General features: G+C 57.8%; 50 protein-coding genes, 2 tRNA genes and 1 pseudogene (2 of these 53 only partly in view). 27 read left to right on the top strand and 26 right to left on the bottom strand.

From position 1 onward, the window contains the following. The 9 genes from fapF to AC3WMT_RS01005 all read right to left on the bottom strand — a co-directional run. Positions 1–897 carry the 5' portion of a fibril amyloid transporter FapF gene (fapF, locus tag AC3WMT_RS01045; RefSeq protein WP_103302091.1) on the bottom strand. It extends 411 nt beyond the left edge of the window, so 897 of the gene's 1,308 nt are visible here — the first part of the coding sequence; it begins with the start codon at positions 895–897; the stop codon falls past the left edge of the window. A gap of 45 nt (positions 898–942) precedes the next feature. After that, positions 943–1,689 (bottom strand): fibril amyloid subunit FapE, encoded by a 747-nt coding sequence (gene fapE, locus AC3WMT_RS01040; protein ID WP_103302090.1) that lies wholly within the window; start codon positions 1,687–1,689, stop codon positions 943–945. 44 nt (positions 1,690–1,733) lie between these two features. Further along, entirely contained in the window at positions 1,734–2,414 is a 681-nt protein-coding gene (gene fapD, locus AC3WMT_RS01035; RefSeq protein ID WP_103302089.1) for a fibril amyloid maturation endopeptidase FapD, read from the bottom strand. Between the two features lie 63 nt (positions 2,415–2,477). Next, the gene (gene fapC / locus AC3WMT_RS01030; protein ID WP_103302088.1) at positions 2,478–3,500 is read right to left on the bottom strand and encodes an amyloid-like fimbrin subunit FapC; all 1,023 of its coding nucleotides are present in this window, start codon (positions 3,498–3,500) and stop codon (positions 2,478–2,480) included. Between the two features lie 73 nt (positions 3,501–3,573). Beyond that, positions 3,574–4,146, bottom strand: a complete 573-nt coding sequence (fapB, locus tag AC3WMT_RS01025; RefSeq protein ID WP_103302087.1) for a fibril amyloid subunit FapB — start codon at positions 4,144–4,146, stop codon at positions 3,574–3,576. 1 nt (position 4,147) lies between these two features. Then, a complete protein-coding gene (gene fapA / locus AC3WMT_RS01020) occupies positions 4,148–4,597 on the bottom strand; it encodes a functional amyloid chaperone FapA (protein ID WP_103302086.1) in 450 nt (149 codons plus the stop codon). Positions 4,598–4,941: 344 nt separating this feature from the next. Continuing rightward, positions 4,942–5,466: an AAA family ATPase gene (locus AC3WMT_RS01015; RefSeq protein WP_103302085.1), complete on the bottom strand. Its 525-nt coding sequence runs from the start codon at positions 5,464–5,466 to the stop codon at positions 4,942–4,944. After that, on the bottom strand, positions 5,463–6,026 hold the full coding sequence (pnuC, locus tag AC3WMT_RS01010; RefSeq protein WP_103302084.1) for a nicotinamide riboside transporter PnuC: 564 nt from the start codon (positions 6,024–6,026) through the stop codon (positions 5,463–5,465). Before pnuC ends, AC3WMT_RS01015 begins: the two co-directional genes overlap by 4 nt. Before the next feature lie 285 nt (positions 6,027–6,311). After that, complete coding sequence (locus tag AC3WMT_RS01005; protein ID WP_103302083.1) at positions 6,312–7,946, bottom strand: methyl-accepting chemotaxis protein; 1,635 nt, start codon at positions 7,944–7,946, stop codon at positions 6,312–6,314. A gap of 304 nt (positions 7,947–8,250) precedes the next feature. Here AC3WMT_RS01005 and AC3WMT_RS01000 point away from each other — a divergent pair, with 304 nt between their 5' ends. Next, positions 8,251–9,081 (top strand): undecaprenyl-diphosphate phosphatase, encoded by an 831-nt coding sequence (locus tag AC3WMT_RS01000; protein ID WP_103302082.1) that lies wholly within the window; start codon positions 8,251–8,253, stop codon positions 9,079–9,081. Beyond that, positions 9,078–9,506, top strand: coding sequence for a DUF1294 domain-containing protein (locus tag AC3WMT_RS00995; RefSeq protein WP_103302081.1), 429 nt, complete (start codon positions 9,078–9,080; stop codon positions 9,504–9,506). The genes AC3WMT_RS01000 and AC3WMT_RS00995 overlap by 4 nt, the downstream gene beginning before the upstream one ends. Before the next feature lie 119 nt (positions 9,507–9,625). Here the strand turns inward: AC3WMT_RS00995 and AC3WMT_RS00990 are convergent, their stop codons facing one another. Next, the gene (locus tag AC3WMT_RS00990; RefSeq protein WP_103302080.1) at positions 9,626–9,985 is read right to left on the bottom strand and encodes an MmcQ/YjbR family DNA-binding protein; all 360 of its coding nucleotides are present in this window, start codon (positions 9,983–9,985) and stop codon (positions 9,626–9,628) included. Next, positions 9,982–10,890, bottom strand: a complete 909-nt coding sequence (locus AC3WMT_RS00985) for a LysR substrate-binding domain-containing protein (RefSeq protein WP_103302079.1) — start codon at positions 10,888–10,890, stop codon at positions 9,982–9,984. Before AC3WMT_RS00985 ends, AC3WMT_RS00990 begins: the two co-directional genes overlap by 4 nt. 128 nt (positions 10,891–11,018) lie before the next feature. Between AC3WMT_RS00985 and AC3WMT_RS00980 the strand changes: the two genes are divergently transcribed. Both AC3WMT_RS00980 and AC3WMT_RS00975 read left to right on the top strand, forming a co-directional pair. Next, positions 11,019–11,630, top strand: coding sequence for an FMN-dependent NADH-azoreductase (locus AC3WMT_RS00980; RefSeq protein ID WP_103302078.1), 612 nt, complete (start codon positions 11,019–11,021; stop codon positions 11,628–11,630). Between the two features lie 236 nt (positions 11,631–11,866). Then, entirely contained in the window at positions 11,867–12,904 is a 1,038-nt protein-coding gene (locus AC3WMT_RS00975) for an alpha/beta hydrolase family protein (RefSeq protein WP_103302077.1), read from the top strand. A 29-nt stretch (positions 12,905–12,933) separates the two neighbouring features. On the opposite strand, the gene AC3WMT_RS00970 is transcribed toward AC3WMT_RS00975, so the two are convergent. Beyond that, positions 12,934–14,121: an MFS transporter gene (locus AC3WMT_RS00970; RefSeq protein WP_103302076.1), complete on the bottom strand. Its 1,188-nt coding sequence runs from the start codon at positions 14,119–14,121 to the stop codon at positions 12,934–12,936. A 262-nt stretch (positions 14,122–14,383) separates the two neighbouring features. Then, positions 14,384–15,970, bottom strand: a complete 1,587-nt coding sequence (locus tag AC3WMT_RS00965) for an ABC-F family ATPase (protein WP_103302075.1) — start codon at positions 15,968–15,970, stop codon at positions 14,384–14,386. 384 nt (positions 15,971–16,354) lie between these two features. Between AC3WMT_RS00965 and lpxO the strand changes: the two genes are divergently transcribed. Continuing rightward, complete coding sequence (gene lpxO, locus AC3WMT_RS00960) at positions 16,355–17,254, top strand: lipid A hydroxylase LpxO (RefSeq protein ID WP_103302454.1); 900 nt, start codon at positions 16,355–16,357, stop codon at positions 17,252–17,254. 133 nt (positions 17,255–17,387) lie between these two features. Here lpxO and ku read toward each other — a convergent pair whose 3' ends face one another. Beyond that, a complete protein-coding gene (gene ku / locus AC3WMT_RS00955) occupies positions 17,388–18,248 on the bottom strand; it encodes a non-homologous end joining protein Ku (protein WP_103302074.1) in 861 nt (286 codons plus the stop codon). Positions 18,249–18,437: 189 nt separating this feature from the next. Here ku and AC3WMT_RS00950 point away from each other — a divergent pair, with 189 nt between their 5' ends. Both AC3WMT_RS00950 and AC3WMT_RS00945 read left to right on the top strand, forming a co-directional pair. Then, complete coding sequence (locus AC3WMT_RS00950; RefSeq protein ID WP_103302073.1) at positions 18,438–18,755, top strand: hypothetical protein; 318 nt, start codon at positions 18,438–18,440, stop codon at positions 18,753–18,755. 52 nt (positions 18,756–18,807) lie between these two features. Continuing rightward, positions 18,808–19,953 (top strand): PQQ-dependent sugar dehydrogenase, encoded by a 1,146-nt coding sequence (locus AC3WMT_RS00945; protein WP_103302072.1) that lies wholly within the window; start codon positions 18,808–18,810, stop codon positions 19,951–19,953. 136 nt (positions 19,954–20,089) lie between these two features. On the opposite strand, the gene rimI is transcribed toward AC3WMT_RS00945, so the two are convergent. After that, positions 20,090–21,190 carry a ribosomal protein S18-alanine N-acetyltransferase gene (gene rimI / locus AC3WMT_RS00940; protein WP_103302071.1) on the bottom strand — a complete coding sequence of 367 codons (1,101 nt, stop codon included), beginning with the start codon at positions 21,188–21,190 and terminating at the stop codon, positions 20,090–20,092. A gap of 92 nt (positions 21,191–21,282) precedes the next feature. Here rimI and AC3WMT_RS00935 point away from each other — a divergent pair, with 92 nt between their 5' ends. From AC3WMT_RS00935 to nudC, 4 genes are all read left to right on the top strand, one after another. Next, positions 21,283–22,857 (top strand): RimK family ATP-grasp domain-containing protein, encoded by a 1,575-nt coding sequence (locus AC3WMT_RS00935; RefSeq protein ID WP_103302070.1) that lies wholly within the window; start codon positions 21,283–21,285, stop codon positions 22,855–22,857. Positions 22,858–22,864: 7 nt separating this feature from the next. After that, positions 22,865–23,788: a magnesium transporter CorA family protein gene (locus AC3WMT_RS00930; protein WP_103302069.1), complete on the top strand. Its 924-nt coding sequence runs from the start codon at positions 22,865–22,867 to the stop codon at positions 23,786–23,788. A gap of 204 nt (positions 23,789–23,992) precedes the next feature. Beyond that, complete coding sequence (locus AC3WMT_RS00925; protein ID WP_103302068.1) at positions 23,993–24,805, top strand: crotonase/enoyl-CoA hydratase family protein; 813 nt, start codon at positions 23,993–23,995, stop codon at positions 24,803–24,805. Positions 24,806–24,811: 6 nt separating this feature from the next. Further along, positions 24,812–25,642, top strand: a complete 831-nt coding sequence (nudC, locus tag AC3WMT_RS00920) for an NAD(+) diphosphatase (protein ID WP_103302067.1) — start codon at positions 24,812–24,814, stop codon at positions 25,640–25,642. On the opposite strand, the gene AC3WMT_RS00915 is transcribed toward nudC, so the two are convergent. From AC3WMT_RS00915 to AC3WMT_RS00905, 3 genes are all read right to left on the bottom strand, one after another. Beyond that, complete coding sequence (locus AC3WMT_RS00915; RefSeq protein WP_103302453.1) at positions 25,610–26,389, bottom strand: TSUP family transporter; 780 nt, start codon at positions 26,387–26,389, stop codon at positions 25,610–25,612. The genes nudC and AC3WMT_RS00915 overlap by 33 nt on opposite strands. 101 nt (positions 26,390–26,490) lie before the next feature. Next, positions 26,491–27,081, bottom strand: coding sequence for a carbohydrate binding domain-containing protein (locus AC3WMT_RS00910; RefSeq protein WP_146041207.1), 591 nt, complete (start codon positions 27,079–27,081; stop codon positions 26,491–26,493). 108 nt (positions 27,082–27,189) lie between these two features. Then, positions 27,190–28,344, bottom strand: coding sequence for a MalY/PatB family protein (locus AC3WMT_RS00905; protein WP_103302065.1), 1,155 nt, complete (start codon positions 28,342–28,344; stop codon positions 27,190–27,192). 335 nt (positions 28,345–28,679) lie between these two features. On the opposite strand from AC3WMT_RS00905, the gene fdnG reads away from it, so the two are divergent. From fdnG to AC3WMT_RS00850, 11 genes and pseudogenes are all read left to right on the top strand, one after another. After that, positions 28,680–31,745 (top strand): formate dehydrogenase-N subunit alpha, encoded by a 3,066-nt coding sequence (fdnG, locus tag AC3WMT_RS00900; RefSeq protein WP_146041206.1) that lies wholly within the window; start codon positions 28,680–28,682, stop codon positions 31,743–31,745. Further along, complete coding sequence (fdxH, locus tag AC3WMT_RS00895) at positions 31,746–32,681, top strand: formate dehydrogenase subunit beta (RefSeq protein ID WP_103302062.1); 936 nt, start codon at positions 31,746–31,748, stop codon at positions 32,679–32,681. Then, a complete protein-coding gene (locus tag AC3WMT_RS00890; RefSeq protein ID WP_103302061.1) occupies positions 32,678–33,343 on the top strand; it encodes a formate dehydrogenase subunit gamma in 666 nt (221 codons plus the stop codon). Before fdxH ends, AC3WMT_RS00890 begins: the two co-directional genes overlap by 4 nt. Positions 33,344–33,346: 3 nt before the next feature. Next, positions 33,347–34,273 carry a formate dehydrogenase accessory protein FdhE gene (gene fdhE / locus AC3WMT_RS00885; RefSeq protein ID WP_103302060.1) on the top strand — a complete coding sequence of 309 codons (927 nt, stop codon included), beginning with the start codon at positions 33,347–33,349 and terminating at the stop codon, positions 34,271–34,273. 80 nt (positions 34,274–34,353) lie between these two features. Then, positions 34,354–35,766 (top strand): L-seryl-tRNA(Sec) selenium transferase, encoded by a 1,413-nt coding sequence (gene selA, locus AC3WMT_RS00880; protein ID WP_103302059.1) that lies wholly within the window; start codon positions 34,354–34,356, stop codon positions 35,764–35,766. After that, complete coding sequence (selB, locus tag AC3WMT_RS00875; RefSeq protein ID WP_103302058.1) at positions 35,763–37,679, top strand: selenocysteine-specific translation elongation factor; 1,917 nt, start codon at positions 35,763–35,765, stop codon at positions 37,677–37,679. The genes selA and selB overlap by 4 nt, the downstream gene beginning before the upstream one ends. Before the next feature lie 6 nt (positions 37,680–37,685). Continuing rightward, positions 37,686–37,781, top strand: a tRNA-Sec gene (locus AC3WMT_RS00870). 128 nt (positions 37,782–37,909) lie between these two features. Next, a complete protein-coding gene (locus tag AC3WMT_RS00865) occupies positions 37,910–41,521 on the top strand; it encodes a DEAD/DEAH box helicase (protein WP_103302057.1) in 3,612 nt (1,203 codons plus the stop codon). Continuing rightward, entirely contained in the window at positions 41,518–43,269 is a 1,752-nt protein-coding gene (locus tag AC3WMT_RS00860; protein WP_103302056.1) for a phospholipase D-like domain-containing protein, read from the top strand. The genes AC3WMT_RS00865 and AC3WMT_RS00860 overlap by 4 nt, the downstream gene beginning before the upstream one ends. 99 nt (positions 43,270–43,368) lie before the next feature. After that, positions 43,369–43,497 (top strand): annotated as a pseudogene (locus AC3WMT_RS00855) (SelB domain-containing protein); the annotation flags it as partial. A 6-nt stretch (positions 43,498–43,503) separates the two neighbouring features. Beyond that, positions 43,504–43,599: transfer RNA gene (locus tag AC3WMT_RS00850), tRNA-Sec, on the top strand. 39 nt (positions 43,600–43,638) lie between these two features. On the opposite strand, the gene AC3WMT_RS00845 is transcribed toward AC3WMT_RS00850, so the two are convergent. Continuing rightward, the gene (locus AC3WMT_RS00845) at positions 43,639–43,863 is read right to left on the bottom strand and encodes a YgdI/YgdR family lipoprotein (protein WP_103302452.1); all 225 of its coding nucleotides are present in this window, start codon (positions 43,861–43,863) and stop codon (positions 43,639–43,641) included. Between the two features lie 194 nt (positions 43,864–44,057). Here AC3WMT_RS00845 and AC3WMT_RS00840 point away from each other — a divergent pair, with 194 nt between their 5' ends. The 4 genes from AC3WMT_RS00840 to AC3WMT_RS00825 all read left to right on the top strand — a co-directional run bounded on the left by AC3WMT_RS00840 (position 44,058) and on the right by AC3WMT_RS00825 (position 50,560). Continuing rightward, positions 44,058–45,710, top strand: a complete 1,653-nt coding sequence (locus AC3WMT_RS00840; protein ID WP_103302054.1) for a VRR-NUC domain-containing protein — start codon at positions 44,058–44,060, stop codon at positions 45,708–45,710. Then, entirely contained in the window at positions 45,707–48,022 is a 2,316-nt protein-coding gene (locus tag AC3WMT_RS00835; RefSeq protein WP_103302053.1) for an ATP-dependent DNA helicase, read from the top strand. The genes AC3WMT_RS00840 and AC3WMT_RS00835 overlap by 4 nt, the downstream gene beginning before the upstream one ends. A 5-nt stretch (positions 48,023–48,027) precedes the next feature. Next, positions 48,028–49,947 (top strand): hybrid sensor histidine kinase/response regulator, encoded by a 1,920-nt coding sequence (locus AC3WMT_RS00830; RefSeq protein ID WP_103302052.1) that lies wholly within the window; start codon positions 48,028–48,030, stop codon positions 49,945–49,947. Positions 49,948–50,023: 76 nt separating this feature from the next. After that, positions 50,024–50,560 carry a hypothetical protein gene (locus tag AC3WMT_RS00825; RefSeq protein ID WP_103302051.1) on the top strand — a complete coding sequence of 179 codons (537 nt, stop codon included), beginning with the start codon at positions 50,024–50,026 and terminating at the stop codon, positions 50,558–50,560. A gap of 78 nt (positions 50,561–50,638) precedes the next feature. Here the strand turns inward: AC3WMT_RS00825 and AC3WMT_RS00820 are convergent, their stop codons facing one another. The 6 genes from AC3WMT_RS00820 to AC3WMT_RS00795 form a co-directional block, all read right to left on the bottom strand. Next, the gene (locus tag AC3WMT_RS00820; RefSeq protein WP_103302050.1) at positions 50,639–50,935 is read right to left on the bottom strand and encodes a hypothetical protein; all 297 of its coding nucleotides are present in this window, start codon (positions 50,933–50,935) and stop codon (positions 50,639–50,641) included. 150 nt (positions 50,936–51,085) lie between these two features. Next, complete coding sequence (locus AC3WMT_RS00815; RefSeq protein ID WP_103302049.1) at positions 51,086–52,447, bottom strand: cation:proton antiporter; 1,362 nt, start codon at positions 52,445–52,447, stop codon at positions 51,086–51,088. Between the two features lie 45 nt (positions 52,448–52,492). Further along, complete coding sequence (locus tag AC3WMT_RS00810; protein WP_103302048.1) at positions 52,493–53,104, bottom strand: Yip1 family protein; 612 nt, start codon at positions 53,102–53,104, stop codon at positions 52,493–52,495. Positions 53,105–53,347: 243 nt separating this feature from the next. Then, the gene (locus AC3WMT_RS00805; protein WP_103302047.1) at positions 53,348–54,205 is read right to left on the bottom strand and encodes a glucose 1-dehydrogenase; all 858 of its coding nucleotides are present in this window, start codon (positions 54,203–54,205) and stop codon (positions 53,348–53,350) included. A gap of 267 nt (positions 54,206–54,472) precedes the next feature. Further along, positions 54,473–54,952 (bottom strand): nuclear transport factor 2 family protein, encoded by a 480-nt coding sequence (locus AC3WMT_RS00800; RefSeq protein ID WP_103302046.1) that lies wholly within the window; start codon positions 54,950–54,952, stop codon positions 54,473–54,475. Between the two features lie 55 nt (positions 54,953–55,007). Continuing rightward, the gene (locus AC3WMT_RS00795) at positions 55,008–55,571 is read right to left on the bottom strand and encodes a TetR/AcrR family transcriptional regulator (RefSeq protein ID WP_103302045.1); all 564 of its coding nucleotides are present in this window, start codon (positions 55,569–55,571) and stop codon (positions 55,008–55,010) included. Between the two features lie 206 nt (positions 55,572–55,777). Between AC3WMT_RS00795 and pssA the strand changes: the two genes are divergently transcribed. Beyond that, positions 55,778–57,121, top strand: coding sequence for a CDP-diacylglycerol--serine O-phosphatidyltransferase (gene pssA / locus AC3WMT_RS00790; protein ID WP_103302044.1), 1,344 nt, complete (start codon positions 55,778–55,780; stop codon positions 57,119–57,121). A 131-nt stretch (positions 57,122–57,252) separates the two neighbouring features. Here pssA and efeO read toward each other — a convergent pair whose 3' ends face one another. Then, positions 57,253–57,671, bottom strand: the 3' portion of a protein-coding gene (gene efeO / locus AC3WMT_RS00785; protein WP_103302043.1) for an iron uptake system protein EfeO. The gene runs 406 nt beyond the window's last position; 419 of the gene's 825 nt are visible here — the last part of the coding sequence; the start codon falls outside the window, past its right edge; the stop codon is at positions 57,253–57,255.

Here is a 57,671-nt window from a genome sequence, read left to right as displayed (position 1 = left end):
GCCGGGCGTGACCGACCAGACGCCGTTGCCGGTCGGCAGGGTGTCAGGCACGAACAGGTTGGAGTTGGCATCGGTCTGACGCAACTTGATGCCGAAGGGGTCTTTGCCGGTAGGCGCCTTGACGCGCAAGGTGACCACGGCGTCCGGGGTGTTGACCGACTCGTCGAGGAACTTGTAGGCGATGCCGAAGTTGACGTCGCCGATGGTCGGGTCGCGGTCGACATCCTGCTCGGTGGTGACGTTGGACGCACCGCCGTTGCCGCCGCCGGACTGATAGGTCGAATCGCGGTAGACCACTGGCACGTTCAGGTCGAACTGCCAACGATTGTCGAAGTTGTAGCGACCGGTGAGGTCAAGCGTCCAGGTATCCGCCTTGATCCGGTCAAGGTTGATATTGCCGAGGAAGATCGAGTCCAGCGCCAGGAAGCCGTTGAGAATCAACTGGCGAGTGTCATAACGCGAATAGGTGATGCCGGTTTCAAAGCTGAATTTGCCCCCGCCGAAGAAGCCGCTGGCCTCGTCGTACAGGTTGGACACACTCTGTGCCGGTTGCGAATCGTCGGCCAGCGATTGCCCGTAGGAAGCGCCACTGCCCCCGGCGGCGCCCCCCGACGCTGCTGCGGCCCCGGTGCCGGTGGCCACTTTCGGATTGCCTTTCATGTCGGATGGCGATTTGGCCAGGCGTTTGGGTTGTGGAGCGGCGGGTTGATCTTCGACCTGGCGGACCCGTTGTTCGAGTACCGCCAGGGCCTTTTGTTGTACTTCGTATCGTTGCTTCAGCTCCAGAAGTTCCTGTTTCAGCGTTTCCACGTCAGCGTCGGGTGCTGCTTGCAGCATCGCGGCCGGTAGAAGCGTACTCAGACATACAGCGGCACGCAGTGATACTGATCGATACATGAATAAGCCGTCCCTTTAAGCCCAATGATCGAGACTCAGCGTAGTTCAATATCCGATATTGCGTAGTGCCCTGAGTTGAGTCAGGTTGCAGTCCAGTGCGCCGGCACTCATGCCGTTATTGTTCAACACAACGTTGAGTTGGGTCATGTTATTGACCACGTTGGCACTGCCGAGCAGACGGGTGTTCTGCAGCAAACCGCCCTGGGCCACTTGTTGCAGGGCCGTGCCTTGGTTGCCTGAGGCCTGAATGGCCATTTGTACGCCACCACCGTTGGCCGAAACGGCCACGCTGCCCGCGGCATTGCTGCCGCCGATGGTTTGTCCGGCCATCAGGGCCTGTCCTTGCGCGGGCACCAGTGCCGGTGCCTGACTGGCTTCCGAAACGTTAATGGCAACGTTGTTATAGGCCGTATTGCTGTCGCCAGCGGCACGCACGCTTTGCGTCACGCCCTGGCTGCTGTCGAGGCCAGCGCCACCGGTGATTGTCCCGGTGCCCGTTGGCAGCGTGCTGCCGTTGCCGTGCTCCTTGATGGTTTGCACATAGAATTCGGGTTTGACCGTTGCTGCCTGAAGTTGCATCGAGGTCGCAGCCCCGATCAGATCACCACTGGCGTTGCGCCAGGTACTGCTCATGACAATGCCGAAGCTGATAATCCGCCCCGGCATGACATAACGACCACGTAGCTCGGACAATTCCTTGTCCTGTATTTCTATAGGTTTGAATCCTGCATTGGCATAGCCTGACGCACTCGCTGCCAGGCAGGCGGCGGCCAGCCAGTATGAGGTTTTCATCTGCTGCTCCCGGGACATCCAGCCCCATTCTTTATAATCGGCGATTAAAAGAAGTCGCTCTGTATGAACCCGAAGTCCATCAATTCAGCATCTTTGACAGGGTTGAAGTTATCCAGCTTGTTCTTGGCCGTCAGCGGTGTCGGCGGGCTGCGCAAGGCGTTGGCCTTGTCATATCCGGGGCCGACGATGGCGAAGACGATGCCGTTCCAACCTTTGACAAAGTCATCATGGGAGTAACGTTTGTGGCCCAGAACCGGGTCTCCGATGTAAACCCAATCCTTGTCCGCACGTTGCAACACCACGAAATGCTTGTAGCCGCGAATTTCCATCAGTACCACCACCGGGATTGTTACAGCGTCGAGTTTTTCCGGCGGAATCTTGTAGCCTCTGGCGCGCATGCCGATGCTTTCTATGTAGCGCTTCATGTCGAGCATGGAAAAACCCTGAGTACGAACAAGGTCCTGGTCAGCGTTGACCAGCATGCCTTTGATGATGTGCTCCTCATCGACGTCGAGCCAATAGCCTTGGCGTAACACCGTGGCCAGTGCAGCAGCGCCGCAGCTGAAATCGGTTTTCTGTTCGACAATGTCGGCAAACTTGCGCTCACGAATGCTTTGCACGTTCTTGTAGATGAGTGTGCCGCCGGGAAGGGCAGCCACGGGCATCTGCGCCGCCTGGGTCAGGCCAGACAGACAAAGCAGAGCGATGAGGGCAGTCTTACGCATGATCGATACGCCTTTGCGGACTGAGGAAAAGCCCCGTTTCCGGGGCTTTCGTTTCGATCGCGATTACATGCAGGCTTTGCAACCTGCAGCGATGGACAGCGAGTTGCTTTGTTGGTTGCCAACACCTGCGGCGTTGTTGAAGCCAGCGTTGCCGGAGAAGTTGTTGCCAACGTTGCTGACTGCAGCATTGTTGGTTACAGGGTTTTTCCAGCCGTCTGGAGTCATCACTTGTTGAGTGGTTACGCCAGCCAGACCGAAGACACCCACAGCTTCGAAGGTAGCTTTCTGATCTTTGCTACCGCCATGCCCACCGTTACCGCCACGGTCGTTGTTGCCGTAGCCGCCACCGCCGTGACCGTGATCGTCATCTTTGATGGTAGCTTCGCCAACGGCGCCGAACACGCCGACGGCGGCAACAGTGCCAGTGAGGGTATCTTTTTTGTAGGTTTGAGTACCGTAGTTGCCTACGTTCAGACCTGTGGAGCTTTGGTTCGCAGCGGCAGCAGCCTGGGCCACACGGCCACCGGATACGGCGATTGCGAGGTTGTTTTTCTGTTGGTTGAAGTTGCCGGCACTGTTGTTCACGCCAATGTTGCCGGAACCGCCGTTACCCACATTGTTCAAGCCTGCGGTGTTGGTGGTGGAGTAGTTGGCAACGGAGTTGCTGGCGTTGACCTGAGTAGCGCTGGATGCAGCGACTGCGGTGCCGAAAATGAAGCTTTCGTCAGCAGTGGCCAGTGCGGCGGCGTTGTCTTGTTGGTTGCCGTCGCCAGCGGTGTTGTTCATGCCCAGGTTGCCGTTGGAACCGTTGGCCGAGTTTTCGATACCGGCACTATTTTTTGTGCCTTGGTTGCCGACTACGTTGCCTTGGCTGTTCTGCACATCGAGCACTGCGGCACCGGCGCCAGCGCCGATTTGCAGCAGTTCTTCGAGGGTAGGGCCTTTCGGATCATGGTTGTTGCCATGACCATTGCCGTGCCCGTTACCATGACCGTGATCGTCATCACGACCGCCTGCCTGTGCTGCGATTGCCATCACTGCTGCAAGTGCGAAAACCAGTGGTTTGAGAGCCATTGTAGGTTTCATGGTGTTTCTCCATCGTGCTTATTAGTTGGTTAAGTGTTGGTACTTTCTAATTGCACTGCTTTTGTTATTTGGGTCAGTCAGCGACCCGGATGCTCAGGGTGTTAGCCATTCGGTTCCCCACCCCGGCACTCTGGTTCACCTGAATCACCCCTCGGCTGCCGGTGAAGGCCTGATCACTTGTCGTGATCTGGCGACTGCCGGATGAGGTGCCAGTTGCTCCTGAGCTCGGTAAAAGCGCCACGTTCTGTTGCGACAGGGCGCTGTCGTCAACGCTCTGCGGCGCAGCACTGATGCTGACGCGCGTCACGTTGGCCATCTGGTTGTTGGCACCGGCGCCCTGGTTCACACCGAGGATCCCGTTGCCGTTACTGAAAGAGTTGCCGCCAATGGTTGCGCTGGCATTCATCGACGGATCGGCCGGTGTATCGAGCTTCTGCCTGACGATGGTGGTGGCGCTGGCCGAGGTGCCAATGGCGAAGGCCTTGGTGTTGGTCTGTTGCATCTGGTCGCCGGCGGCCTGGTTGATGTTGTAGTTGCCGCGGTACTGGATGCCGGTGTCTTGAATGTTCGCGTCGTTCACTGAGCTGGGGTCCGCCATCGCGCTGGCGCAGCCGAAGAGGGCAAGCAGGAGCAGGGAGCGATTCATCTTATTGGCCTCCAGCCATGCGGGTCAGCGGGGCCAGGCCGGCGCCCATTGCGCGGTTGACGGTGTTGGAGATCGAGCCGCCACCGCCGCCACCATGACCGGAACTCATCCCTGGCAGGCCGTTGGGATTGCTCAGCACGTTCATGCCAGGCATGTTCGAAGTAGGGGTGGTGATGTTGCCGCGAATCGAAGAGCCGCTGGCGATACTGGCAAAGTCACCGTCATTGAGTTCGGTGCTGGTCATCGCTTGATTGATGCGCGCCGAAGGGTTGGCGTTGACGGTGGTCGGGTAGGGGTCTTTGCCCCCGCTGCGACCGATAGGGATCGGCTGGACATCGCGGTTGAGGACGATCACGCCATTGCCTTCGGCCTGAACGTTGAAACTGATGAACGCACTGGCCGCTGATCCGATCAGCAGGAGGCAGGTAAAGGTTTTATTGAAGTTCCCCACGGCTGCAATTCCTTCTTCAGTGGGCTGCCCTTGTCAGCGTTGTGAAGGAGAGAGCGAAAGCTGTGCCGCTTTTTAATTGCTCAGGATTTTCAATGAGTTACGCAGAAAGAGCGCGCACTTGATACACAAGCTGTTTCAGCGGTGAAACAGGCACTGCCGCGTTGAGCTGTCTATTGGCTGAACAATGCTCTGGGACAAGGGTTTGCGGCGCAGTGTTTCAGCAAAGTAACAACGGCAGTGTCAAACTGATCAATCCGCTGAAACGGGCCGTTTGCACGCGAGGAAGTGTTTCAGGAACGGACACTTTGCCCCCGAAACCGGGTAAACGGACCCACAAAGACGGGTTATTGCGCGAGCAGTTCCTCGACCGCTGCGAAGGCTCGAGTCTGGCGTTCAGCCCAATTGCCCTCTATGACCTTGAATGGCTGGTCATGGCGTTCCAGCCACTCGCGGGTGGCCTGGTAAAACGCCAGGCGCTGCTCCAGACCCGGCTGGCAGCGCTGACCGTCATCGGTCCAGTCGATCTGCTCGGGAGACAGGAGAAGGTGCAGGTCGTAATGCCGAGCCAGCAATTGCGGCTCAAGCCAGGCCGGACAGTCGCCGAACAGCGTCTGGCTCCAGAGCATGTTGCTCAGCAGATGAGTGTCGAGAATCAGCAGCGGCGGCCGTTGCGCCCGAGCCTGATCTTCCCATTGCAGTTGCCCGCGAGCGATCTCGGGAATGTCGGCCAGACGGGTGTCGCGAGGGTTCTGCTCGATAAACCAGCGCACGTACTCGTCTACCCGCAGCCCGCCGAAACGTTGTTGCAGGCCGGCCGCCAGCCAGCTCTTGCCGGTGGACTCGGGGCCGGTCAGCACCACGACCTTCATGTGCGCAACGCCGGATCGGCGCGCCATTCGCGCCAGCCCTGAATCGCAATCAGCGTGAACAAGGCATACAGGGCGGCGGTGAGGTACAGGCCCTTATAAAGAAACAATCCGACGAAAATCACATCCAGCACGAACCAAAGCGCCCAGCATTGCAGGCGTTTCTGCGCCATCCACAACTGCGCCACCAGGCTGAAACCGGTCAGCGCCGCGTCCAGCCAGGGTTGCGCGGCGTCAGTCCAGTGCGCCATGGCGGCGCCCAGCAACACGCTGCCGATGGCGCCGACGCTCAGCCCCAGCATTATCGAGCGAGCATCCAGGCGCGTGACCTGACGTCCGTCGTGCATCGTCCCGGCGCGAGTCCATTGCCACCAGCCATAGACTTGCAGCGCGGCATAGATCACTTGCAGCAACATGTCCGAATAGAGCTTCACTTCAAAGAAGACCCAGCTATAGAGCAGCACCATGACCAGCCCGATCGGCCAGCACCACGGATTCTGTTTAACCGTCAGCCACACGGCAATCACACCGAGAGCGGCGGCAAACAGTTCAAGCCCGGACATGTGGGTTCCTTGGAGGGAGTTGAGGAGGGGGCGGATTGTACCCAGAAAAGCTATAGGAGTGAGCCTGCTCGCGATGGCTTCGGCGGCGTCAACAATGATGTTGAATGTTCCGCCCTCATCGCTGGCAAGCCAGCTCCCACAGGGTTTTGAGTAATGCCCAAGATGGGTGGGCATGGCATAAATCCTTGTGGGAGCTGGCTTGCCAGCGAAGGCGGTATGTCAGCACGGTAGATATTGGCTGACATAAACCTGTCTCCAGCAGGCTCACTCCTATAGTGGGCGGTGCTAGACGCGGAACTGACGCAGCAGGCTGTTCAATTGTTCGCTCAACTGGCCGAGCCGCACGCTGGCGGCACTCGACTGCTCGGCTGCAATGGCCGTGCTGTGCGACAGCCCGGCAGCCTGGGTCACGTTCTGATTGATGTCCTCGACCACATGCGCCTGTTGCAACGTGGCGCTGGCAATCGATGCATTCAGGCCATTGAGATTGCGCAGCGCCTGGCCGATAGCGTTCAGGCTGGCGCCGGCCAGTCCGGCTTGTTCAATGGTCAGTTGCGAAGCTTTGCTGCTGTCACCAATCACCTTGACCGCTGCCTCGGAGTGATTTTGCAGGCGCTCGATCATCGACTGGATTTCCGCTGTCGACTTCTGTGTACGCTGCGCGAGCAAGCGCACTTCATCTGCCACCACGGCAAAACCACGCCCCTGTTCACCGGCCCGGGCCGCTTCGATGGCCGCATTCAGTGCGAGCAGATTGGTCTGCTCGGCAATCGAGCGAATCACTTCCAGGACGCTGCCGATCTGCGTGCTTTCGGCGGCAAGGGTGCGAATCACCTCTACCGCTTGATCGATAGTGCCGGACAGCTTGTCGATCTGTTGCAGGCTACCGTCAATGTTGATCTGGCCTTGCTGCGCCTGGGCCTCGGCATCACGCATTTCGGCGGCGGCATGCTCGGCGTTTTTCGCCACATCCTGCACACCGTAGGTCACCTCGTTGATCGCGGTGGCCACCAGTTCCATCTGCTGCGATTGCTGCTGGCTGCGCTGCTGGGCCTGCGACGCATCGTTGCCCAGTTCGCTGGACGACTGGCCCAGCGCGCTGGCCGAGACCTGCAAGTCGCCGATCACCCGGCGCAGTTTGGCCGTAAACGCGTTGAAATGATGAGCCAGCTCAGTCACTTCATCCTTGCCATGGGTATCGAGGCTGCGGGTCAGGTCGCTTTCACCGCTGGCGATGTTGGCCATGGCGTTCACGGTTTCCTGCAGCGGACGGACGATGCTGCGCGCAATCAGGATCACCAGCAATGCCATGATCACGGCGATGGCCAAGCCAATGACCGTGGCCTTGATCACCTGTCCCTGGAACTCGGCCTGCACATCGTCCACATACACGCCAGAACCGAGCACCCAGCCCCACGGCTCGAACAGTTTGACGTACGAAGTCTTGGCCACCGGTTCACTGGCGCCGGGCTTCGGCCACCGGTAATCGACCATGCCGGCGCCTTTGGACCTGGCAATGGCAACCATCTCGTTGAACACCGCGAAACCATCCGGATCGCGAATTGCCGAGAGATTCTGGCCCTCGAGTTTGGGGTTGGTCGGGTGCATGACCATCACGGGGGTGAGGTCGTTGATCCAGAAATAGTCGCTCTGGTCATAACGCAGACCACGGATGGCGGTGAGCGCCTGCTTTTGCGCAGTCTCTTTGCTCAGAGTGCCGGCGGTTTCCAGATCGTGGTAATAGGTCAGCAAACCGCTGGCGGTCTGCACCACATGCTGGGTTTTCTGGGCTTTGGCGCGATACAGGTCATCGTGGATCTGCTTGAGCATCAATACGCCCAAGGTCAGCAACATGACCACTGCCACCACCAAAATGAGCCACAAGCGTCGGCTGATCGACACACTGCGCAAGCTGTTCATAACGCTGTCACTCCGGATTCTTTTTCTTGTAATAAACGACCGCCAGCATCCAACCACGATTTTGTGAGCGGGCATACGCGACCCAAGTCGTATAACGCGGCAGCGCTATTAAGGCTTGTCTGTTAGGATTTCGGCCCCGCGCGTGAAAACCTGAATCCAAGTTGATATTTCACGGAATTTTGACCCTTTCGTGTGGATCCTGTGCGCGCGGAATCGGTACAGCAACAACCAGCTACGCTGATCGCAGTGAACGTAAAAAAATACTATCGGGGCATGCCTGCGTGCATCGCTCTTTGGGGGATTGATGGATCTTTGGACCGCCTTGCAGGCACTGATACTAGGAGTTGTAGAAGGGCTGACGGAGTTTTTGCCCATTTCCAGTACCGGACACCAGATCATCGTTGCCGATTTGCTCGACTTCGGCGGCGAGAGGGCCATGGCGTTCAACATCATTATTCAGCTCGGCGCGATCCTCGCGGTGGTCTGGGAGTTTCGCCGCAAGATTCTGGATGTGGTGGTCGGTTTGCCAACACAGCCAAGCGCACGGCGTTTCACCGCCAACCTGCTGATCGCGTTTTTGCCCGCCGTTGTGCTGGGCGTGATCTTTGCCGACCTGATCCACAAATACCTGTTCAACCCGATCACCGTTGCGGCGGCGTTGGTCGTCGGCGGGATCATCATGTTGTGGGCTGAACAACGTCAGCATGAAGTGCACGCAGAAGCGGTTGATGAGATTCGCTGGACCGATGCGCTGAAAATCGGTTTCGCCCAATGCCTGGCCATGATCCCCGGCACATCGCGTTCCGGCTCGACCATCATTGGCGGCTTGCTCTTCGGTCTGTCGCGCAAGACGGCCACCGAGTTCTCGTTCTTCCTTGCCATGCCAACCATGGTCGGTGCTGCGGTGTACTCGGGCTTCAAATACCGCCATCTGTTTGTCCCGGCGGATTTCCCGGTGTTCGCCATCGGTTTCGTCACCGCGTTTATCTTCGCGATGATCGCAGTGCGTGGCCTGCTCAAGTTTATCGGCAGCCACAGCTACGCGGCTTTCGCCTGGTATCGGATCGTCTTTGGCCTGTTCATTCTGGCGACGTGGCAGTTCGGCTGGGTGGACTGGGCGGCGGCCAAGCCATGAGCGATTCCCGCGCACGCCGTCCTGAAGGTCGCCCCTCTGGCGGCCATGTTCAGCATCTGAAATTGAAACTGGTGGTGCTGGTGATCGTCTGCGCGCTGCCGTTGTTCGGCTCGCTGTCGATGTGGCTGCGCGGGATTTCACTGGTGCCGTTGGCCGCGTATGGAATCGTCAGCGTGTTGGCGTTCTTCATGTACTGGGCCGACAAACGCAAGGCCCGGACGGATGCGTGGCGCACGCCGGAGAATATCCTGCACGCGGTGGAACTGGCCGGCGGCTGGCCAGGCGCGTTGATTGCTCAGCAGGTGTTTCGGCACAAGACGCGCAAGGTGTCGTTTCAGGTTCTGTTCTGGGTCATCGTCCTGTTGCACCAGGTGTTCTGGATCGACCAGTTGTTCCTCCGTTTGAACCTGCTCAATCTGTTCTAAAGACCTGCAAAAAACCAATGCAGGAGCGAGCCTGCTCGCGAAAAGGCCGTGTCAGACAACATCATTGTTGAATGAAAGTCCGCTTTCGCGAGCAGGCTCGCTCCCACAGGGGATTAGAGTTAAAGCAGTAATCCCACCTGAGTTTTCTTCGGCAACTTGCTCACCACCAACTGATGCGAACGCTGCAATAACCCCTGTAATTCCTCGGCGCCCAGCGGGTAGGGCGGGTGCATGATGATCCACTGGGCCCGGGCCAGATACGGCGCGGGGTGGATGCCCGGCCGGTCGCAATGGCCGAGAAACAGATCCTTGTCGACCTTGAAGGCCAGCGAGTCGCCGCGCAGCCCCTGCAAGGCAAACATCTTGTTGCCGGCAATCGAAAATACCCGCACGCCACCCCACTTGTAGTCTTCCCGCGCACCGGGCAACGCCAGACAGAACGCCGCAACGTCCGCTTCGCTCATTTTTCCCTTCTTCATAACAACCGCTCCCCACAGGCATTGAACGATTCGACCAGGTGATCGATCCACGCGCGCACGGCTGGCATCACGCCGCGCCGATGCGGATACACCGCTTGCAGCCAGCCGCCGGGTAGCGACCATTCGGGCAGCAACTGCACCAGCGCGCCGCTTTGCAGCTCCGCTTCGCAATACATCATCGGCAACATCGTGAAGCCCTGGCCGGCCAGCACACAGGTCTTGCGCACGATAAAGTCGTCGATGCCCAACCGTGCTTCCATGTTCAGTTCGAAGCTTTCGCCTTGTTGATCGAGCAGGCGTACGTGGACCATGCGATCGGCCTCCAATGCACCCAGCACCGGCAGATTCTTCAGGTCTTGCGGATGATTGATCGACTGACCTTGAATAAACTCCGGGCTGGCCACCACGACCATTTGCGCCTGACGCAAACGTCGCGTCACCAGCAGCGGATCTTCGTCGCCCAGTTCTCGCACGCGCAAGGCCACATCGAAACCTTCTGCAACCAGATCCACCCGACGGTTGAGCAGCACGACTTCCAGTTGCACCTGAGGGAATTTGCCGAGGAAATCACTGATCACCCACGGCAGCATTTCCCGAGCCAGCCCCGTCGGGCACGACACGCGCAGGCGCCCGCGCGGCTCGGTGGACATGCTGGCAACGGCTTCGTCGGCCATTTCCGCTTCCAGCAACATGGCCTGGCAGTGGCGCAGATAACGCTCACCCACGGCGGTGAGATTGAGTTGGCGGGTGGTGCGTTGCAACAGGCGCGCGCCGAGACGCTCTTCCAGTTCGGCGATACGTCGCGACAGCCGCGATTTGGGAATACCCAGCAATCGGCCGGCAGCTGCAAAGCCGCCAGCCTCGACGACTTTGGCGAAATAGTAGAGATCGTTGAGGTCTTGCATGGTTGAAATCCGACTGTTCTATCAGTGGGACAAACTATCGCATTGTCGCCGTCTAATCATCCATTGGTTTCTTGCGTAGGATTCTCTCCATTCCGTCGCCACCGGCGATTCATTCCAGGAGATTCCACATGAAACTGCTGCATATCGATTCGAGCATTCTGGGCGACAACTCGGCTTCCCGTCAGTTGAGCAGCCAAGTCGTCAAAGCCTGGCAAGCTGCTGAGCCAGGCGCCGTGGTGACTTACCGCGATCTGGCGGCTGACGCCATCAGTCACTTCTCTTCGACCACGCTGGTCGCCGCCGGCACCACCGCTGAGCTGCGTAACGCCGCGCAACAGCACGAAGCCGAGCTGAGCGCGTCGACCCTGGCCGAGTTCATCGCTGCTGACGCTGTGGTGATTGCTGCGCCGATGTACAACTTCACTGTACCGACCCAACTCAAGGCATGGATCGACCGTGTGGCCGTTGCCGGTCAGACCTTCCGTTACACCGAAGCCGGCCCTGAAGGCCTGTGCGGTGGCAAGAAAGTGGTGATCGTTTCCACCTCCGGCGGTATCCACGCCGGTCAGGCCAGCGGCATCGCCCACGAAGAATACTTGAAGCTGGTATTGGGCTTCCTCGGCATCACCGACATCGAAATCGTCCGTGCCGAAGGTCTGGCGTATGGTGACGAAGTGCGCAACAACTCCATGACCGCAGCTCAAGCGAAGATCAGCGAGCAATTGTTCGCCGCCGCGTAAGGCTTGCGTAAAGAACAGCTGAGGTTCAGGTAATACCCAAAAAACTCTGTATTCTGGTTCTGCAAGGGCCGAATACGGAGTTTTTTGTTTCTGACTGTTACATAATCTGGCCCGGGTTATGCAGTCAAACGATCAACGTCTGAGTGCAGTGTCGTAACGGAGCGCTGAATCCCCGGCGTTCCGGCCTGACAACGCAACGGATCTTTCGATTGAGTAACAACAGGGTGGGGCATCCCATGATGCGTCTTTGTGCAACGTTACTGATTTGCCTGCTCGGCAGCCTGAATTCAGTGCAGGCTGCGCCGGGGCGACACCCTGTCTGGAGCGTCGGTTATCACGAGATGACCTTCCTCGATCCGCTCGACCTGCAACCGATGCGCGCCATCGCGTTCTACCCCTCCAGCGACCGCGAGCACATGAGCCTGCTCGAAGGCTATTCGGTCGAAGCCGGTGAAGACACCAAAGTCGCCATGGGCCGCTTTCCAATGCTGATGCTGTCCCATGGCAACACCGGCACACCGCTGGCGCTGCACGACCTCGCCACATCGCTGGCGCGCAAAGGTTTTGTCGTGGTGGCGGTGATTCACCCCGGCGATAACTCCAAGGACCACAGCCGTCTCGGCACCTTGAGCAATCTCTACGGCCGGCCCATCCAGATTTCCGAAGCGATCACCGCGACCCTCGGCGATCGCATGCTGGCGCCGTTCGTCAATGCTGATCAGGTTGGCGTGATCGGCTATTCGGCGGGTGGCGAGACGGCGCTGATTCTGTCCGGCGCGCAACCGGATCTGGATCGCCTGCGCCGCTATTGCCAGGAACGTCCGGACGACCGCGATGCCTGCAACACCCAGGGCGAACTGATCGTTGATCGTGATGACCTGCAACCGGTGGCCGATCCGCGCGTGCACGCGTTGTTGCTGATGGCGCCGTTGAGCCTGAAATTCGGTCGTCACACCCTGGCCGATGTGCATGTGCCGGTGCTGCTCTACAGCGGCGATGGCGACAAACTCGTCGCGTTCGACAAAAATGCTGCCGCATTGGCGCGCAAACTGCCCACAGCACCAGACTTCAAGTTACTGGCCGGGGCAGGGCACTTCGTGTTCATGGCGCCGTGCACCGAAGAGCAGATTCTTGCGATGCCGGCATTGTGCACCGACGCCGATGGCGTCGATCGCGAAGACATCCATCGCAATCTGATTTCCGAAGCGGGGCGGTTCTTTGCACATGCACTGGGCAAACCGACGCGGGCGGGCATGCAGACCGCCGATCAATAACCTGATCCCACAGGTTTTAGACCGAAGATTCAAGCCATCGCGCGGCGCTTGAGCAGCAAGGTCAACCCCAGCCCGGTCACCGAAAGCAGAGCCGCGCAAAAGAAAATCCACGAATAGCCCAGGTTCAACGCCACTGCGCCCATCAACGGGCCGGCCACCGCCAGCGCAAGATCGAAGAACACGGCATAAGCGCTCAACCCCGCGCCACGGCTGGAGCTGGGCACTTGCTTGATCGCTTCGACGCCCAGCGCCGGATACACCAGCGACAGGCCAAACCCGGCCAACCCCGCACCGATCAGCGCATACGCGGTGGAAGGCGCCAGCCAAAACATTGTCAGCCCGACGGTTTCGACGGTCATGCAGGCAATTGCCGAGCTGAAACCGCCGAATCGCGCAATCGCCGAAATGAACATCAGGCGTGAAAGGATAAAGCACACGCCGAACACCGTCAGGCAGTACGCCGCGCCGGTCCAGCCGCGATTGAGGTAATACAGGGTGATGAACGTGGTCAGCGTGCCGTAACCGATCGACGCCAGGCTCAGACTGGCGCCAAACGGTGCGATCCGGCCGAACACCGCCCAAAACGGCAAGCGTTCACCGCGCACCACGGGTACTGACGGTTTATTGCGGATGAGCACCAACGCCATGGCCGCCAATGCTGTCAGCGCAATCCCCAGACTGGAAAAACCGTAGTCGGCGACCATCACCACGCCCAGTGGCGCACCAATTGCAATCGCGCCATACGAGGCGATGCCATTCCAGCCGATGGAGCGCGCCGTGTGTTCAGCGCCGACCTGACCCATGCACCAACTGATGGTGCCGACACCGATCAGGCCCTGAGCGATGCCAAGCAGCAAACGCCCGGCGATCAGTATCAACAGGCTGGTCAGCGGGAAGCTTTGCAACAGCGTGGAAATCAGCGTCAGCACACCGCTGAGCACGATCCCCAGCAAGCCATAAACAATCGCCCGTTTGGTGCCGATGGTGTCCGACATGCGCCCGGCCATCGGTCGGCTGAGCAGGGTGGCCAGATACTGCGAGCCGATGACCAGCCCGGCAATGATCGCGCTGAAACCCAACTGTTCATGCACGTAACCGGGCAACACGGCAATCGGCAGGCCGATGCAGAGGAAGGCTATAAAGGTATAAAAAACGATGGAGACGATCTGCAGGGTGATCGCCATGGAGCTTTGCGGTGGCTGTTGCTGCGCAGACATGAGAACTCGTTCGCGGGCGGCGGTAGGAGAGCTCGCATCATGGCTTGGGTCTGAATCAAAAGAAGCAGGCTAACTATTTTCCTGAAAAGTGACCGATCGTTCCCACGCTCTGCGTGGTAACGCCGCCACGGACGCTCCGCGTCCCGCTCGTGTGACGCAGAGCGTCACGGGATGCATTCCCACGCAGAGCGTGGGAACGATCAGCGCTCTAAAATGCAAAAGCCCCGTCACGTGGACAGGGCTTTCAGATTGCAGCAGCGTTTTAGAACACTACGCCTTGGCTACGCAGGTAGTCGTCGTAGGTGCCGCTGAAGTCGGTCACGCCGTTCGGGCTCAGCTCGATGATGCGCGTGGCCAGGGACGATACGAACTCACGGTCGTGGCTGACGAAGATCAGCGTGCCCGGGTAGTTTTCCAGCGCCAGGTTCAGCGCCTCGATCGATTCCATGTCCAAGTGGTTGGTCGGTTCGTCCATGATCAGGACGTTTGGCTTTTGCAGGATCAGCTTGCCGAACAGCATGCGACCTTGCTCACCACCGGAAATCACCTTGACCGACTTGAGGATCTCGTCGTTGGAGAACAGCATGCGCCCCAAAGTGCCGCGAATCATCTGCTCGCCCTGCGTCCACTGACCCATCCAGTCAAACAGGGTGACGTCGTCTTCGAAGTCGTGCGCGTGGTCCTGAGCGTAGTAGCCCAGTTCCGCGGCGTCGGTCCACTTGACGGTGCCGGCGTCCGGGGTCAGTTCGTTGACCAGAGTGCGCAGCAGGGTGGTCTTGCCGATACCGTTCGGGCCGATGATCGCTACGCGCTCGCCCGCTTCAACCTGGAAGCTGAAGTCCTTGAACAGCGGCTTGCCGTCGAAACCTTTGGCCATTTTTTCGACCATGACAGCCTGGCGGTGCAGTTTCTTGTTCTGATCGAAACGGATGAACGGGCTGACACGGCTCGAAGGCTTGACCTCGGCCAACTGGATCTTGTCGATCGCCTTGGCGCGGGAAGTGGCCTGCTTGGCTTTCGAGGCGTTGGCCGAGAAGCGGCTGACGAACGATTGCAGCTCGGAAATCTGTGCTTTCTTCTTGGCGTTGTCCGACAGCAGTTGCTCGCGGGACTGGGTCGCCACGGTCATGTACTCGTCGTAGTTGCCCGGGAACAGACGCAGCTCGCCGTAATCCAGGTCAGCCATGTGCGTGCACACGCTGTTCAGGAAGTGACGGTCGTGAGAGATGATGATCATCAGGCTGTTACGCTGGGTCAGAACGTTTTCCAGCCAGCGAATGGTGTTGATGTCCAGGTGGTTGGTCGGTTCGTCGAGCAACAGCACTTCCGGATCGGAGAACAGTGCCTGTGCCAGCAACACACGGAGCTTCCAGCCTGGCGAGACTTCGCTCATCGGGCCGAAGTGTTGCTCGATACCGATACCCAGACCCAGCAGCAACTCACCGGCACGGGATTCGGCGGTGTAGCCGTCCATTTCGGCGAATTCGGTTTCCAGCTCGGCCACGGCCATGCCGTCTTCTTCGCTCATTTCCGGCAGCGAGTAGATGCGGTCGCGTTCAGCCTTGACCTTCCACAGCTCTTCGTGACCCATGATCACGGTATCGATCACGGTGAATTCTTCGTAAGCGAACTGATCCTGGCGCAATTTACCCAGGCGCACGTTCGGCTCGAGCATGACCTGGCCAGCGGACGGGTCGAGGTCACCGCCGAGGATTTTCATGAAGGTCGACTTGCCGCAACCGTTGGCGCCGATCAGGCCATAACGGTTGCCCGCGCCGAATTTGACCGAAACGTTTTCGAAGAGCGGCTTGGCGCCGAACTGCATCGTGATGTTAGCTGTAGAAATCAAGAGTTTTTCCTGCGAAGCATTCTGAGTAGCGAGGGTGCGGCTGGAGCGCTTGGCCCGAGTCAAAGTGCGCTGAAGCGGGGAGGTTCCCGTCATCAACCAAGGGGGGGCGCGTAAAGTTTGGCGGCGATTGTACTGGTCTGGCTCTTTAAACGATAGGGCGATGACGCTGTGAGCGCCGATTGGCGCAATCGCGGGACAGATTTTCACAGATGAAGGCTCACTATCAGTTACAAACTGTGGCTAAAATGCCATCCATTCACCCAGCGCCCTACAGCGGCGCGGGCTCAAGGACGTGCCATTTTGTACTCAGACCACTGCATCAGACGCTGGGCTTCTAGCCATCAGGCGCGCAGTTTGTTCACTTTCTGACGTGTGACGATTTCCGTGAAACTCATCATTGCTGCTATTTATGTCATTTCAATTGCATACGTTCACTTGCGTGGCCGTGTGCGCCACAAACTGGGTCGTCAGTTAAGCGACCATTCGACGTTTCTGGCGCCGATCAACTGCTTTCTGTACCTGTTTTCGAAAAAGCCCAATACGCCGTATCTGAATCCCGCAGAATTTCCTGATCTCAGCCCATTGCAAGCACATTGGCAGGAGATTCGCGAAGAAGGCCAGAACTTGCTGCGTGCCGGTGAGATCAAGCGCTCGAACCAGTATGACGATGTCGGCTTTAATTCATTCTTCAAAAGCGGCTGGAAGCGTTTTTACCTCAAGTGGTACGGCGAGAGTCATCCGTCGGCAATGAAGCTGTGCCCGCGTACCACTGAACTGGTGCAGAGCATCGGTTCGATCAAGGCCGCTATGTTTGCCGAACTGCCACCCGGCTCGAAACTGGTGCGTCACCGCGATCCGTATGCCGGTTCCTATCGCTATCACCTGGGCCTGGAAACGCCGAATGATGCCGGTTGCTACATCAATGTCGACGGCGAGAACTATCACTGGCGTGATGGTGAAGCGGTGATGTTCGATGAAACTTTCATTCATTACGCAGAAAACACCACGGACAAGAACCGCATCATCCTGTTCTGTGACATTGAGCGGCCGATGAAGTACCGCTGGGCCGCCGCGTTCAATGGCTGGTTCAGCCGCACCGTGATGTCCGCCGCCGGCGCGCCGAACGATGCCGGTGACCGTACCGGTGGGATCAACCGGTTGTTTACCAAAATCTACAAGATCCGTTTGCGCGGTAAAGAGCTGAAAAAGCGCAATCGCAGGCGCTACTACATGGAAAAGTGGGCGATCTTCGGTGGCTTGCTGGCGATCTTCATTCTGATCTGAATATTCCTGTGAGCCAGCTCCCACAGGGTTCGAAGTGTGCGCATCACACCGACCACTGTGGGAGCTGGCTTACCAGCGATGACTGTCGCAAAAGCAACCTGTCAGTTGCCTGACAAACCTTCAGTTGTCATGCTCAGGACGCTTTCTTCGTCTTCTTCGCCGGCGCCGCTTTAGTCGCTGTTTTAGGCTTTGATTTGGCGGGCGCCTTGCCACCCAGGCTGCGTTTAAGCAGCTCGGTCAGATCGATAACATCGGCAGACTTGCGCTCTTCCTCGCCACCCACCGACTCGACATCCTCGATCTTGCCTTCATGGGCCTTTTTCTCCACCAGCGCCATGATCTTGTCTTCGAACTCGTCCTTGTAATCCTCAGGACTCCAGTCCCCACTCATGTCCTCAACCAGTCGTTTGGCCATGTCCAGTTCGCCCTTGGCCAACTGTGGTTTGGTCACTTCGCTGCCCAGCTCCAGTTGATCGAGGCCGCGAACCTCCTGCGGCCAGCGCAGTTTTACCAGCACCAGCGCCGACTCCAGCGGCATCAATGCCGCCAGATATTGCCGCGTATGCAACACAACACGGGCGAGGGCGACCTTATTGGTCTTGCTCAGGGTTTCGCGCAGCAACGCGTAAACCTTGCCACCGCGCTTGTCCGGGGCCAGGTAGTAAGGCGTATCGATGTTCTGCAAGGGGATTTGCTCGGCGTCGACGAATGAGAAAATGTCGATCGTCTGGGTCGATACCGGGTGCGCCGAGCGAATTTCCTCTTCGCTGAGGACCACGTAGCGGCCCTTTTCATACGCTACGCCTTTGACGATGTTTTCCTTGGTGACTTCCTTGCCGGTAACCTTGTTGACCCGTTTGTAGCCCACCGGGTCCATGCTGCGGCTGTCGAGCCAGTCGAAGTCCACGCCTTGGGACGATGTCGCCGAAACCAGTGCGACAGGGATGTGAACCAGTCCGAAACTGATCGCGCCTTTCCAGATTGCCCGAGCCATGGTGAGTTCTCCGAGTGATGTTCAGGTGACCTGTGCGCTTGCGCGAAAGTTTCCAGTGAATGCACGGGTTTCAGACGACTTGGTCAAGCCGTGTTACATGTTGTTTAAGCGGCGCGGGTTAACAAATCCGAACCCACGGCGTAGCGTGGACTCGAAGGCTCTACTCCCTGCACATCGAGAGGCAATCCCATGAACCGCTTAATGCTTGGCATCGCCGTCCTGACACTCAGTGGCGGCCTGGTTCATGCGGACGCAGTGCTGGCACAAAGTCCGACCGGCAACAGCAACAACCCATACAACAGCCCGATTCGCCGGGCCAACCCCAACAGCATGCAGGGCACCCAGCCCAGCGCTCCGCCTCTTCGCGGGCCGAACACCGTGCCGACGCCGCGTCAGCCCACCGTCGAAAATCGCGGGATTGGCAACGGCCAGCCCATTCGTTCGGTGCCGAGTACACCGCCGACCTTCATTCCCAACCCACCTTCACGAAGCACTGACACCCGTTGAACGGCGGTACTGCGGTGCTGCCAGCCTTTGAAACCAACAAAAGGAATCGTGCATGTTGCGTAAAACCCTTCTAGCCAGCCTGTGCGCCGGCGCTCTGATCAGCGCGCCGGCATTCGCTGCCGCCCCCAAAGAGCTGCAAAGCGAGCAGGGCACCCTCGAAGTCACCACGATCACCCAAGGCCTTGAACATCCATGGGCACTGGCTTTCCTGCCGGATCGCCAGGGCATGCTGGTGACCGAACGATCGGGTAATTTGCGCGTGGTCGGTACGGACGGCAAACTCTCGGCGCCGATCAGTGGGGTGCCGAAAGTCTGGGCCAAGGGGCAGGGCGGCCTACTCGATGTCGTGCTGTCGCCGGAGTTCAAACAGGACCGGCTGGTGTATCTGTCCTACGCCGAAGGTGGCGGTGCGGGCGACAAGGCCGGGACGGCGGTAGGGCGCGGGTATCTGTCGGATGACCTGAAAACACTGAAGGATTTCAAAGTGATCTTCCGTCAGGAGCCGAAACTCTCGACCGGCAACCATTTCGGATCGCGGCTGGTGTTTGATCGAGACGGCTATCTGTTCATCACCCTGGGTGAAAACAACGACCGGCCAACCGCGCAGGATCTCGACAAACTGCAAGGCAAGATCGTGCGGATCTTTGCGGACGGTAAAGTACCGGACGACAATCCGTTCGTGGGCCAATCCGGTGTGCGCCCGGAGATCTGGGCCTACGGCATTCGCAACCCGCAGGGCGCTGCGCTCAATCCGTGGAACGGCACCATTTGGGAAAACGAACACGGCCCGCGCGGCGGCGATGAGGTCAACATCATCGAACGCGGGAAGAACTATGGCTGGCCGCTGGCGACCCATGGCATCAACTACTCGCTGCAGCCAATCCCCGAAGCACAAGGCAAAGGCATTGAAGGTGGTGTAGATCCTCGCCACGTCTGGGAAAAATCGCCAGGCGTGACGGGTATGGCGTTTTACGATGCCGACCGCTTCAAGCCTTGGCAGCAAAACCTGTTTATCGGCGCGCTGGTGAGTCAGGAGTTGATTCGCTTGCAGTTCGATGGCGACAAGGTTGTGCATGAGGAGCGCTTGCTGGGCGAGCTGAAGCAGCGCATTCGCGATGTACGCCAGGGGCCGGATGGTTATCTGTATGTGTTGACGGATGAGGACAATGGCGCGCTGTACAAGATCGGTCTGAAGTAAATTTGTAATTCACACACACCCTGTGGCGAGGGAGAGCTTGCTCGCGCTTGAGCGCGCAGCGCTCACACGTTTCCTGGGGCTGCTGCGCAACCCAGCGGGAGCAAGCTCCCTCGCCACAAAAGCACTAATGCCTGACTTACTCATTGCGCGAGTACAAAACCACCGCAGCCCTCAGCTTCCCGCGCCCAAACCGGCACATCTTTTCGAACTCGCCATGACTCACCGGCACATGCTGGCAGTCCATGGGCTGACGATGCTGGCTGTGATCAACATCCGGATCATGCAGATACACAAAATCCGCATCGCAATCCGTCACCACTACCCAGTGCGGTGACTTGGATCGGGTCAGGCGATAGCTGCTGATCAACACCAGGGGCTGTCCACCCGCGTCCAGCAAACGCGGCAAATCCAGTGGCGCACCGATCACACACTCAACGTCGCTCTGGTCCAGTTGCTCAGTGAACTCCTCATGCACCAGACGCATGACGTCTTTTTTATGCTCATCGCGTACACCATCGAGAAACAACGGCCCCGCCAGACTCAGTTGCAGACGTACCCGAAAACCCCGCCGCCATGCCGCGAGTGCCAATCCCTGCGGACTGCATCCGCCATGACCTGATGTCATGAACACCGTGGTCGCTTCGCGCCAGATTTGCAGTTCTTCACGGCGCTCCAGTAAGCGCGAAGGCTGCAACGCACCCATGGCCATCAACAGACAGGCCGGGCCACACGTGAAGTCGGTGGTCTGCGCATACCACGGCACCTTGATGCTGCGAGAATCCCGGTGTTGAAGAATGCGTTTCTCCAGACGCAGTGCATCGGCGTGGTCTTCGTAGTAATCATGAATCAGCGCAAAACGCCGGTAACCGTTGCGTTCGTACAGGGCGATAGCGGCAGGGTTGTCAGTACGCACCTCCAGGCGCAGATAGGCACAATCGTGTTCGAGTGCGCAGGTTTCCATGTGTTGCAGCAATTGCTTGCCGAGCCCTGTGCCGCGCGCCTGGGCAGCAATGGCGATGGAATACAACCGCGCCAGGGACGTGCCGCGATGAAACAACACCAGCGCGTACCCCAGCAATTGACCCTCCCGTTCGGCGACCAGTAACTGCGCATGCGCCCGAGTGATCATCCACTGGAAACTGCGAGGGGTGAGTCGATCTGTGGTGAAACATTGCATTTCCAATGCCAGCAATGCCGGCAGGTCTTCAACTACCGCCAAACGAAAAACAGCACTCATATGACCACCGTAAAAGTTGCGTAACGAAACGGGACTTTCGAAAAACTTCGTGCTTAATAGAAATGGTCTTGTTCTCCAACGGATCAATCTCTATGTCAGCGGTACAGGGTCATTGGCGCGAAGTATCCGAGCAAAGTTTGCCGGCGGCAACTTATTTAAATTCAGCGGTCAGAACTTCCAGTCAAGTGCTGATCATTGTCGAACGCAAGGAAGACTGGGCGTCCTATTTTCCCAGCGAGGACATCATCACGGCGCAGGAATACCTTGAGCAAACCCGTGACAACGAGTCGGGCAAGCGCGTGCAGGTGATCAACCTGTGCCGCAGCTACAAGTACCTGGGCCACGGTTATTACTGCTCGCTGCTGGCCGAAGCCCGAGGGCACAAAGTGATTCCATCGGTGCGCACCATCAGCGAACTGACCAAGAAATCACTCTACGGACTGGCGCTGGACGATCTCGATAAAACATTGGAAAAAGCCCTCAGTCATCACCTCTACAGTGATACCGAAGGATTCACCCTGACACTTTATTTCGGCAGAACGCACATCGAGCCATTACAGGATTTGGCCCGTCAATTGTTTGAAGTGTTCCCTTGTCCGATTTTGTTAGTTGAGTTTCGTCGAACTAACGGTTGGCACATCGAAGGAATAAAATCCGGCGCATTGCACAAGTTGCGCGACGATCAGGAGGACCAGTTCGCCAATGCACTGGACGGCTTCAGCCGTAAAGTCTGGCGCATGCCACGCTCCCGGCAAGTGGCGCGCTACGACCTGGCGATTCTGCACGATCCGCAAGAGGCGCTGCCGCCGTCAAACAGCAAGGCTCTGGAGAATTTCGTCAGGGTTGGCAAGACCATGGGCATCGATGTCGAACTGATCGAGCGCAAGGATTATGCGCGACTGGCCGAGTACGACGGCCTGTTGATCCGCGAAACCACCAGCGTCGACAACCACACCTACCGCTTCGCCAAGAAGGCCGAAAGCGAAGGCTTGGTGGTGATGGACGACCCGGCCTCGATTCTGCGCTGCACCAACAAGGTCTACCTCACCGACCTGCTCAACAGCCATCAACTGGGCATGCCCGCCACCGAAATCCTCTACAAGGAGCGACCCGAAGACTTCGAGCGGGTCGGCGAACGCCTGGGGTTTCCCTTGGTGCTGAAGATTCCCGACGGCTGTTTCTCACGAGGTGTGATCAAGGTGGAAAGCCAGCAGGCGCTGCTCGAAGCCACGGCGCAGTTGTTCGAACATTCGGTGCTGTTGCTGGCCCAGGAGTTTTTCTACACCGAGTACGACTGGCGCATCGGCGTGCTCAACCGCAAACCGATCTTCGCGTGCCAATACTTCATGTCCAAGGGCCACTGGCAGATCTACAACCACAAAGCCAAAGGCCAGGACGTCAATGGCGAGTGCCGGACACTGGCGATCCACGAGGCGCCGCGCGCGGTGGTGGAACTGGCCGTGAAGACCGCCAATCTGATCGGCGACGGTCTCTATGGCGTCGATCTGAAACAGGCCGGCGATAAAGTGGTGGTGATCGAAGTCAACGACAACCCCAACCTCGACGCCGGGATCGAAGACGCTTATTTGCAGGACGATCTGTATTCACTGGTGCTGGAAGAGTTCGTGCGACGCCTTGAGCTGAAACGTCGCGGCCAGGCCTGGTGACACGCCGATGATCAGCAGTTTTGCCCTGAGCCACGGCGCCTTGCAGCGGGTCGAACGGCTGGACGCCGAGGTGATGCTGTTCAGCAACCCTGACGCCGCCGAGCGCGACTTGCTGCACAGTCATTTCAAAGTCGATGAACACGCATTGGCCTCGGCACTGGACCCGGACGAGGTGTCGCGGATCGAGTTTCACCCGGATCATTTGTTCCTGATCTGGAAACGCCCGGAAAACTATTCCGGTGGCGGCAGTCTGGCCTTCGAAGTGTCATCCTGCGGTTTGCTGTTCGCGCCGGGACAACTGCTGGTGATCGCCACCGACGATACGCCGCTGCACGGCCTTGGCACGCGGCAGCCGCTAAAAACGCCGCTGGATGTGTTGCTGGATTTGCTCTTCAACAATATCCATCACTACCTCGGGCACTTGAAGGTGATCAAACTGGTCGCCCGCGAGTTGCAGCAAAAATTCAACGCCTCGATGCAAAACCAGCATCTGGTGCAGATGTTCAACCTCAGTGAAAGCCTGATCTATTACATCAATGCCCTGCACAGCAACGGCGCCGTGTTGACGCGCTTGCGTAACCACGCCGAGAAACAGCACTTCGGCAGCGAAGCGATCGGATTGATCGACGACCTGATCATCGAAAACAACCAGTGCTACAAACAGGCGGAGATTTACTCGACGGTGTTTTCCGGGCTGATCGATGCGCGTGGCAACCTGATGAACAACAGCATGAACAACCTGCTGCGCAAGCTGACGTTGATCAACGTGGTGTTTCTGCCGTTGAACCTGATTGCAAGTATTGGCGGCATGTCGGAGTTCAGCATGATGACGGCGGGGACGCCGTGGTGGGTTTCCTATCCGCTGTTTTTGGCGGTGATGCTGTTGGGGGCAGGGGGGATGTTGTTTGGGCTTCGGCGTCTGGCTCGATGATAGGTGGTGATTGAGCCGACGCCATCGCGGGCAAGCCCGCTCCCACAAAGGGAATGCATTTCAACGTGTGGGAGCGAGCCTGCTCGCGAAGAGGCCGGCATTTGTAAAGCGAAACTCAAGACAGTCCCGCATTTGGCCGAACCGCCGCCGTGATGCCTTGTTATAGTTCGGGCCTCATTTTCAGCCCGGTAAAGGATCACTGCCATGACTCAATACACCGCCTTCAGTGTCGAACTGGCCGACAACATCGCCCATGTTCAGATCAACCGTCCGGAAAAGATCAACTCGATGAACGCCGCGTTCTGGAGCGAGATCGTCGAGATTTTCCAATGGATCGATGACACTGACGAAGTCCGTGTGGTGGTCCTGAGCGGTAACGGCAAACATTTCTCCTCGGGCATCGACCTGATGATGCTCGCCGGCGTCGCCAATGAACTGGGCAAGGACGTCGGTCGCAACGCGCGCCTGCTGCGCAAAAAGATTCTGACCCTGCAAGCCTCGTTCAATGCCGTCGATAACTGCCGCAAACCGGTGCTGGCGGCGATTCAAGGTTACTGCCTGGGCGGCGCAATCGATTTGATCGCCGCGTGCGACATGCGTTACGCCGCCGAAGACGCGCAATTCTCGATCAAGGAAATCGACATCGGCATGGCCGCAGATGTTGGCACATTGCAACGGTTGCCACGGATCATCGGTGACGGCATGCTGCGTGAACTGGCTTACACCGGTCGCACCTTTGGTGCGGAAGAGGCGCGCAGCATCGGCCTGGTCAATCGCGTGTACAGCGACAAGGACGCGCTGCTCGAAGGCGTCTTCGATATCGCTCGCGACATCGCCGGCAAGTCGCCGATTGCGGTCACCGGCACCAAGGAAATGATCAGCTACATGCGCGACCATCGCATCGACGACGGCCTCGAATACGTTGCCACCTGGAACGCCGCCATGTTGCAATCCACCGACTTGCGCGTGGCCATGGCCGCCCATATGAGCAAACAGAAACCCGAATTTCTGGATTGAGAAACCATGACATCTCGCTGGACCACTGCAGTACTGGACACCGATCAACCGGGCGGCTGGGCCGTGGCGCGCAGCCCCGAAGGTTTTCTGTTCGATGACAACGGCGCGCTGTTCCCACGGGAATGGCTCAAGCGTCAGGACTTGTCGATTCTTGCCGAACACGGCATCGGCCATCTCGATGGCGAGCCGGTGTATCTGCTGGAACTGCGCAGTACCAGCGAGGTGCCGGGCTGCAATTGGAAAGGCCTGCGAGCGTTCATGCTCGATGGCGATCACACGATTTACAAAGTGCTCGGTTACGCCGCGCAAATTGGCACCTGGGCGCGTGAGCATCGCTTCTGCGGCAACTGCGGGCAGGCCATGACCCAGGTGCCGCGCGAGCGGGCGATGTATTGCCAGCCGTGTGATTTGCGCAGTTATCCGCGTATCTCGCCAAGCATGATTGTGTTGGTGACCCGTGGTGACGAGATTCTGTTGGCGCGTTCGCCGCGCTTCGTCACTGGTGTCTACAGCACGCTGGCCGGGTTCGCCGAGCCGGGCGAATCGGCGGAAGACTGCCTGATTCGTGAAGTGCGCGAAGAAGTGCAGATCGAGGTGAAGAACATTCAATACATGGGCAGCCAGTGCTGGCCGTTCCCGCATTCGATGATGCTCGGTTTCCATGCCGAGTACGCTGGTGGCGAGATTGTCTGTCAGGAAGACGAGATCGAAGACGCCCAGTGGTTCAACGTGCACGACCTGCCGCCGTTGCCGGCGTCCAAGTCGATTGCCCGTTATCTGATCGACGTCTACGTGGCGCGGCGCTTAGGCCACGCTGAACCAGTGCTGCCAGGCTAGGCGCACGGTCAGGCCCAGCACCACGGTGATGAACACTGGACGAATGAACTTGGCGCCACCGCTGATTGCGGTGCGTGCGCCGAAGAACGCGCCGACCATCACCGACAGGCCCATGCTCAGGCCGATGATCCAGTCTACCTGCCCGGAAAACACGAACACCGACAGCGCCGCAATGTTACTGACGAAGTTCATGCTGCGCGCCACACCGCTGGCCTTGACCAGGTCGATCGGGTAGAGCAACAGGCTGCTGACCGTCCAGAACGCGCCTGTGCCGGGGCCGGCCACGCCATCATAAAAACCAAGGCTGAAGCCCTGGGTCGATTGCCATTTCTTCTTGATCGGCGCGTCGCTGTCCAGCGGCGCTTTTGGCGTGCCGCCGAACAGCAGATACAGGCCACAGGCGAAGACGATCACCGGGAGCATTTTGTTCAGCCATTCTGCTGGCAGGTAATGCGCAACGATGGCGCCGGTCAGTGCGCCAACCAGCGTGCCGACAATCGCGTGGACCCATTGCCGTGGATGGAACAGCTTGCGTCGGTAGAACGTGAAACTGGCGGTGGCCGAGCCGAAGGTCGAGCTCAGTTTGTTGGTGCCCAGTACCAGGTGCGGCGGCAGGCCGGCCGTCAGCAGCGCCGGCGTGGTCAGCAAACCACCACCGCCAGCGATGGCATCGATGAAACCGGCAATGAAAGCGACAAGGGCCAGAATGGCCAGGGTGGTCAGGTCAACGCTGAGTTCGAAAGGCATGGAATCGACTGGCATGGCAGGACGGGAAGGGGCGCCATCATAGCCCGTAACACCTGTCCTAGCGACTCGGATCATCACAACGCATGGCACCCGTGGAGAACTTACGCCGCCATCAAAAACTGCACATTATCAATGAAGTAAGGGCCTTTGTTGCCGAATGGATCATTGGGAATACCGAAGTGAACATCCACCTGAGCAAAACCCGGCGGGATAACGCCTTCAAGATTGATCCGCTGTTTTTTCGGATCGACGTAGGCCTGTTCGAACCAGACCTCAGCGGTGCCGTCATTGCCGTGAGTGGCCCAAACCGTAAAAGTCAGGAATGCATTAAGCAGGGGGTTATCGACTTTTTCGCGGCCCTCGATGTGGAACCGGCGATGCGCGCTGTTCTCCAGCGGGACGGCGTCTGGAGCCTGCACATCGAAACTGAAGATGAATCGCCCGGGCGAGACCGTAAATGTTTCGCTCGCCAGATTCTGCCCCGCGCTTCTGCCTCCGACCATCCGCGCGGCATGACTGGATTGCCATAGCTCTACCGACATACGCGTGTCGTAGGCTTTGGCTATCCAGTGTGTGAAGTCTCCGCTACTGAAATCGCCATTGCGAATGTGATTGTGCATTGCCATGTTGAAACCTCGATGCCATGGGATGGAAGCTGTTCGTCGCGCGGACGGCGCGACGTACAAGCCCATGGTTCGACAAATCCGCGTGGGTGCCAACTGTCATAAATGACAGTTTTTAATCACCATTGGCGATAGCAGTAGCGCGGACCCAAGCATTCGCGCATATAGCAACGGCCTTCAACCGATGCGGCTGGCCAACGCACGTTCCATCCGCGCAATGCCTTCCTCCAGCAGTGAACGCGGGCAACCGAAATTCAGGCGCACGAACTGCTGACTCTGATCGCCGAAATCGCTACCGGCGCTCAATCCGACTTTGGCCTGTTCAAGGAAAAACTGCTGCGGATTACCCAGGTCCAGCGCTGAACAATCGAGCCAGGCCAGGTAAGTCCCCTGTGGCACCTGGATGCTCACGCCGGGCAAGCGACTGCGCACCGCTTCAACCAGATAGTCGCGGTTGGCTTGTAGATAGGTTTTCAGTTCGGCCAGCCACGGTCCGGCTTCGCTGTAAGCCACGCGGGTGGCTTCCATGCCCAGCGGGTTGACGCTGTCGACCATGCCGCAACGAGCATGATTGACGCGCTCGCGCAGGGCGGCGTCCTGGATGATCATGAACGAAGTCTTGAGGCCCGCGATGTTGTACGCCTTGCTCGCCGACATCAGGGTGATGGTGCGCCGGGCGATTTCCGGGCTCAGGGACGCGGTCGGAATATGCACACGACCGTCGAAGCACAGCTCGGCATGGATTTCGTCGGAGATGATCCACGCGTCTTGCGCCACGCAGATATCGGCCACGGCTTTCAACTCTTCACGGCCGAACACTTTGCCGATCGGGTTGTGCGGGGTGCTCAGCAGCAGCGCGCCACCGCCGTTCAGCGAGTCGCGCAACACGTCCAGCGGCGTGGCGTAGATGCCGTCAGCCTGCGCGACGAATTCCAGTTCGACTTTGTTCAAGCCCCAGTGGCCCGGCGCGTGACGCAGCGGCGGATAGTTCGGCACCTGCACCACAACATTCTGCTGTGGCTGCACCAAGGCTTTGAGCGCCATGTTGAAGCCCGACTCGACACCCGGCAGGAAGATCAGCTCCTGCGGTTTGACCTTCCAGGCGAACTTGTTCCAGAGGTCGGCGACGATGGCCTCACGCAGATTTTCCTGAGGCACGCTGTAACCCACCAGCGGATGCAGCAGGCGCTGTTGCAAAGCCTCGATCACCACCGGTGGCGCAGCGAAATCCATATCAGCGACCCACATCGGCAACACATCGGCCGGGTAACGGCTCCACTTGGTGCTGCCGGTGTTGTGGCGGTCGAATACCTGATCAAAATCGAAAGTCATGCGCGGTCTCGTGAAGGCGGGATTGGTCCTGCCGGGCATTCTAAGCCCATGCCCGTGTGGGAGCACACAAAACCTGCGGGAGCTGGCTTGCCAGCGAAAGCTTCGGCACATCCAACAATGAAGGTGACTGGCCCACCGCTATCGCTGGCAAGCCAGCTCCCACAGGAGGGGCGCGCTTGTCAGTGAGAGTGCCGACAAACGGCCGACGGTCGGTTTTCACACGGATTGTGGGGTCTTTGTCTACAGTGAAAAAGTCGGCACTCGTCTGCCGCAACCGTGATTGTCCAGAAAAAGCCCGGCCCCAGTACCGGGTTCCACCTGATCAGGAGTGCACGATGGATCTCAGCCGTCGTCAGTTCTTCAAGGTCGCCGGTATCGGCCTTGCAGGCTCTAGCCTGGGCGCGTTGGGCATGGCCCCGACGCTGGCCTTCGCCGAGCAGGTGCGCCACTTCAAGCTTGCCCACACCCATGAAACCCGCAACACCTGCCCGTATTGCTCGGTCGGGTGCGGCTTGATCATGTACAGCCAGGGCGATACCGCGAAGAACGTAGCGCAAAGCATCATTCACATCGAGGGCGACGCCGACCACCCGGTCAACCGCGGCACCCTCTGCCCGAAAGGCGCAGGTCTGCTCGACTTCATTCACAGCCCGGGCCGCTTGCTCTACCCGCAAACGCGCAAGCCCGGCAGCAGCGAATGGACGCGGATCAGTTGGGACGAAGCGCTCGACCGCATCGTCGATCTGGTGAAAACCGACCGCGACGCCAACTTCATCGAGAAAAATGCCAACGGGCAAACGGTGAATCGCTGGGTTTCCAGTGGATTCCTCGCGGCGTCGGCAGCGTCCAACGAAGCCGGATACATCACCCAGAAGGTGATTCGCAGTCTCGGCATGCTGGGGTTCGATAACCAAGCGCGTGTCTGACACGGCCCGACGGTGGCAAGTCTTGCCCCGACGTACGGCCGTGGTGCCATGACCAATACCTGGACCGATATCGCCAACGCGAATCTGATCCTGGTGATGGGTGGCAACGCAGCAGAAGCGCATCCGTGCGGCTTCAAATGGGTGACCGAGGCCAAGGCGCACAACGCCGCGCGGCTGATCGTGGTCGACCCGCGTTTTACCCGGACCGCGTCCGTGGCCGACTATTACGCGCCGATCCGCACCGGTACCGACATCGCCTTCATGGGCGGCCTGATCAATTACCTGCTGACCGAGGACAAGATCCAGCACGAGTACGTGCGCAACTACACCGACGTGTCGTTCATCGTCAAAGAAGGCTATGGCTTCGAAGACGGCATCTTCAGCGGCTACGACGCGGCCAAGCGCAGCTACACCGACAAATCCGGCTGGGGTTACGAGTTGGGCGAGGACGGCTTCGCCACTGTCGACCCGACGCTGCAACACCCGCGCTGTGTCTATCAATTGATGAAGCAGCATTACAGCCGCTACAACATCGAACTGGCGAGCCAGATCTGCGGCATGCCGGTCGATGCCATGCAGAAAATCTGGGAAGAGATTGCCACTTGCTCGACACCGGGCAAGACCATGACGATTCTCTACGCGCTGGGCTGGACGCAGCATTCGATCGGCGCGCAGATCATCCGCAGTGCGGCGATGGTGCAACTGTTGCTGGGCAACGTCGGCATGCCGGGCGGGGGCGTGAATGCCTTGCGCGGGCACTCGAACATTCAGGGCCTGACCGACCTTGGCCTGCTGTCCAACGCACTGCCGGGCTACCTGACACTGGCCAGCGACAATGAGCAGGATTACCACGCCTTTATTACCAAACGCACGCAAGTGCCGCTGCGTCCGGGACAACTCTCTTACTGGCAGAACTACAGCAAATTCCACGTCAGCCTGATGAAGTCGTGGTACGGCGCCAACGCCACCGTCGAGAACAATTGGTGCTACGACCATTTGCCGAAACTCGACATCCCCAACTATGACGTCCTGAAGATGTTCGACCTGATGAGCCAGGGCAAGGTCAACGGCTACCTCTGCCAAGGCTTCAACCCGATTGCTGCGTTACCGGACAAGAACCGCGTGATGGGCGCTCTGTCCAAACTCAAATGGCTGGTGGTGATGGATCCGCTGGCCACCGAAACCTCGGAGTTCTGGCACAACGTCGGGCCTTACAACGACGTGAAAAGCGAGGAGATCCAGACCGAAGTCATTCGCCTGCCGACCACTTGCTTTGCCGAAGAAGACGGTTCGCTGGTCAACAGCAGCCGCTGGTTGCAATGGCACTGGAAAGGCGCCGATGGCCCGGGCGAAGCACAAACCGACATCCGCATCATGGCCGAACTGTTCCTGCGCCTGCGCAAGCGTTATCAGGCCGAGGGCGGCAAGTTCCCCGATCCGCTGTTGAAACTGTCATGGCCGTACAAAGTCCCGGACGAGCCTTCGCCCGAGGAGCTGGCCAAGGAACTCAATGGCAACGCCACCAGCGATTTCACCGACGCCAGCGGCGCGGTGATCAAGGGCGGTTCACAACTGGCCGGGTTCGCCCAGCTCAAGGACGACGGCAGTACCGCGTCCGGATGCTGGATATTTGCCGGCAGTTGGACCGAGGCCGGCAATCAGATGGCCCGACGCGATAATTCCGATCCGTACAACATGCACCAGCATCAAGGCTGGGCGTGGGCCTGGCCGGCCAACCGACGGATTCTCTACAACCGCGCTTCGGCGGACGTCGCGGGTAAACCATGGGATCCGAAAAAGCGCCTCGTATGGTGGAACGGCAAGGCCTGGGGCGGCACCGACGTGCCGGATTACAAGGCCGACGTGCCGCCGGAAGCCGGGATGAATCCGTTCATCATGAACCCCGAAGGCGTGGCACGCTTCTTCGCCGTCGACAAGATGAACGAGGGGCCATTCCCCGAGCACTACGAGCCGTTCGAAACGCCGATCGGCATCAACCCGCTGCACCCGCAAAACAAGAAAGCCACCAGCAACCCGGCGGCGCGGATTTTCGATTCGGTCTGGGAAACCCTCGGCGAGGCCAAGGACTTCCCGTATGCGGGCACCAGTTACCGGCTGACCGAGCATTTCCACTTCTGGAGCAAGCACTGCAAATTGAACGCGATTGCTCAGCCCGAGCAGTTTGTCGAGATCGGCGAAGTGCTGGCGAAAGAGAAGGGCATCGCGGCCGGTGATCGTGTGCGCGTCACTTGCAAACGCGGCTTTATCGAAGCGGTGGCGGTGGTGACCAAACGGATTCGGCCACTGCAGGTCAACGGCCAGGTCGTGCATCAGATCGGCATCCCGCTGCACTGGGGATTCACCGGCCTGACGCGTCACGGCTATCTGACCAACACCCTGGTGCCGTTCCTCGGCGATGGCAATACACAGACCCCGGAATCCAAGTCATTCCTGGTCAACGTGGAGAAACTATAAATGGCCAGCCAAGACATCATTGCCCGCTCGGCCACCACCACGGTGCCGCCATCGGTGAGGAATCAGGAGGCGGTGGCCAAGCTGATCGACACCACCAAATGCATTGGCTGCAAGGCCTGCCAGGTCGCCTGTTCGGAATGGAACGAGTTGCGCGACGAGGTCGGCCACAACCACGGCACCTACGACAATCCGCAGGATTTGAGCGCAGAAACCTGGACGCTGATGCGCTTTACCGAGCACGAAACCGACGCCGGCAACCTGGAATGGCTGATCCGCAAGGACGGCTGCATGCACTGCGCCGAGCCCGGCTGCCTGGCGGCGTGCCCGAGCCCCGGCGCGATCATCAAGCACGCAAACGGCATCGTCGATTTCGATCAGGATCACTGCATCGGCTGCGGCTATTGCATCACCGGGTGCCCGTTCAACATTCCGCGCATTTCGCAGAAGGATCACAAGGCCTACAAATGCACTTTGTGTTCCGATCGAGTGGCGGTGGGGCTGGAACCGGCCTGCGTGAAAACCTGCCCAACCGGCGCCATCGTCTTCGGCACCAAGGAAGACATGAAGGAACACGCCGCCGAACGCATCGTCGATCTGAAAAGCCGTGGTTTCGAAAACGCCGGTTTGTATGACCCGGCGGGTGTCGGCGGCACCCATGTTATGTACGTGCTGCACCACGCTGACACACCAAAAATCTACGCCAATCTGCCGCAGGACCCGGCCATCAGTCCGCTGGTGGGCCTGTGGAAAGGCATCAGCAAACCCTTGGGCCTGCTGGCAATGGGCGCGGCGGTGCTGGCCGGGTTCTTCCATTACGTGCGCATCGGGCCCAATCGCGTCGAGGAAGATAAGCACCCGACGCCGCCCGACACCTCGGTGCACGTCGTCGATCCGGCGGTGCACACCTTCGATCCACGCGGGGAGGACCGGCCATGAGCAACAAGACAATCCTGCGTTACACCGCCAACCAGCGCACCAATCACTGGCTGGTGGCGATCCTGTTTTTCATGGCCGGGCTGTCGGGGCTGGCGTTGTTTCACCCGTCGATGTTCTGGCTGATCCACCTGTTCGGTGGCGGGCCGTGGACGCGGATTCTGCATCCGTTCATGGGCGTGGTGATGTTTGTGTTGTTCCTCGGCCTGGTGTTCAGGTTCTGGCGCGCGAACTTCTTTATCGGTAATGACTGGAAGTGGCTGCGGCGCATCGACCGGGTGCTGGTCAACGACGAGGAAACCGTGCCGCCGGTAGGCAAATACAACGCCGGGCAAAAGCTGCTGTTCTGGACTTTACTGCTGTGCATGCTCGGTTTGCTGTTCACCGGGCTGGTCATCTGGCGGGCGTATTTCAGTACGTACTTCGGTATCACCGTGATCCGCTGGGCGATGCTGCTGCATGCACTGGCCGGGTTTGTGCTGATCCTCAGCATCATCATCCATATCTACGCCGGGCTGTGGATCAAGGGTTCGGTGGACGCGATGTTGCATGGCTGGGTCAGCCGCGACTGGGCGAAAAAACACCACGAACTCTGGTACCGCGACATCACCCGCGACGAACGCAATCCGGACGTGCCGGAGCGACCGATCACCAAAAAGGGCTGACCTTTGGCGACTATTCTTGAACCCGGGGAAATCGAGGCGGCTGCCAGTTCGCCGCCGTTTCTGCATCTGCCACCGCATAATTTGTTCACCTTGCGCGCGCAACGCCTGGAGCAGCTGGCCGACGGGCATCCGCTGGCCGAGTATCTGCGCTTGATTGCCGGGTTGTGTCGGGTTCAGCAGCAAGTGCTGGACGATCCGCCGTCAACAGAAGCTGTCGATCAACAACGGCTTGAGTTGTGCCAGCAACACGGTTTGCCGCCGTTCGCTGCCGATACTCTGATCCGCGAAGATGACTGGCAAGCCTGGCTGGAGGCTTTGCTGCAACGCTACTCTCCGCCCGAGCAACCCGCCGTGGTGGATGCGATTACCACTTTGCGCACCGCCAGTGCCGGACAATTGCGCGCCTGGGCCGTGGCGCTGGTCAGTGGCCAATACTCGCTGGTGCCGGCGGCGCTGGTGCCGTTTCTTGGCGCGGCGCTGCAAACAGCCTGGAGTCATTGGTTGCTGAGTACGCCGAACCTGCAACTGACGCCCGGCAACAGCCTCAGCCAATGCCCGGCCTGCGGTTCGCCGGCCATGGCCGGGGTCATTCGCCATCGCGGCAAACACAACGGCTTGCGTTATCTGGTGTGTTCGCTGTGCGCCTGCGAATGGCATGTAGTGCGGGTCAAATGCGTGTATTGCGAATCGAGCAAAGGCCTTGATTACCTGAGCCTTGAGGACGATCGCTACGCGGCCAATCAGGCGCCGTTGCGCGCCGAGGTCTGTCCGGGCTGTAACAGCTACCTGAAATTGGTCTATCTGGAAAACGATGCCGACGCCGAGGCATTGTCGGCGGATCTCGGTAGTTTGCTGCTCGACATGCGCCTTGCTCAGGACGGTTATCAGCGCCTGGCGCCGAACTTGTTGCTGGCGCCGGGAGACGAATGACCAGAGCGTCTACACTCCCACAGGTTTGACGGTGTGCTGGGTCTGGACACCGGACAGTCTTTTGATTTCGGGAGTGGCTGATGTCTGCGAGCGGTGCCCTGCGGTTACCTTCCATTGATGGTTTGTTGCGTCATCCGGCCTGTCTGCCCTTACTCGAACGCCACGGGCGAGAATCGCTGCTGGCCGGTTTGCGCCAGTTGCTTGATGAACTGCGTTCCAGCGTATTGAGCGGGCAATTATCCGCCGTCGAAATCAGCCCCGAAGTGCTCGCTGGTCGCGTCGGTGAACGTCTGGCGCAGCAGCAACGCAGCCAGGTGCGGCGGGTGTTCAACCTGACCGGCACGGTGCTGCACACCAATCTGGGCCGTGCCTTGCTGCCGGACGAAGCCATTGAAGCGGTACACATGGCCGCCCGTTACCCGCTCAATCTGGAATTCGATCTGGCCAGCGGCAAACGCGGTGATCGCGATGATTTGATCGAAGGCCTGATCCGCGAACTGACCGGCGCCGAAGCGGTCACCGTGGTCAACAACAATGCCGCCGCCGTGCTGCTGACGCTCAACAGCCTCGGCGCCCGCAAGGAAGGCATCATTTCTCGCGGCGAACTGATCGAGATCGGCGGCGCCTTTCGCATCCCCGACATCATGGCCCGCGCCGGTGTACGTCTGCATGAGGTCGGCACCACCAACCGCACCCACGCCCGAGATTACGAAGCGGCGATCAGCCCGCGCAGCGGTTTGATCATGCGCGTGCATGCGAGCAATTACAGCATCGAAGGGTTTACCGCGCGCGTGCCGACGGCGGAACTGGCGGCGCTGGCCCACCGTCATGGCTTGCCGCTGTTGGAGGATCTGGGCAGTGGCAGTTTGCTGGACTTGACCCGTTGGGGTTTGCCGGCGGAGCCGACGGTGCGGCAGGCGCTGCTCGATGGCGCGGACATCGTCACCTTCAGCGGCGACAAACTGCTCGGCGGGCCGCAAGCCGGGTTGATCGTTGGGCGCAAAGAGCTGATCGCGAAGATCAAGAAGAATCCGCTGAAACGGGCGTTGCGGGTGGACAAGCTGACCTTGGCAGCGTTGGAAGCGGTGCTCGGTCTGTACCGCGATCCGGATCGACTGGCCGAGCGTTTGCCGAGCTTGCGCCTGCTGACCCGACCGCAAGCCGACATCTTCGCCCAGGCTTCGCGGTTGCAACCGGCGCTGGCCGAAGTCTTGGGCTCGGTTTGGCAGGTCAGCGCAGTCGAGGCCTTGGGCATGATCGGCAGCGGCAGCCAACCCGTGGCGCGCTTGCCGAGCGCAGCACTGTGTTGTCGCCCGCAAGTCTCGAAACGCTTGCGCGGGCGTTATTTGCTGAGTCTGGAAGCAGCGCTGCGTGCCTTGCCGATCCCGGTACTCGGACGCATTGATGACGATGCGCTGTGGCTGGATCTGCGCCAACTCGACGATGAACCGGCGTGGCTCGGGCAATTGCCCCACTTGCAGGTCAATCCGTGATTGTCGGTACCGCCGGGCACATCGACCACGGCAAGACCTCGCTGCTGCAAGCCCTGACCGGGCAAACCGGCGACCGCCGCCCACAGGAACGTGAGCGCGGGATGACCATCGATCTCGGTTATCTCTACGCCGAACTTGAACCGGGCGTGGGCCTCACCGGGTTTATCGACGTCCCCGGCCACGAGAAATTCACCCACAACATGCTCGCCGGTGCGCAAGGCATCGATCTGGTGTTGCTGGTGGTCGCGGCGGATGACGGCGTGATGCCGCAAACCCGTGAGCATCTGGCGATTGTCGAACTGCTGGGCATTCCTCGCGCATTGGTCGCGATCACCAAGTGTGATCGGGTCGAGGCGGGCAGGGTGATGGCGGTGCGCGAGCAGATCACCGATTTACTGGCGCCGGGGCCATTCGCCAAAGCACCGATAGTGGCGGTGTCGAGTGTCAGCGGGCAGGGTATCGATGAGCTGCGTGCGGCGTTGTTGCACACGCAAAACCAAGTGCATGAGCGCAGTCGCGCAGGGGGCTTTCGTCTGGCCATCGACCGCGCCTTCAGCGTGGCCGGTGCGGGGATTGTGGTCACCGGCACGGCACTGTCCGGCGTGGTCACGGTGGGCGACAAACTGGCACTCGGGCCGTCGGGGAAAACGGTGCGGGTGCGCGGCCTGCATGCGCAGAATCAAACTGCTGAACAAGCCTGCGCCGGGCAACGCGTGGCCCTCAATCTCAGTGGTGAACGTCTTGAGTTGGCACAGATCCATCGCGGCCAATGGCTGTTGTCGGAATGGCTGCATGCGCCGACGCAACGAATCGACATCGACTTTCAATTGTTGCCCGGCGAACGCACCTTCGAACACTTTCACCCGGTGCACCTGCATCTCGGCACGCAGGACGTGATCGCCCGCGTCGCGTTGCTCGAAGGTTCACGCCTGCACCCTGGCGAGCGCATGTTCGCGCAACTGCTGATCAACGCCCCGGTGCACGCGGTGAAGGGGGATCGGCTGATCCTGCGCGACCAGAGCGCGCAACGCACCCTCGGCGGCGGGCAGGTGCTCGACCCGTTCGCTCCGGCCAGGCATCGGCGCAGCCCTGAACGTCTGGCGCAGCTGCAAGCGCTGGCCCTTCATCAGACCTTCGAATACGCCTTGCCGCTGCTGCTCAACCACAGCGCGGCGGGGCTCGATCCGTTGCGCCTGGAACGCCAGTTCAATCACCCGCGCGTCGATTGGTCATTGCCGCAAAACGTGCGCCTGATCGACACCCGCCAAGGCCCGCTGCTGTTCAACGTGCAACGTTGGGGCATGCTCAAATTCACTTTGCTGGAGCAACTGGCGCGCTTGCATGAACTGGAGCCCGACCAGATGGGGCCGGACCGCGACCGCCTGCGGCGTTTCAGTGCGCTGCCGCTGGAGCGCTCGACGTTTATCAGCCTGCTCGATGAGTTGCTCGCCGCCGGCTCGATCAACGCCAGTGGGCCGTGGCTGCACCTGCCGGATCACCAGGTACGCCTGAGCGCCGCTGACGAAATCCTCTGGCAACAACTGCAACCGCTGTTCGAACAGGCCGGCTTCGACCCACCGTGGGTTCGCGATCTGGCTAAAGCTGTCGGGGAAGAAGACGCCAATGTGCGTCTGCTGCTGCGTAAACTGGCGCGCCTGGGCCTGACTCACCAAGTGGTGCGCGATCTGTTTGTCACCGACATCGTCCTGCGGCAAATGGCGGCGATGCTCCTGCAACTGGCGCAGGAAAATCCGCAGATCCAGGTGACATGCGTGCGTGATGCGCTAGGCTTGGGACGCAAACGCTGTATTCAGTTCCTCGAATACTTCGACCGCCTCGGCCTGACCCGACGCCTCGGCGAACACCGACTGATCCGCCCCGACAGCGCGCTGGCCAACCCCGGCGCTACTTGAGTTAAAGGAAGGCAATCGCGCCCGGTGGCGCGGCCGGGCTTCAAACCCGGTTGGGGACGGCATCCGTTCCCGGGCAGGTTCGACTCCGGCTGCCTTCCGCCATTCTTTTGAATACGTATCTACAATGGTAGTGGCGTTGTGCTAGCTTTGAGCACTGTAGATAGTAGGTTTAAAAAGTTCACGACTCTGATAGATCAAAAATAAAACATAACGCTAAAAAGGAAAGCCTAATGCAAGGAAAAATCTCCTTAAGAAAAAAAGAGAGTAGCAAATGCCTTGAGGGGTTAACTTTTGAAAAGAGGGCATTAAAAGCATTTGATAAAAAAACAGGTTCATCATCCTTAAGAATTGCAGTCGATGACAACGGTCATAATGTTCTGGTCAAAATGTGGCCGAGAGACTCGCGCGTTAATGATTATGACCTGCATGAGGTGTGGAGAAACGAAACTAGGCAACTTTACAGATTGGCTGGCTACCCGGGTGTGGCAGACTATATTGCTGAACTAAGAACTGCTGCATTAGATGATAATGGATACTATCTTCTGCTGAATGCTGGCCAGCGCAGACCACTTGAAAGCCTTATAAAAGAACAAAATTATAGAGCGGGGAAAAATCAAAAAAGCGTTCAGGCCAGACGTCTGTCATGGGCAAATATGTTGCGAATCGCTAAGGGATTAGAGATTTTGCACCTCCAAGGCCTTTTACATAGAAATCTAAATTCTTGGTCTGTATTAACGTCTGGCGGAGAAGAAGCGGATTTTCAACTTACTGGCTTCGAATGGTCTATGAGAATTATAAACCAAGCGCCGGTAAGTAAAAATAAACTAACTAACAAGGCTTTGGTTGTCGATGGAACACATTCCTTTATAAGGGATTGGCAACAGTTTGGAGAACTGGCGGCATATTTGCTGGGAGTTCCTTACGTAAAATTGATGAATCGTGACATACCAAATAACGAAGTTTTGGATGGCGTCAGCGCAGATGAAATTCGATTATTAAGAGAACTCTCTAGAGTTGTGATTGTTGACCGTATTGATGGAACATCAGTTATCTCAAAAATTGAAAAAATATTGCTCGATCTAGAGTTGATGTCGCAAAGTCAAGATTATTTTTACAATATCGTATTTGCAGTAGGAAGAGGTGGCCGTCTAGCTGCAGCAATAAGGGATGCGTCTGGGCGGCAAATTGAAATTGATGATGAAGAGGAACAACTAAAATTCATAAAGCGAGACCTATCAATTCCGATTTTTCAAGCGTTGAAATTTGGTGGGTCTCTAGGAGGAACAAAGTTTTCTCTTCGGGGGGATAAGTTAACCTACACAATAGAGGCTTATAAAAGACAGGGTAATCCTCCGAGTTGGGATCATGCATATTGTTCATCTTGTGATTTTTCAGCAAAAGTTTCAGGAAATATAATTTACCAAATAACTCTATCTAATGCCTCGATAAATATAATAAGTCTTGCAGAAATGAGGCGGACAGGTAGATATCGTGGTCGAGTTACCCCTTGGACAAATCTCCTTGATAAAGCGAGTTCGCCGTATGGTGACTCAGACTCTAGTGTGCTTGTTCGTAAATCACTAGTTTTGACTCAGATGATAGACTATTTGTTCGCCGCGAGTGAGGTTTTTCCTATATATGCGTCGGAATACTTTGAAAAATTAGATGGTATTGGAAAGGATGGGATATTCCTGTTGGTAGTTAATTCTCGCCCTGATCCAGATCGTGATGCACTATGTAAGTCGTTGGGTTTGGTAGATCCGCTCGCCGTTCGGCTGGAGCAGATTCTACTCGGTGGGCAGAGTGAGGGTAAGTCTGTTAATTGGATACTTACAGAGTCCGCGTCTATTGGGGAGAAGGGAGATTCGTCAGAATGGCAGTTTCACTCCACAAAAAATAATGAAGACGGAAGTTTGGCATTTATATTCACAGGGGATGTTCCATTAGTAGGTGCAAAAGAGAAATTTTTAGTCTCTAGTGAGTCAAACGGAAGGGACTCGCAGCTTAAGAGGCGGCTTCGAAGTTTTGCTGCATTGGGGAATCATGAAGAGCTTTCAAAAATGCTTTATGATCCTAGAAGTCGAATAATGAGCAGTCATGAAACGGTCCAAGAGGATGATGGCTTTAGAAGTCTTGACGACTCCAAGCAAAAAGCGTTTGCTTCAATAGTTGCTACTCTTCCACTTTATCTGGTACAGGGGCCACCAGGTGTTGGTAAAACACGCTTAGTGAGAGAACTGGTAAGGCAAACCATCGAGAATGACAAATCATCTAGGCTTCTTCTATCTGCGCAAAGCAATTACGCTGTAGATCATCTAATGCACGAGATTGAGGAGATCATTCCAGAGGATGAAGAGAGTGACACCGTGATTGTTCGTTGTGTATCCAAAGAGCGTAGGGATTTCGAGACTCGTTTTGATGTTGGCTATCAAACCAAATCGGTGCTAGCGCGCTTGGCGCAAGGCGAATTAATCAATGAGGCATCCGTTGCAATTGCCTCGAAAGTACACTCTTTAATTGAAAGCTATTCTTCGAAAAGTTCTGCGGGTAGCATTTCTGCAAGTAGCGAGTCCGCAAGGCGTGCAGTAGAGAGTTTAGTGCTACGCTCAGCGAATTTAGTATTTGCTACCACCAACTCTGGAGATCTAGAGAATCTAATAAATGATAAAAGTCAGTTTGATTTGGTTGTTGTGGAAGAGGCAGGGAAGGCAACTGGTGGAGAACTAACGTCACCACTTCTTCTATCCCCAAAGCGTCTTATGATTGGAGACCACAAACAACTTCCGCCTTATGGTGCTGATAAAGTAATTAGGCTTCTTAAGGACCCTAACAAGACGAAGTGTGCACTAGAATTTGGGAATCCTTTGATAGGTAGATATTTTCGAGATTCAATGGTTGATGAAATTTTTGACGATGTTAAGTCTATCAAGCAAGACGACCCACAATCTGCAGTAAGTTTTTTTGAACTTTGTGAAGAGGCGCGCCGTAACTTCCTTTTATTCGAATCAATTATTGAGGCCGAATTTGAGCGGCAACGTTTAAGAAAAAAAGGCGTTCCGATTGCAAGCTCGTTACATCAGCAGCATAGAATGCATCCTGTTATTTCAGATATTGTGTCTCATGCTTTCTATAATGACGAACTATTAACGGATGAAAATGCTAGAAGTAGGTTCTTGAGTGGGATAGCAAATGTGTATTCAGCAAATCCCCAATGCCTGCCGGAAAGCCCTGTCGTTTGGATTGATATGCCTTGGATTTCAAACACAATTGGTATGAAAGCTTCCGAATCTCTTCCGCACTATACAAACGATGACGAAGTTGAAGTTGTTGTGCGCGCTTTAGGTTATTTGCGTGGTCGAAACCTTGGTGGCACGCACAAGAAGCCTTCTTTGGCTGTACTTTCACCATATGCAAGACAAGTTCGAAAAATACATGAGGCGATCTCTAGTCATAAGTCAGAAGCTCTAAACAATTTAAATGAGTTTTCTACTGTTGATGGCGGAGATAGTTTTTGCTATACAGTTGACTCTTTTCAAGGTAATGAAGCTGACTGCGTAGTTATATCTCTTGTCAGAAATAATGGTTACTCAACGATATACAATGCCTTGGGTTTTTTGTCCGATGCTCGCCGTATGAACGTTCTGATGAGCCGAGCTAGATGGAAGTTAATAATTGTTGGGAGTTTGGACTTCCTGCGTTCAATGGTTCACTGTCCAAAAAGCGAAGCCGACAGCTATCAAGTAAAATACTTGGAGCGATTGCTTTCCAGCTTTGAAGGCGATAAATGTGATGAAGCTGTTCAAGTGGTTTCTTCTGTATCTTTTTTGAAGGGTGACGCATGAGAACATTACAAATAGCCATACCTGTACTCAAGGGTAAAGCGAACTTTACAGTAGATAAAGGCAAGCCTTGGAGTATAATTGAGCATTTGTTGATGGAGGCTTTGCATAAAAGAGAATGGTCGGCAGTTTCTCTTGCAAAACATGCAAATATTTCACGACGTATTGTCGTGGAGTCTATTGTGCGCTTAATGCGGGCTGGATGGGTAGAATTAAAAGAGTCTGTTGATGAAGTTGTTTTCAAGGCAAGTGTGCTTGGAGAAATTGCGCTCACAAAAACAGAGCTCCCTAACGTGCTTGAGCGAAAGCGCCGTCCGACAAACTTTATTTATGACTTGTTTGATGGTAATGTTTTTAGGAATAAAGATTGGACCGTAGTAAGCGGCGATGTAATTAAGGAGAAGTCCAATGACGAATCTTTCATCTTGCTTAAGGCTACGGATACCCAAGCAGCCGTAGATGTTTCTGCAATGATGGATATATTGTTGGATTCGGACGAAACCTTTGTAAATGCTGAGCCATCAAACGTAACGCAGCGATACGTAGTGGTCTCTGTGCGAGATGGTATTGTTCACGGTCTCCCTGAAACAAGAGATCTTTCTAGTTTGCGGAAAAAACTATTGGATGTTGCACTCAATTACCCTGATCACAAAACAGGACTTATTGAGCACTCTATCTCTGGTTCGAGATTTGAACGAGTTGTTCACGAAGAAAAGGTACATTCTTTAAATTTCAATGTATCAGACCTTGTGATTGGCGGTGATGCCCATAGCGAAAAACTGCGTGATGCAATAATTAATGCTCGTAGTAAACTAATAGTTCACTCTACATTTATTTCAGAGCAGCACTTCCTTCGATTGCTTCCAGAGCTTACTGAAGCAGCTCAGAGAGGGGTTCAGATCCATGTTTTTTGGGGGCAGAACGAAAGCCAGGACGATCTTGTATCAACGCAAATTGCCATAAATTCATTAAGATCCAATATTGGTGTGATCTCTCTGGACTCTGCATTAGTGATACATCCGCACTCAACGGGGTCTCACGCGAAGTTTGTGATTTCTGACTCTGGGCAGAATGGTGATTTCATCGCAATCTTGGGGTCGTGCAATTGGTTTACCTCAGGTTTTACTAGTTACGAAGTCTCAGTGGTTCTACGGGACCCATCAATCGTAAAAGAAGTTTTGGGGTTTGCTTCGCGCCTTTGTTGCATTCATGACGGAATATGGACTCCGTTCGCCACTGAATTGGTGGAGATTTCTAGAAGAGTCGGCTCTAGAGTTCGAAGTAACACCTCTGCAAATGCACAGGCCAGTATTGTAATTGGGGGGAATCATAACAAATATATTTTAAAAGCAAGGGATGAGGCACAAGAACGATTGTTCATAATTAGCCATAGATTAGGTGGAACATTGTACTCATCAATACTGCCAGCCTTCAAAGAAGCCGTTAAGTCGAGAGGTGTGGGTGCGCATATTTATTATGGGCGAAATACTGCGCCGGTGACCAAGGTGGATGCAAAAGAATGTGCACTTGACGCAGTTTCGGAAGGGGTTTTTATCGAGCTAGTACATGAGCCGAGATTACACGCAAAGGTCTTGGGCTGGGACAATGATAGTGTTTTAATAAGTAGCCTCAATTGGTTGTCAGCCGACCCAACCGATCCTGATAGCTTGAAAGAAATCGGTGTTTTCATCCGAGCAGAAGGATCAGCATCCGCCGTTATCAACGGCTTGTTTTCTAACATTTCTAGTTAAAGTTTCTTTCCATCTAGGACAAAAGTGCGGGGCGGGCGGAGGAGTTTCCCTGCTGTAAATCCTGAAGTTAGCATAATTAAGCTGGATAATTATTTGACTATAGGCTTGGGACGTAAACGCTGTATTCAATTCCTCGAATACTTCGACCGCCTCGGCCTGATCCGACGCCTCGGCGAACACCGACTGATCCGCCCCGACAACGCGCTGGCCAACCCCGGCGCGACTTGAGTTAAAGGAAGGCAATCGCGCCCGGTGGCGCGGCCGGGCTTCAAACCCGGTTGGGGACGGCATCCGTTCCCGGGCAGGTTCGACTCCGGCTGCCTTCCGCCATATCCATACAAACCATGACAGCTTTCGGCTGATGAACCGTCAGTCTTCCTTGCGTACGGTGGCCACTTCGTCGGCGCGTACTTTTACCTTGGCGCCGGAAATGTCTTCGAACTCATAGAAGCCATCCTTGGTTTTGGTCTCTGGCATGTCCTTGGTCAGGTACTGGGTGCCGTTCTGCAAGGTCACCACGGTCTGGGTCGAGCAACCACCCAATGCCAGCAGCGCGGCGACGGCCAAAGGAATACCCAATGTCTTGATTTTCATACCCACCTCAAATTCCTCTTTCCATGTGATACCGAGCATTGTCGGTGTTCTAACGCGGTTGGTGCCATTGTGCCGGGAAAAGTTCGATGGCCCGGTGAAAAAATGCCATTGATCTTTTTCTGTTTGCGCCGGGTGGGGAAGAGCTGTTATCTGTACGCATAACCAGTACTCGCTCGCCATGGCCCTGAATTCCCGTGACTGCCAAACCCCTCGACGATCCTTTCTATTACCTTAACAACTTCCTGCAAGTCATTGATTGGCTTGAACTTCGTTATGCCGACGTGATGAGCGAAACGGAGCAGGCGTTTATTGGCGACTTCAAAGCATTGCCTAAACCCTCGCAAGGTTTGCTGGTGCGGATGGTGATGCGCAAGGGGCTGCATTTTCGTGCGGGCAAGCTCAGTTACCCGGAAATCGGCGAGATCCCCCAGGCGGCGCAGCCGTTGCTGGAACTCGGCTGGATCGACGAACACGCCCCCTTGGTGATCGCAGAGCTGTTCGACGTGTTGCTCAAGGCTGAGATCCTGCAAGCGTTCGGTGCCTTTATCGAGCAACCCAAGGGCCGCAAGGACGATTGGCTGCCAGTGCTGGCCGAAGCGTTTCCCCAGGCAAAAAGCCTGCGCGACTGGGCACCGCTGCTGCCCGATCGCCTGTTCAGCCTGACCATCATGGACCTGTGCGACCGTTTGCGTCTGATGTTCTTCGGTAATCTGTATCAGGACTGGTCGGAGTTCGTGCTCGCCGATCTCGGAATTTTCACCTACGAAAAAGTCGAGTTCTGTGCCGATTCCCGGGGCCTGCGCAGCCGTGAGGACGTCGACGCCTGCCTGTTCCTGCACCAATGCCAATTGCGCTTCGAGGCCGGCGAGCCGCTGGAAAGCATCGTTGAGCAAGTGAGCGCCTTGCATTTCGACAACCCGTGGCTGCAACGTCGACGCGGCAAGGTGTTGTTCCAGATCGGCCAATACTGCGAGCGCATCACCGAGTTTGCCCTGGCCCTGAGCATTTACCGGACCTGCGCCTATCCCGGCGCTCGATTGCGGATGATCCGCGTGCTGGAACGCTGCAGCGAATACAGCCTGGCACTGGAACTCGGCACGCTCGCCGAACAGTCCCCGGAAAGCGCCACCGAACAGCAAGGCCTGCAACGCATCGTGCCCCGGCTGCGGCGCAAGCTCGGTGGCCCGCCGCTCAAGCGCGCGGTGGCAAAACCGGTCGAGCGACTGGATCTGCACCTGCCGCGCACCGATCCGGCGCTGTCGGTGGAGTTTCATGTGCAGGCACATCTGCACGCCGATGATGGCCCGGTGCATTACGTCGAAAACAGCCTGATCAATTCGTTGTTCGGTCTGTTGTGCTGGCCGGCTATTTTCGCGCCGTTGCCGGGGGCGTTCTTTCACCCGTTCCAGCGCGGTCCGGTGGATCTGCTCAACGAAGATTTCCAGCAACGCCGCGCCGAACGGTTTCAGGCCTGTCTTGGCGAACTCGACGACGGCCGTTATGCCGACACCATCCGTGGCCGATTCGTCGAGAAATGGGGGGTGCAGTCGCCGTTCGTGTTCTGGGGCGCGTTGAATGAAGATTTGCTGGAGCAAGCGCTGGCGTGCCTGCCCGCCGCACACCTCAAGCATTGGTTCAACCGCCTGCTGCTCGACATCAAGGCCAACCGCGCCGGGATGCCCGACCTGATCCAGTTCTGGCCGCAGCACAAAACCTACCGGATGATCGAAGTCAAAGGCCCGGGCGACCGCTTGCAGGACAACCAACTGCGCTGGCTGGAGTTCTGCCATCAGCATCAGATGCCAGTAGCCGTGTGCTATGTGCAATGGGCGGAGCAGAGCGCTTGAGCTACAGCATTGCAGTGCGGGCGTTGTGTGAGTTCACCGCCAAGACCGGTGACCTCGACTTGCGCTTCACGCCGTCACCCACGGCAATGGAAGGCATTGCCGGCCATCGCACCGTGGCCTCGCGGCGCAATGACCAGTATCAGAGCGAAGTGGCGCTGGACGGCGAGTTCCGCCAATTGAAGGTCAAGGGCAGGGCGGATGGCTACGATCCGGCGCAGAACTGCCTTGAAGAAGTCAAAACCTACCGTGGCGATCTGAGCAAACAACCGGCCAATCACCGCCAGTTGCATTGGGCACAGGCGAAAGTCTACGGCTGGCTGATGTGCCGCAAACTCGATCTTCAGCAGATCAACGTGGCGCTGGTGTATTTCGATATCGTCAGCGAAAAGGAAACCTGTCTGGTCGAAGCGTTCAGCGTCGAGACCTTGCAGGTGTTTTTCGAGGCGCAATGCTCGTTGTTCCTGTATTGGGCCGAGCAGGAAATGGCCCATCGCGAGGCGCGCAATCGCGCCTCGCAGCAACTGACGTTCCCCCATGCAGACTTTCGTCCCGGCCAGCGCCATCTGGCCGAATCGGTGTTCAAGGCGGTGAGCACCGGGCGTTGCCTGATGGCGCAGGCGCCAACCGGCATCGGCAAGACCCTTGGCACGCTGTTCCCGATGCTCAAGGCCTTGGCGCCGCAGCAACTGGACAAGGTGTTCTTTCTCACCGCCAAGACCCCCGGACGCAAACTGGCGCTGGATGCCAGTCAGGTGTTGTTCGATCAAGCGACCACGCTGCCCTTGCGGGTACTGGAGATGGTCGCCCGGGACAAGGCCTGCGAACACCCGGACAAGGCGTGCCATGGCGAGTCCTGTCCGTTGGCCCAAGGCTTCTATGATCGCCTGCCCGCCGCCCGTGAAGCGGCCAGCCGCGTCAGCCTGCTTGATCAGGCGGCGATGCGCGACGTCGCCGCACAACACTCGGTGTGTCCGTATTACCTGAGTCAGGAAATGGCCCGCTGGGCGGACGTGGTGATCGCCGACTACAACTATTACTTCGATTTCAGCGCCTTGCTGTTCGGGCTCGCGCAGCTCAACCATTGGAAAGTCGCGGTGTTGGCGGATGAGGCGCATAACCTGGTCGAGCGCGGCCGGCAGATGTACAGCGCCAGCCTTGATCAGGCCACCCTCGGCGGCGTGCGCAAAACCGCGCCGCAAGCGCTGAAAAATTCCCTGCAACGGGTCAACCGGGAATGGAATGCACTGCATGCGCCGCAACTGGCGGCGTATCAGGCGTATGACAAAGCCCCGGAAAAACTGCTCCAGGCGATTTCCCTGTGTTGCGCCGCGATCGGCGATTACCTCAACGATCATCCGCAAGGCCTCGACAGTGGCCTGCAGAACTTCTATTTCGACCTGCTGCAATTCGGTCGGGTGGCGGAGCTGTACGACGAGCACTATCTGTTCGACATCAGCAAACGCGACCTCGACCGCAAACGTCCGCTGTCGCAACTTTGCCTGCGCAATGTGGTTCCGGCCGCGTTCATTGGCCCGCGTCTGAAAGCTGCGCGCAGCAGCGTGCTGTTTTCCGCGACACTCAGCCCGCGCCACTATTACGCTGACTTGCTGGGCACGCCGGCCGACATGGTGTGGATCGACGTTGAATCGCCGTTCAGTGCCGAGCAGTTACAAGTGCAGATCGTCAGCCGCATTTCGACGCGTTTCAACCATCGACAGGCGTCGCTCGAACCTATCGTCGAGTTGATCGCCCGTCAGTTCAGCGAACGGCCGGGCAACTATCTGGCGTTCTTCAGCAGTTTCGATTACTTGCAGCAAGTGGCGACTTTGCTGGCCGAGCGCCATCCGCACATCACCCTGTGGCAGCAATCACGGGGCATGCTCGAAGGGGCGCGGCAGGCGTTTCTCGATCAGTTCACCGCCGACAGCCAGGGCGTCGGCTTCGCCGTGTTGGGCGGAGCGTTCGGTGAAGGTATCGATTTGCCCGGCGCACGCTTGATCGGCGCCTTCATCGCCACGCTGGGGCTGGCGCAACTCAACCCGGTCAACGAACAGCTGAAGCGACGCATGGCGGCGATATTCGGCGCCGGTTACGACTACACCTATCTGTATCCCGGTGTGCAGAAAGTGGTGCAGGCCGCCGGGCGGGTGATCCGCACCCGCGAAGATCGCGGCGTGGTCATGCTGATCGATGACCGCTTTGCCGAGAGCCGGATAAAACAATTGCTGCCGCGCTGGTGGGCAATCAATAACGAAGCAGCTTCCCAATTGGCCGGATTGCCGCATACTTCTGCTCATGACAACGGCTGGTGAGAGTGATGAGCGAAAACAACAAGACCGCAGCGATCGAGAACATGCGTTTCAGGCTGTTGATCGATGCGGTTGTCGACTATGCGATCTACATGATCGACCCCGACGGCATCATCACCAGTTGGAACTCCGGCGCCAAGCGCTTCAAGGGGTATGAAGAGGCGGAAATTCTCGGCGAGCATTTTTCGCGCTTTTATACCGCTGACGATCGTGCGGCGGGGCTTCCGCAACGGGCGCTCGACACGGCGATCCGCGAGGGTCGATTCGAAGGCGAGGGCTGGCGGGTGCGCAAGGACGGCACCAATTTCTGGTCGCATGTGGTGATCGATCCGATCATCGACCCCGACGGCAAGTTGCTGGGTTTCGCCAAGATCACCCGCGACCTGACCGACCGCAAGATGGCCGAAGAAACCCTCAAGCAAAGCGAGCAGCAGTTCCGCCTGCTGGTGCAGGGCGTTACCGACTACGCAATCTACATGCTCAGCCCCGAAGGCCGCGTCAGTAACTGGAATCAGGGCGCGCAACGGATCAAGGGCTATCTGCCGGAAGAGATCATCGGCCAGCATTTTTCGGTGTTCTACACCCCCGAGGACCGTGAACTCGGCGAGCCGCAACGGGCCCTGGCGATCGCCACCAAAGAGGGCCGTTTCGAGAACAGGAGCTGGCGTGTACGCAAGGACGGCACACGGTTTCTCGCGCACGTGGTGGTTGATGCGATTCGCGGAGAGACCGGCACCTTGCTCGGTTTTGCCAAGATCACCCGCGACGTGACCGAAGCCCATCAAGCCCAACTGGCCCTGGAAAAGACCCGCGAGGCCTTGGCCCAGGCGCAGAAGATGCAGGCCATCGGTCAGCTCAGCGGCGGGATCGCCCATGACTTCAACAATCTACTGACGGTGATTCTCGGCAACTTGGAGATTGTGCAGAAGCGCGTTGGCGACGACCCGAAAATCACCCGTCTGCTGGAAAACGCCACCCAAGGCGCAATGCGCGGCGTTTCGCTGACCCAGCGTATGCTGGCGTTCGCCCGCCGCCAGGAGCTCAAGACCGAATCGGTCGATATCCCGCAACTGGTGCAAGGCATCACCGGGCTGTTGCGCAGTTCAATGGGTCCGGGGATTCGCATCGACACGCACTTTCCTGCCGACCTTGAGCCGGTACTGGCAGATACCAACCAACTGGAACTGGCCTTACTCAACCTCGCCACCAATGCCCGCGATGCGATGCCCGAGGGTGGCACGGTGACGATCACCGCTCAGGCGGAGGTCGTGCTTGAACTGGGTCATTCGGAACTGGCGGCGGGGCGTTACGTCTGCCTGAGCCTGACTGACAGCGGGGAGGGCATGGACGCGCAAACACTGGCCTCGGCCCGTGATCCGTTTTTTACCACCAAAGGTGTGGGCAAAGGCACCGGGCTAGGGTTGTCGATGGTCCATGGTTTCATTGAACAACTGGGTGGTCGCTTCATCCTCAAAAGCGAAAAAGGTCACGGCACCACGGCAGAACTGTGGATACCGGTGGCCGTCGAAGGCGCCGCCGTCAAACCTTTCTACCCACCTGCCGCACCGATTGCGGTGCCACGCCTCAGCGTGCTGGTGGTGGACGACGACTCGCTGGTGTTGACCAGCACCAGTCTGCTGCTCGAAGACCTCGGCCATCGTGTGGTCGGTGCGACGTCGGGCACCCAGGCGCTGGCATTGCTCGATCAGGGCGAGGTCATCGACCTGATGATTACCGACATGGCCATGCCGCACATGAGCGGCGCGCAACTGGCGCACGCGGTGCGGCTGCTTAAACCGGACCTGCCGATCATCCTCGCCACCGGTTACGCCGAACGTCTGGAAGGCTTTGGCGCGCAACTGCCGCGACTGCCCAAACCGTTCACGCAGTTGAACCTGGTGGAGATCATTGCCCACGCGATGAAATGACGGTGGGCACATCCGGCTGAACTAGTGCGCAGCAGGGGGCTTCTAAACGTTTTTCCTGCCCCGGAGCGTGCGTCTCGTGCCTCGCATATTGACCCAGCCAAGCGCTGAAGAAATACAGACCGAACATGACGCGAAGATGTTCGGTTCGCCCAAGGAACGACTGGATTTCTATCGCCGGGAGATCCAGTACGAAACCAGCATCCTCGCCAATCGCACCGACGCCTATCTGGCGGCGCAGTCGTTTCTGGTGATTGCCTTCGCGTCCTGCATGTCCAACCTCAACCCCGAATGGGGCAAGCTGTTTACGCTGGTGGTGCCACCGTTTCTGGCGCTGCTCGGGCTGCTCAGCTCGCTCAATGCCTGGCCGGGCATTCGTGCGGCGTATGACATCATTGATCACTGGCACTTCAAACAGAGTCATTTGCTCCTCAGCGAGCCGTTGATGGGCCTGGCCTATGACGAGTCGCCGCTGTTCAGCGAGATGGAATCGAGCCACAAGGGCTATCGCAAGTCGCTGCTGTTTTCGGTGCGCACGCCTTGGATCTTTGCGACGTTCTGGGTGTTGCTGGGGAGTTATGCGGTGTTTATTCAGGTGACCAATCCGGGCGGATGAACGCTCAAGATCAAAAGCCCCTCACCCCAGCCCTCTCCCAGGGAGAGGGCTAGGAGGCGCTCTTCTGTTCCTCTGCTCTTAATCGGCAGTCTCAAGCTGCCGCCGCAAGCCCTGCGAGTTCTGCACCGACATCGGGATCGGCGGAAAATCCTCGTTCAGCACACACAAATGCTCGATCGCATCGGCAAATTTCACATCGGCCTTACCACGTAATGCGCGGTAGTGCTCAAACTGTTCGTGATCCAGTTGCCCGGATTCGAGCAGCTCATGTGCCGCTCGATTAAGCGCCTGCGCTTCTTCGAACAATTGACGATTGCGTTCCAGGGCCAAAGCCCTGCAAGCCTTGATTTGCGCAGGAGTCGAGCATTCTTTCATGACCGTGACCTTACTGTTCAAGGATTCCTTTTCATGGGCGAAACGCCGCAGGGGAACCGAACCTGCCGGGCCCCACCGGTTGTATCTGGCGAGGGTTATGCTTGTGACCGCCGGCCATCGCTGAGAGATCCATTTTTTTGCTGAAGATTTTCATTCCCCGGAAACCCGTTTGGGTGATTTGTTCTTGCGTTGTTCGTAGCGCGCCAGGATCGGCTGGGTGCTGATGCCGTGCAGCAAGATGCTCAAGGCCACGACCGACAGGGTCAGGTCGGTACACAGCGCCGCCACCGAATCGCTCAGGCCGTGGTTCAAGGCGTAAAACAGATAGAAAAGACTGCCGATACCGCGAATGCCAAACCAGCCGATCAACAGCCGCTGCCGTCCTTCGAGCAGCGAGCCCCACGGCATCAGCGCCACGCACAGCGGGCGAATCACGCCGAACAACACCGCGCCGACCAGCAGCGCCCGCCAGTCCCAATGCGTCACCAGCACCACGCCCAGCAGCGTCACCAGAAAAACTTCCATGGCCCGCTCAACGAGGCCGCCGAAGGACAACATGTCGCCCATCATGATCCCGGCGGCGACCTGGCTGTCTTCCAGCTGCTCAGTATCACCGTGCACTGCGTGCTGCGGTTCGACGTTCTGATGCCCCACCACGGGCTGCACGAGATGTTCAGCGGGCGGTTGACCGGCGCCGGTGGATTTCACTTCTTCCTGACGCAGACCGAGCCCTGCGGCAAACACCGAGAGAAACCCGTAGCCACCGATGGCTTCGGCCACCACGTAGGCCAGGGCGATCAGTGCCAGCGCCAGGTAATCGTTGGGGCTCAGCGTGCTGTCGTCGTTGTGAATACGCATGGACAAGGTCAAGCGTCCGATGCCCCGGCCCATCCAGTAGCCGGTCAACAGCCCGGCGGGCACGGCCCACAGCAGGCTGCGCAACACCCAGTCCGGCCATGCACTGGATTGCCCGGAGCCGTCCAACAGCAACAGGCCAAGCAGGACAAAGGGGAAAGCGACACCATCGTTGAGTCCGGCCTCGCCAGACAGGCCAAAGCGCACGCTGTCGACGTCCCGCGCATCGTTGACCTGCACCAGCGCTGCCAGCACCGGATCGGTAGGGGCCAGAATCGCGCCGATCAGCAGCGACGGCCCCCACGGCAGTTGCAATCCCCAGTGCAGCAGCAGGCAGACGCCAGCGATGGTCAACACCATCACCGGGCCCGCCAGGCCAAATGCGATCCGCCAACGCTTGTCGCGCAGTGGCAGACGCAACTTCAGCCCGCAGACAAACAGCGAAAAGAGCACCGCGACTTCCGTCAGGTGCTCCATCCACAGCGAGGCGTTTTCCAGCGACAGTTTCAACAGGTCGAGACCACTGGGGCCGATGCCGATCCCAAGCAGCAAGCACACAGCGGAGGTGGTCACGGGCATCCAGCGCAGATACGAAGAGGTCAGCGCCAAGGTCAGCAACACCGCGCCGAGCACCGCGACCCACACGACAAAGCTCATGACGCGCCGCCCCCGCAGGTTTTTACTGACGGCACAGGCACCCCGTCAGCCCACGGTCGCGCGTAGGTACTCAGGAGTGAGCACGTTGAACCACAGCAGAATCATCGACACCAGTATCGTCACCATGACCAGCAGACCCACGCCCCAGACACAGGCCGAGTTCAACAGGCCCTGTTCCTTGCGCTCGTGCATGAAGGTCGGCAGGCCGACGAAGAGCAGAAAGGTCGAGTACACCGAGGCCGCACCGAGCACCAGAATTGCCAGCCAGCGACTCGGATACAGCCCGGCGATCCCGGCAACGAAGAACGGTGTCACGGTGTAGGCCGCAAAACCGATGCACTGGTTAAGCGTCGGCCGCGTGTCGAAGGAGCGCGACATCCAACGGATAAACCCGCCAATCACCGCAACGCCTGCCACGATGGCCACATACAACAGAATGCTCAACTGCAAGGCGCTGGCACTGCTCAGTCGTACCGTTTCACCGGCTGCCAGACTCCAGCCGACATAAGTGGTGCCGATGAACAGGCAAACGGGAGGAATCAGCGCCAACAACAGCAAATGCGCAAGGTAATGCCGAGGATGGGCCTCTTCTTCGCGGCGGATATCGGTCCACGCGAAGTTGGGTTGGGTGAAGAGCTTGATGATAGGCGCGGACATGACGACCTCCTGATCCTGAGGACCGGTTGGGGCTCTTAAAGGTATGGAGAGTCGTCGGATAGCCGGGTTCATTTTATTTAACGGACCCCGGTAAACCATGTAAGGACGGCTGACCCGTCAATCGCCGCAGCCCTTGCAGAATGACCACAAATTACTGTGGGCGTGAGTAAGCCCACTCCCACAGTAGATCGTATTCCATGGCGGAAGCTGCAGCAGTGATCGGGAGGCGCGCAGAACCGGTCTTCAAAGCATCGGTTTGCCACCGGTCACGCCATAACGCTGACCCGTGATGTAACTGGCCTCGTCCGACGCCAGCAGCACATAGATCGGCGCCACTTCCACCGGTTGGCCGGGACGGCCGAGCGGGGTTTGCGCGCCGAAGTTCTGCACCTCTTCATCGGGCATGGTCGAAACGATCAGCGGCGTCCAGATCGGTCCCGGCGCCACGCAGTTCACGCGAATCTCCTTGGGCCCGAGCATTTGCGCCAAACCGCCGGTGAAGTTGGCGATCGCGCCTTTGGTGGTGGCGTAGGCGAGCAGGGTGGGTTTGGGCATGTCCGAGTTGATCGAGCTGGTGTTGATGATCGAAGACCCTGGGCGCATATGTTTGAGCGCTGCCTGGCACAAGCGAAAGATCGCGGTGATGTTGACGTCGAAGGTCATCACCCATTCGTCATCGGGAATCTCTTCGAAGTTTTCGTGGGTCATCTGGAACGCGGCATTGTTGACCAGCACGTCGATGCGCCCGAAGCGTTCGACGGTCTTGTCGACCAAGGCCTGGCACTGCGCTTTTTGCGCGATATCACCCGGCAGCAACAGGCACTGGCGTCCGGCCTGTTCGACCCAGCGTGCGGTTTCCTCGGCGTCTTCGTGTTCGTTGAGGTAGGCCACGGCAACATCCGCGCCTTCGCGGGCGAACGCGATGGCGACCGCGCGGCCGATGCCGCTGTCTGCGCCGGTGATCAGGGCAATCTTGCCGGCGAGTCGGCCGGAGCCCACGTAACTTTGCTCGCCGCAATCGGGGTATGGCTCCATTTTGCGTTGCGAGCCGGGAACGGATTGCGCCTGGGCGGGGAAGGGTGGTTTTGGATAATCGGTCATCGTCGGTCTCCGGGTCTCATGGCAGGTATGGGCGGTTGACCCGGGGCGTTTGCCGTGAGTTCGATCGGATTTGCGATTGCCAACAGGAGTAGAAAAATCGATGGGTGCGTGAACGGGAGGCTAAAGCGCAATGCCACAGTGGGCTGAACACCCCGAACACTGTGGGAGCGGGCTTGCCCGCGAAGGCGCCGTGTCAGTTGCTATCTACTGCGCTGACACAGCACTTTCGCGAACAAGCCCGCTCCCGCCTTTTGCATCTGTAAGAGATTACAGACCCAAGTCGGACAACCCCGGATGATCATCCGGGCGCCGGCCCAGCGGCCAGTGGAACTTGCGTTCGCTTTCCTTGATCGGCATGTCGTTGATGCAGGCATAGCGCTGGAACATCAGACCGTTGTCGTCGAACTCCCAGTTTTCGTTGCCATAGGAGCGAAACCAGTTACCCGAATCGTCGTGCCATTCATACGCATAACGCACGGCGATGCGGGTATCGGAGTAAGCCCAGAGTTCTTTGATCAGACGATAATCCAGCTCCTTGGCCCACTTGCGGGTCAGGAAGGCCTTGGCTTCTTCGCGGTTGTTGGCGAACTCGGCGCGGTTGCGCCATTTGGTGTCGAGGGTATAGGCCAGCGAGACCCTTTCCGGATCGCGGGAATTCCAGCCGTCCTCGGCCAGCCGAACTTTCTCGATGGCCGATTCACGGTTGAAGGGGGGTAATGGCGGACGTACCTGGGCTGCAGTAGACATATTCAGTCTCCCGAAAGATTTAACGTTTAAACAACGGGTCAGGCTTACTTAGGCGTTACAGGCCCAATAACTTTCGCGCCATGCATTGCGCATTATCGGCGGCACTGTGATCACCCATCACAAGCGCTACGGTAATGGCACCGTCAATCAGGATCAGCAATTGTCTGGCCAGCAATTGCGGATCCTCGGCACCATGTTCGGTACACAGCTCGCACACGTAGTCGAGCAGCTTCTGTTTGTGGTCTTTGGCAACCTGGCGCACCGGGTCCTGGGGGTCACCGGTTTCGCCGCTGGTGTTGATAAAGGCACAGCCACGGAAACCTTCCGAGGCAAACCAGCCCTTGAGTACAGTGAACAGGTTGAGCAGGCGATCGGCCGGGGTTTCGGCCTGATCGACAGCGCTTCGGTACCAGTGCATCCAGCGCACGTCGCGGCGTTGCAGGGCGGCGACGGTAAGCTCCTCCTTGTTGGCGAAGTAGCGGTAGATGCTTTTTCTGGAGACGCCGGCGGTTTTCACCAGAAGATCCATGCCGGTGGCCGCGATGCCACTTTTGTAGATCAACTTTTCGGTGACATCCAGAATGATGTCGCGGGTCGAGGTGTCAGTGATTTCGTTCATGTGGCGAACAGTAGAACGATCGTTCTCCTTGGTCAAGCGTTGATTTTGCAATGGCTTTCGCGAGCAGGCTCGCTCCCAAAGGGGAACGCATTTCAAATGTGCGAGCGAGCCTGCCCGCGAATAGCTCATTACAGACACTAACAAGACCCGAAGGAAGCGATGGTGTAAGCTCTCGGGTTCTCCGGATTCGACCCATTGCGAGCCCTATGCCGTTGCTTTTCAAACGTTCTCTGCTGCCTAAACTGCGCAGCTTTCCGCTGACCGCCGAGGCCGTGACCATTCTGTCCGGCGCCGCCGAGTTCCGTCGTTGCCTGCTGGAGAAAATCGCCACGGCGACCCAGCGCATCTACATCGTCGCGCTGTATCTGCAGCAAGACGAAGCCGGTCAGGAAATCCTCGATGCCTTGCACGCCGCCAAACTCAAGCGTCCCGAGCTGGAAATCGCTGTGGTGGTCGATTGGTTGCGCGCACAGCGCGGGCTGATCGGTGCCGGCAAGCAGCCGGGCAATTCGGCGTGGTATCAGGAAATGACCCGCACTCACCAGAGTGAGGTGCCGGTCTACGGCGTGCCGGTGCAGACCCGCGAACTGTTCGGCGTGCTGCATTTGAAGGGCTTCGTGATCGATGATTGCGTGGTGTACAGCGGCGCGAGCCTGAACAACGTCTACCTGCACAAGTTCGACAAGTACCGTTTCGACCGCTATCACGTCCTGCAAAGCCGCGAACTGGCGGATTCGATGCATCATCTGGTCAAGCACGGTCTGATCGAATCAAAAGCCGTGCATCGCCTTGACCTGCCCAATCTGCCGACCACGCGCAGCCTGCGCAACGACATCGGCGATCTGCGCAGCCGCCTCAAATACGCGACTTACGACACCGCCAACGGCAGCACGGCCAGAGACGGCCTGTCGGTCAGCCCATTGCTCGGCGTGGGCAAGAACAACCCGTTGAACCGGGCGATTCTTGAACTGATCGCCAGCGCGCAAAAACAACTGACCATTTGCACGCCGTACTTCAACCTGCCGCTGGGTGTGATCCGCGAGGTCAACCGCGCCCTGGCCCGTGGCGTGAAGATCGACATCGTGGTCGGCGACAAGACCGCCAACGATTTCTACATTCCGCCGAGCGAGCCGTTCAAGGTGATCGCGGCGTTGCCATACCTGTACGAGATCAGCCTGCGCCGCTTTGCCAAACGGCATCAGCGCAACATCGACAGCGGTCAGTTGAATCTGCATCTGTGGCGTGATGGCGACAACACCTATCACCTCAAGGGCATGTGGATCGATCAGCGTTATACGCTGCTGACCGGCAATAACCTCAATCCACGGGCATTCCGCCTGGATCTGGAAAACGCGCTACTGATTGATGACCCGAAAGGGGAATGGCTGGAACCGCGGGCGAAGGAGCTGGAGGAGATCTTCCGTCATACCACGCGGATCGAGAGTTTTAATGCTCTGGAGACGTTGCCTGAATACCCGGCGGGCGTGGCCAAGTTTCTCAAGCGCGTGAGTCGGGTGCGGATCGAGCGGTTGCTCTACCGGATTTTGTAAGAAGGCTGAAAATGCCATCGCTGGCAAGCCAGCTCCCACAGGGTTTTCGGTCGTTCACATATGTTGTGTACACCAAAAAACTGTGGGAGCTGGCTTGCCAGCGATGGGGCCTTAACAAACGCTAAAAAACCTTAATTCAGACCCAACTTGCCACGCAATGTGGACAAGTCTTCCGCCAGTGTATTGACCGGGCCAACCAGCGCCTTGCGGTCGTTATCCTTGACCTTGTCATACGTCTCGAAACCCCCGTCCTTGGTCTTGTACTTGGCCAGAATCTTGTCGACGGTGGCAAAGTTCTTGTCCACTTTCGCTACGAAAGCCTTGTCCTGCTTCTCGATCTGCGGACGGAACAGGTCGACGATTTTCTTCGCGCCGTCGATGTTGCCCTGGAAGTCATACAGGTCGGTGTGGCTGTAACGGTCTTCTTCACCGGAAATCTTGGTCGCGGCGACTTCTTCCAGCAGCGCAGCCGCACCGCCGACGACTTTCTCGGGCGGGAAGGTCAGGCCGGCCACGCGGGTTTGCAGGTCCTTGACGTCTTTGTTCAAAC

The organism is Pseudomonas sp. FW305-7 (assembly GCF_058786735.1).
Note: the sequence above shows the minus strand (reverse complement) of the source record. Positions and strands in the feature narration are given on the sequence as shown.

Coding starts and splice junctions, on each gene's coding strand:
- fapE (WP_103302090.1), bottom strand. CDS start 1,689: ATGAAAACCTCATACTGGCTGGCCGCCGCCTGCCTGGCAGCGAGTGCG.
- fapD (WP_103302089.1), bottom strand. CDS start 2,414: ATGCGTAAGACTGCCCTCATCGCTCTGCTTTGTCTGTCTGGCCTGACC.
- fapC (WP_103302088.1), bottom strand. CDS start 3,500: ATGAAACCTACAATGGCTCTCAAACCACTGGTTTTCGCACTTGCAGCA.
- fapB (WP_103302087.1), bottom strand. CDS start 4,146: ATGAATCGCTCCCTGCTCCTGCTTGCCCTCTTCGGCTGCGCCAGCGCG.
- AC3WMT_RS01015 (WP_103302085.1), bottom strand. CDS start 5,466: ATGAAGGTCGTGGTGCTGACCGGCCCCGAGTCCACCGGCAAGAGCTGG.
- pnuC (WP_103302084.1), bottom strand. CDS start 6,026: ATGTCCGGGCTTGAACTGTTTGCCGCCGCTCTCGGTGTGATTGCCGTG.
- AC3WMT_RS01005 (WP_103302083.1), bottom strand. CDS start 7,946: ATGAACAGCTTGCGCAGTGTGTCGATCAGCCGACGCTTGTGGCTCATT.
- AC3WMT_RS01000 (WP_103302082.1), top strand. CDS start 8,251: ATGGATCTTTGGACCGCCTTGCAGGCACTGATACTAGGAGTTGTAGAA.
- AC3WMT_RS00995 (WP_103302081.1), top strand. CDS start 9,078: ATGAGCGATTCCCGCGCACGCCGTCCTGAAGGTCGCCCCTCTGGCGGC.
- AC3WMT_RS00990 (WP_103302080.1), bottom strand. CDS start 9,985: ATGAAGAAGGGAAAAATGAGCGAAGCGGACGTTGCGGCGTTCTGTCTG.
- AC3WMT_RS00985 (WP_103302079.1), bottom strand. CDS start 10,890: ATGCAAGACCTCAACGATCTCTACTATTTCGCCAAAGTCGTCGAGGCT.
- AC3WMT_RS00980 (WP_103302078.1), top strand. CDS start 11,019: ATGAAACTGCTGCATATCGATTCGAGCATTCTGGGCGACAACTCGGCT.
- AC3WMT_RS00975 (WP_103302077.1), top strand. CDS start 11,867: ATGATGCGTCTTTGTGCAACGTTACTGATTTGCCTGCTCGGCAGCCTG.
- AC3WMT_RS00970 (WP_103302076.1), bottom strand. CDS start 14,121: ATGTCTGCGCAGCAACAGCCACCGCAAAGCTCCATGGCGATCACCCTG.
- ku (WP_103302074.1), bottom strand. CDS start 18,248: ATGGCTCGGGCAATCTGGAAAGGCGCGATCAGTTTCGGACTGGTTCAC.
- AC3WMT_RS00950 (WP_103302073.1), top strand. CDS start 18,438: ATGAACCGCTTAATGCTTGGCATCGCCGTCCTGACACTCAGTGGCGGC.
- AC3WMT_RS00945 (WP_103302072.1), top strand. CDS start 18,808: ATGTTGCGTAAAACCCTTCTAGCCAGCCTGTGCGCCGGCGCTCTGATC.
- rimI (WP_103302071.1), bottom strand. CDS start 21,190: ATGAGTGCTGTTTTTCGTTTGGCGGTAGTTGAAGACCTGCCGGCATTG.
- AC3WMT_RS00935 (WP_103302070.1), top strand. CDS start 21,283: ATGTCAGCGGTACAGGGTCATTGGCGCGAAGTATCCGAGCAAAGTTTG.
- AC3WMT_RS00930 (WP_103302069.1), top strand. CDS start 22,865: ATGATCAGCAGTTTTGCCCTGAGCCACGGCGCCTTGCAGCGGGTCGAA.
- AC3WMT_RS00925 (WP_103302068.1), top strand. CDS start 23,993: ATGACTCAATACACCGCCTTCAGTGTCGAACTGGCCGACAACATCGCC.
- nudC (WP_103302067.1), top strand. CDS start 24,812: ATGACATCTCGCTGGACCACTGCAGTACTGGACACCGATCAACCGGGC.
- AC3WMT_RS00915 (WP_103302453.1), bottom strand. CDS start 26,389: ATGCCTTTCGAACTCAGCGTTGACCTGACCACCCTGGCCATTCTGGCC.
- AC3WMT_RS00910 (WP_146041207.1), bottom strand. CDS start 27,081: ATGGGCTTGTACGTCGCGCCGTCCGCGCGACGAACAGCTTCCATCCCA.
- AC3WMT_RS00905 (WP_103302065.1), bottom strand. CDS start 28,344: ATGACTTTCGATTTTGATCAGGTATTCGACCGCCACAACACCGGCAGC.
- fdxH (WP_103302062.1), top strand. CDS start 31,746: ATGGCCAGCCAAGACATCATTGCCCGCTCGGCCACCACCACGGTGCCG.
- AC3WMT_RS00890 (WP_103302061.1), top strand. CDS start 32,678: ATGAGCAACAAGACAATCCTGCGTTACACCGCCAACCAGCGCACCAAT.
- selA (WP_103302059.1), top strand. CDS start 34,354: ATGTCTGCGAGCGGTGCCCTGCGGTTACCTTCCATTGATGGTTTGTTG.
- AC3WMT_RS00865 (WP_103302057.1), top strand. CDS start 37,910: ATGCAAGGAAAAATCTCCTTAAGAAAAAAAGAGAGTAGCAAATGCCTT.
- AC3WMT_RS00860 (WP_103302056.1), top strand. CDS start 41,518: ATGAGAACATTACAAATAGCCATACCTGTACTCAAGGGTAAAGCGAAC.
- AC3WMT_RS00845 (WP_103302452.1), bottom strand. CDS start 43,863: ATGAAAATCAAGACATTGGGTATTCCTTTGGCCGTCGCCGCGCTGCTG.
- AC3WMT_RS00830 (WP_103302052.1), top strand. CDS start 48,028: ATGAGCGAAAACAACAAGACCGCAGCGATCGAGAACATGCGTTTCAGG.
- AC3WMT_RS00820 (WP_103302050.1), bottom strand. CDS start 50,935: ATGAAAGAATGCTCGACTCCTGCGCAAATCAAGGCTTGCAGGGCTTTG.
- AC3WMT_RS00815 (WP_103302049.1), bottom strand. CDS start 52,447: ATGAGCTTTGTCGTGTGGGTCGCGGTGCTCGGCGCGGTGTTGCTGACC.
- AC3WMT_RS00810 (WP_103302048.1), bottom strand. CDS start 53,104: ATGTCCGCGCCTATCATCAAGCTCTTCACCCAACCCAACTTCGCGTGG.
- AC3WMT_RS00805 (WP_103302047.1), bottom strand. CDS start 54,205: ATGACCGATTATCCAAAACCACCCTTCCCCGCCCAGGCGCAATCCGTT.
- AC3WMT_RS00800 (WP_103302046.1), bottom strand. CDS start 54,952: ATGTCTACTGCAGCCCAGGTACGTCCGCCATTACCCCCCTTCAACCGT.
- AC3WMT_RS00795 (WP_103302045.1), bottom strand. CDS start 55,571: ATGAACGAAATCACTGACACCTCGACCCGCGACATCATTCTGGATGTC.
- pssA (WP_103302044.1), top strand. CDS start 55,778: ATGCCGTTGCTTTTCAAACGTTCTCTGCTGCCTAAACTGCGCAGCTTT.